Below are 57,671 nucleotides of genomic sequence, written 5' to 3' on the forward strand. Positions count from 1 at the left end.
GGCCCGGACCGCCGTCGGCGCCCTGAGCGCCGTGGTCGCGGGGGGCAGTGCCGTGACGGGGCGGCCGCTGGCGCCGCTGGACCGGACCGCCGTCGCGGCCTTCGTCGGACGGGCCCGCGAGGCGGGCGTCTCGGCGTTCGCGGTGTGCGCGGCCGGTGCGCCCGCCCGCCCCGCCCCCGAGCTCGACGCGGCGGCCGTCATCGCGGACGCGGTGCCCGGCGCGGCCATCAGCCTCTCCCATGAGATCGGCTCCGCCGGGCTGCGGGAGCGTGAGAACGCCACCGCTCTCAACGCCGCCCTCGGCGGCTGGGCGGCGGACCTGGCCGCCGAGTCCTCCCGTGCGCTGCGGGCCGCCGGGCTGACCTCACCCGTCTTCTTCGCCCGCGACGACGGCGGCCTGGTCTCGGCCGAGTACTTCCGCCGCCACCCGGTGATCGCCACCGCCCCCGCCACGGCGTGCGCCGCCCGGGGAGCCGCCGCCCGGACGGGCCTGGCGAGGGCCGTCGTGGTCGACGCTGGCGCCCGTTCCGTACGCTGCCTCGCCCTCGGCGACGGCGAGCCCGAGCACTCGGCGCGGCCGGTGCCCGGCCCGCTGGGCGTCCTCACACACCTCGGCTCGCCGGAGATCCACGAGGTGCGACCGGGGGCGCCCGGGGATACGCCGGCCGAGGCTGCGGAAACCGCCCGGCTCATCGCCGGACAGCTCGCGCGCGTGCCCGACGCCGAGCCGCTGTACACAGGCGGCGGCGCCGAGAGGGTCGGCGCCGCGCCCGCCGACCCCGCCCTGCGCGCGGCGCGGCTGACCGATGCCGCCCGGTTCGCCGCCACCGCGGACTGCCGGGTCGGGTTCGAGCAGATCGTGGCCGCGGCCGGCCGTTCGGAGCTCGACCGGCTGCTCACCGCGGCCCGTGACCACACGCTGTCCCGGGCGGTGGCCGCGGGCGCGGCTCCCCTCACGGTCCGGATCGAGAGCATGGCCCACGCCCCGGTCGCCTATCTGCCCGCGGGTGTGCACCGGGTGACCGTACGCGCGGTGGGGCGGCCACTCGTGGGAGGACCCGCATGAGCGTTGCCCCGCACACCGCCGGACCCGCCGACCCCACCGGACGCACCGACCCCACCGGACCCGCCGACCGCGCCCGCCCGCGGTCGCTGACGGCCGTGGAGCTGGAACACCTGGCGGTCGGCGCGCGGGTGCTCGCGGTCGGCACGGAGGAGTCGGCCTACCGGGTGGCCCTCGACTGGGCGGCCGCCGAGCTCGCCGCGCACGGCCCGGTGCGGTTGCTCCCGCCTGACCGGCTCGACGGCGTTGGCCTGTGCGTCGCCGTCACCCTGGCCGGCGCCTCGGCCGCCCTCGCCGAGCAACTGCCCGCGGGCGACGAACCGGTGAAGGCCGTACGGGCGGTGGAACGGCTCGTCGGCCGGCCCGCGGAGGCCGTCGTGGCGCTCAACACCGCGGCCGAGAATGCCCTGATCGCCCTCGCCACCGCCGCCCGGTGCGGGCTCCCGCTGGTCGACGGGGACGGCTGCGGACGTGTACTGCCGCTCCTGGAACAGACCGTGTTCACGCTGGCCGGAGCCGCCCCGGCGCCGCTCGCCCTCAGCACCCCCGGCGGAGACGTGGTCACCGTCGAGTCGGCGGGCAGCCGCGTCGAGGACCTGGTGCGCCCCTTGGTCCTGGCCGCCGGGGGCTGGTCGGTCGTCGCGGGCTACCCGATGGATGGCGCCGAGCTGGCCCGCTGTCTGGTGCCCAGCACCGTGAGCCGGGCCATCGCCGCGGGCGCGGCGACCGGGCCCGAGCGGTTCGCCCCGTGGCGGCCCCGGCGGCTGTGCCGGGGCCGGATCGCCGCCGTGGAACAGTCCACGGACGCCGACGAGGAGGGCTTCGGCCCGTCCCATCCGTGGGCGGACGCCGTCGCGCTGCCGTCCCGGCCGACCAGCGTCCTGGTCGCCGAGGACGAGGGCCTGCGCCGACGCTTCCGCCTCGAAGCGCACAACGAGGTGCTGTTCGCCCTGGCCGACGGTGCCGTCGCGGCCGCGGCCCCCGACCAGATCCTCATCCTGTCCGCCACCGACAAGGGCGTCGTGGACGTCGAGCGCGTCGTACCCGGCACCGAGGTCGAGGTGGTCGTCATCGAGGCGGCGCCCGCGTGGCACACGCCGCAGGGCCGCGCCCTGGCCCGGCTCGGTGGGCCGGGCCCCGCCGGGCTCGGCGCGGGGGCGGTGGCGTGGTGACGGCGTGCCGTCCCCGGGGCGGCCCGGCTGAGCGGCCCCGGCTCCGGGCCGGGGTGCCATCGCGAGGTGAGGCGCGGTGAACGGACCCACCACCGGACCACTCCCCCTGACCCTCGCGGAACTCCTCCAGCACGGACCGCTCGGCGGTGTCACCGTGTACGGCCCGGCCGAGCGCACGACCGAGGTCAGGGCCGTGCGTATCGCGGACCGGCTCGACGCCCTCGACGGGCTGCAGCCGCACACCGCCGTCGTGCTGACGGCCGGCGCGGCGACGGCCTCGTGGACCCTGGAAATGGCCTTGCGCAAGGCGTGGGAACACGCGGCGGCGTGTGTCGTCGTGGCGCGGGACACCGGGCGCCCGGAGTCCGTCGCCGAGCTGGCCGACCGGCTCGGCGTGCCACTGCTCGTGGTCGCGGGCGACGCCCTGGACACCGCCGTCCGCATCGCCTCGGCCCTCGCGCGGCCCGAGGCGGGGCGCACCGAGCTGATCGCCACCGCCGCCCGCCGGATCACCGCGGCCGGAACGCATCCGGTCCGGGTCCTCTCGGCGCTGCACGCCGTGTTGCCGTCGACGTCCGTTGCCCTCACCGCCCCCTTGGGCGAGCTGGTCGCGGGCCGTGCGGCGGCGCTCGACGAGCGTGCGGGGCCGGTGTGCGTACGGGTCGAGGTGGCCGACCCCGACGGCGGCCCGCTGGCCGCGCTCACGGCGCGGTCCCGCTCCCGGGTGGCGGGCTGGGACGCGACGGTGCGGGAGGTCCTGGGGCTGGCCGTCGCCCCGCTGACGGCCTGGGCGGCGCGCGAACGCCTGGCCGCGGAGCGCACCGGGCGCCGCGCCGCGGGCCTCCTGGCGGAGCTGGTGGCGCGGGCCGGATCCGTACCCCAGGGGCGGGCGCCGGACTCGGTAACCAACGAACGGGGGGCGGACGGCGACTCGGGCGCGTCCGAGGCATACGACCGCCTGCTCGCGGAGGCCGTCGCGCTGGGCTGGCCGGTGCACGGCCCCTTTCTCGTCTACGCGGTCCGGCTCGCCGGGCCGGACGGGCCCGGGCATGGCCACGGCGCTCTGCTGACCGCCTGGTGGGCGCGCGGTGGCCCGGGCGGGCCGCTCGTCTCGTACGAGGGCTGCTGGGTGGCCTGGGAGAGGCCGGAGGAAACACCGGGCGCCACCGCGCCCGAAGGGACACCGGGTGCCGCGCCGGAGGGGACACCGCACGCCGCGGACCCGGTCGCCGGCGCGGAGAAGAGGCTGCGGGCCGCGCTCGCCAAGCCGGCCCCGCCACTGCCCGTCGCCGGGGCGGTGGCCGGTCCGGCGGCGGGCCTCGCCGAGCTCGGGCCGACGCTGGCCGACGCGGTCGCCGCCGTACGCGTCGCACGGTCCGGCGACGTCGTACGCGCCGACCGGATGGGGCCGGACCGGTTTCTGGCCGCGCTGCCGCGTGAAGCGCTGCGCGGCCCCGCCGAGATGCTGTTGGCCCCGCTGCTGCACGCCGACCGGGACGGCTCCCTGCTGCGCACCCTCGCGACCCTCCTCGATGTCGGCACGCCGTCCGCCGCTGCGGCCAGGCTGGGCGTGCACCGCAACACGGTCACGGCCCGCCTGGAGCGCATCAGGTCCCTCGGCTGCGACCCCGACGACCCGGCGCTGCGGCTCGCGCTGCACCTCGCCTGCCGGGTGCTGCTCGGCCGGACGCCGCCGGACAAGACGCCGCCGGATACGGCCGCTGGTCAGCCGTAGGCCCTGTCCGGGCGATCTGCCCGATCCTCCGTGGTCGTGGCGGCGGCGTAGTCGGCCCGCGCGCGCTCCGCGCTGAGGATCCCCTGGCGCACGTCCTCGGCGACGGCCTCGGCGGTGCGCTCGGCGGCGGGCCCGAAGCCGCCGCCCCCGCCGCTCTCGCAGCGCAGCACATCGCCCTCCCGTACCGGCAGGGCGTTGGCCTTCAGCAGCGAACGCTCGTCGTGGCGGCCGGGGTTGAGCGTCACCCGGGGCGCGGCGCCGGCCCCGCCGCCGAACAGGCCCCACGCCGGGGTCACCGACCGCTCCCACCACAGCGACAGGCTCTGGTCGGCGGTGAACCGGTACTGGCGTACGACGCCCGTACCGCCGCGGGTGCGCCCGGGCCCGGCCGAGTCGACGCGGATCGCGTACTCCTCCACCCGTACCGGGAAAAGGGTCTCCAGGACCTCGACCGGCATATCGCGCAGGGCGCCGTTGACGTTGTTGATCAGACAGGACTCTCCGTCGCCGGTCTCCCAGGCGCCCCAGCCGCCGACCGTCGCCTCCTGCGAGACGAACAGCTTGCCGGTGCGCGGATCGACCCCGGTGAACTGCACGATCATCGAGTCGCCGTACGAGGCGGCCGCCGCCCGGTCCGGTACCGCGGGGGCGAGCGCCTTGACCACCAGGTCGATGACGAGACCGAGGTGCGAGTAGTAGTACTGGCAGGCGGCCGGCTCGACCGCGGCGAGCATGGAGCCGGGCCGGGTCACCACCTCCAGCGGTCCGAACGAGCCGCCGTTGAGCGGCACATCGCCGCTCACCAGCAGCTTGTAGCCGACCCGGCAGGCGGCGACGGTCTGGGCGGCGCCGCAGTTGACGGGGCCGGTGGCCTGGTCGGCGCAGTCGGTGACGTCCATGGTCATGCGGTCGCCTTCGACGGTGACGCGGACGGTGACGTGCAGGGGGGTGCCGAGGTCGATGCCGTCGTTGTCGAGCCGGCCGGTGGCCTCGTACACGCCGTCCGGGATGGCGGCGATCTGCTCCCGCTCCAGGCGCTCCGTCTGCTGGAAGATGGCGTCGCGGGCGGCCAGGAGGGTATCCATGCCCCACCGCTCGACGATCTCCCCCAGCCGCCGGGCGCCGGTGAGCGCGCAGGCCACCTGGGCGCGCATATCGCCGAGCGTGGGCTGCGGGAAACGCACCTGTCGTGCGATCAGGTCCTGTGTCAGCACACAGGGCTCGCCGCCCTCGTAGATCTTCAGGGGGCCCATGCGCAGGCCCTCCTGGTAGATCGTCGTGGAGTCCATGGATCCACCCGGGTCCTTCGATCCCATGTCGATCCAGTGGGCCCGGGACGCCGCGAAACCGACCAGTTCGCCGCGGACGTGAATGGGCGCGTACACCGTGACGTCGTTGAGGTGGGTGCCACCGATGTAGGAGTCGTTGAGCACCCACACATCGCCCTCGCGCCACACCTCGCGGCCGTACATCCGCTCGGTCGCCCGGGTGCACTCCTCGAGGTTGCCGAGGAAGATCGGCAGCCCGGACGACTGGCCCAGAACGTGGTGGTCGCGGTCGAGGAGGGCGACCGCGCAGTCCTTGGCCTCATAGATCGTGGGGGTGTACGCGGACCTGATCAAGGTGGTGTTCATGTCCTCCGCGGCCTGGAGCAGGGCGCAGCGGACGATCTCGGTGGTGATCGGGTCGATCACCGATGTGCGGGCGTTCACGCGGTGCCTCCGAGCTTGATGACGAGAAAGCCGCCCGCGTCGACGGTGACGGTCGCGTCGGGCGGGACGACGGTGGTGGAGGTGGCCTCGACGACGATCGCGGGGCCGGCGAACTGATCGCCCGCCGCGAGGTGTTCCCGGCGCAGCACCGGGGTCTCGTACGACATGTCGCCGAACACGACGGGCCCCACCCGCCCGGCCCACGGGTCCTCGCCGGGCCGCGCCGCGTACGGGGCGGCGGCGGTGTCCGGGAGCGCGCCGAGCGCCGTGGTGCGCAGGGCCACGAACTCGACGGGCGCGCCGGGCATCGCATGGCCGTACCGGCGCTCGTGCAGCGTGGCGAACCGGTCGGCGACGCGGGTCAGGAAGTCCTCGCGCAGCGGCTCGTCGGCGGCCTCCAGCGGCACGGTCAGGGTGTAGTCCTGCCCCTCGTACCGCATGTCGACGGCGTGCTCGACCCGCCGTCGGTCGGTGTGCACGCCCTGCTCGCCGAGCGCGTCCAGGGCCTCGCCCGCGAGCCCGCCGAGGCCGTCGGCCATCGCGGCCCCGTCCAGTGTGTCGCCGGGGGTGAAGAACTGCCGGGTGAAGTCGCGCCGCACCTCGCTGCCGAGCATGCCCCAGGCGGAGAACGCGCCGGGGAAGCGCGGGATCACGACTTCCTCGACGCCGAGTTCACGGGCGATGTCCACGGCGTGCATGGGGCCGGCGCCGCCGAACGCGAGCAGGGTGAACTGGGCCGGTTCCAGGCCGTGTTCCACGGTGAGGGTGCGAATGGCCTGCGCCATCTTGGCGTTGGCGACCTCGCAGATGCCGTTCGCCAGCTCCAGGGTACTGAGCCCGAGCTGCCCGGCCAGCTCGCCGACCGCGCGGTGGGCCGCGGCGATGTCGAGCGTCATCTGGCCGCCCGCGAACCACTCGGGGTCCACCCGCCCCAGCACCGCGTTGGCGTCCGTGACCGTGGGCCGGGTGCCGCCGCGCCCGTAGCACGCGGGGCCCGGAACGGCGCCGGCCGACTCGGGGCCGACACGCAGCCCGCCCCCCTCGGCGTACGCCACCGAACCGCCACCCGCGCCGATGGTGTGCAGGTTGACCAGCGGCATCAGCACCGGGAAACCGTCCGCCGAGCCCTCGTTGGAGATGTCCGGCCGGCCGTCGAGCACCAGCGACACATCGAACGACGTACCGCCCATGTCGACGCAGATCGCGTGGGGCCGGTGCAGGAGCGCGGCCGCCCGGACCCCGCCCATGGTGCCGCCGACCGGCCCCGACAGCAGCGTCTGCAGCGGGTTCCGGCGCGCGAACGCGGCATTGACCACGCCTCCCGAGGACTGCATGACCTGCACCGGCACGCCGAGCCCCCGTTCGGCGAACCGCTCCTCGATCCGTCCGAGATAGCGCCGGACGACCGGTCCGGTGTACGCGTCCAGCACGGCGGACGAGGTGCGCTCGTACTCGCGCCACTCCCCCGCCACCTGGTGGGAGAGGACGACCATGACGTCGTCCCCCAGCTCCTGCGCGAGGATCTCCCCGGCCCGCAGTTCATGCGCCGGGTTGACGTAGCTGAACAGGAATGACACCGCGACCGCCGCGAACCTCTCCGCCCGGGCCCGCCGCGCCGCCTCGCGCACCGCCGCCTCGTCCAGTGGCCGCAACTCCTCGCCGCGCCAGTCCAGCCGCCCGCCCGCCTCTGCCGTGGCCTGCCGCGCCACCAGGGGCACCGGCTTGCGGTAGTGCAGGTCGAACATGCGATCGCGGTTGCCGCGCGCGATGGAGTAGACGTCCCGCATGCCCTCGGACATCAGCAGCAGGACACGGGCGCCCTTGCGCTCGAGCAGGGCGTTGAGGCCCTGGGTGGTGCCGTGTACGAAGAAAGAGATCGCCGCCGGATCGGCCACCGCCCGGCCCAGCGCGGCGAAGACCCCCTCGGCCAGATCGCCCGGCGTGGTGGGAGCCTTCGCCGCGACGTAGGTGCCGCGCGTCTCGTCGTACGCGACGACGTCGGTGAAGGTGCCGCCGATGTCCATGGCCACCCGGTATGTCATGCCCGCCTCCCGGCTGTGTCAGGGGTGGACCGACGCTAACGAGGAATGGACGGCGGCGGGTGTGCGGCGCGCACGGGCGGGGCGTGCCACTCGTGCGCCCCGCACAGTCGAGCCCCGGCGCAGTCGGCTCTCAGCCGGTGGTCTCCGGCACCCCACCCGGCTGCCGCACGTCCTCGTGGAGGTGCACGATGCGCCAGGTGCCGTCGCCGCCCTTGCGGAGCAGCGCGGTGTTGCGCACCAGCTCGGGCCGGAGCCTGCCACCGTCCAGCGCGGGGGCGAAGTCGACACGCAGCCAATAGCGCACCAGCGCCAGGTCGCCGAACACGTCGATCACCGGGTCGTACGCGTCGAGGCCGGTCTCCTCGGGCGCGTCCCCGGCCCCATCCCCGGCCGTCGGTCGCTCGTCGCGCAGCCGGTCCAGGTCCGCCTTGCCGAGCAGCAGCGGCTCCGCCGCCGAGTCCCAGACCGTCGCCCCCGGATCGAGCCGCGCGTCGATCGCCTCCCGGTCCCCGGCGGCGTACGCCTCGTACATGCCGGTGACCACCGCCCAGACAGCCCCGGCATCCACAGGTGAGGCCCCGGGGCGGGCGAGGGAACCGTGCGGAACGGATACAGGCATGGCAGGCCCTCCAGGTGCCGGGGTTGCTCAGCAGTGGGGTTGCTCAGCAGCGGGGCGCCGACGCGCGAGCTGATCCCCGTGCTTCACAGATGATGACTCGGCGCCCCCGCCCTCCGCTACCGCATCTGGCGCCGCACCAGCTCGTGCAGCTTTCCGCCCGGGACGGCCATCAGCTCGGCCGGGGCGCCCTGCTCCACGATCCGGCCGCCCTCCATGACCAGGACCCGGTCGGCGTCCATGACGGTGGACAGCCGGTGTGCGATCACCAGTCGGCTGGCGTTGAGGCGGCGGGTGCTGTCGATGACGATGCGCTGGGTTTCGTTGTCCAGGGCGCTGGTGGCCTCGTCGAAGAAGAGGATGCGCGGACGGCGGATCAGGGCCTGGGCGATCATCAACCGTTGCCGCTGGCCACCGGAGATGGCGCCGCTGCCGGAGATCATGGTCTGGAGCCCCATGGGCATTTGGCCGATGTCCTCGGCCAGACCCGCCAGTTCGGCGGCCACCATGGCCTCCTCGGGGGTGAACGGCTCGGCGCCGCGGATGCAGTCGAGCAGCGTTCCGCCGAGGGGCTGGGCGTTCTGCAGGACCACTCCGCACTGGCGGCGTACCGCCGCCTGGTCGAGGGCGGCGAGGTCCTGGCCGTCGTAGAGGACACTGCCGGACACCGGTCGTTCGAAGCCGATGAGCAGCCGGAGCAGCGTGGACTTTCCGCAGCCGCTCGGGCCGACGACGGCTACGAATTCACCCGGGCGGATCTCCAGTGAGACATCGTCGAGCACCAGCGGTCCGTCGTCGCCGTAGCGGAAGGTGAGGTTTCTGGCCCTGAGGTCACCGGAGAGCACGCCGGGCGGGGCGCTGCCGCCGCGGACCTCCGGCGGTTCGTCCAGGATCGGCTTGACCTGCTCGAACAGGGGGAGAACGGCGACCACCGAGACCAGGGCGTTGGTGAGCTGGGTGAGTGAGGTGAGCAGCATGGTCACGGAGGTGTTGAAGGTCAGGAACGCCCCCGCCGACATGCTCCCCCGCGCCGGGCCGGCCAGCAGCATGAACACGATGAGCGAGACCAGCGGAAGGTAGACCGCGTCCAGCACCTGGGTGAGGTTCTTGATGCGCCCGGTGCGCTGATGCAGATCGCGGGAGTGGGCGAAGCCACGGGCCCATGCCGCGTACGCGAAGTTCTCGGCCGCGGCGACGCGCAGTTTGGGAAGGCCGCGCAGGAGCTGGAACGCCTGGTTGTTGAGTTTGTTCTCGCTCTCCACGAGCCGCCGCTGCCAGCGCACCTGCCACAGCCCCATCCCCAGGAAGACCACGGAGACCACCAGCAGCATGGCGACCACCGCGAGCGCCAAGGAGGCGTTGTAGTACAGCAGCAGGGCGAGGTTCATCGCGCCCACGGTGCCGGCCTGGAAGACCGTCGGCGCGATCCCGGACAGCACCCGGCGCATGGCACTGATGCCCAGCGCGGCGCTGGCCAGCTCTCCGGTGGAGCGCCGGGCGAAGAAGGTGGTGGGCAGCCGCAGCAGCCGGTCCCATACGGCGGGCTGGAGGGTGCTCTCCAGCCGTCCCTCAAGCCGCAGCAGGGTGAGGTTCTGCAGCAGCATGAAGGCGGCCGCGACGACGCTGGAGACGATCAGGGCCAAGGCGATCTGGACGATGGGGCTCTTCTCGGCGCGGGGCACGAATCCGCCGAGCACCTGTCCGGTGGCCAGCGGCACGAGCGCGCCGAGCGCCACCGTCACCAGCCCGCTGATCAGGAGGTTTCGGACGTCGCCGGTGGCGCCCCGGGCGCTGAAGCGCATGAGCCGCCACATCGTCATCGGCCGGTCGGGCAGCGGCCGGTAGAACGTCAGGGCCCGCGGTTCGAACTCCTCCGCGTTGCCCGCACCGACGCGGATCCGCATACCAGAGACGGGGTTGAGCGCTTCGTACCCGCCGCGCCGCCACAGCAGCGCCACCGGGGCCCCGGACTTGGCGCGGTAGCCCACCAGCGGTCCGGTGTCCTCCCGCCACCAGCGGCCCTCAAGACGTACGGCGCGGGTGCGGATCCGGGCGTGTGCGGCGATGCGCTCCACCGGGTCCGTACGGTCGTCGGCGGCGCGGCCCCTCGGCGGTCCTGGCAGGGTGATCCCGGCGGCCTCCGCCACCGCGCGGCACACCGCGTGCACGGCGTCGTCGGTGTTCTCCTGCGACGGCCGACGGTCGCGCCGCGGCCCTCCGATGGAGGCGATCAGTGCCTGGTCGGCGCGGGAGCGCATGGCCTCACCGGCTCGGATCCCGGCCGCCGTGCGGTCCGCGTGGGCCCGCTCCGTGGTCTCGATCCAGCGGTCCACGGCGGTGCCGAGCCGGTACTGCTGGTTGACCATCCGCTGCCACAGCGCGCCGTCGATCAGCAGATCACCGGCGGCCTGGGCGCTGTACTCGGCGCCGTAGCGCACACTGCCGGGCGGCACCGGGAGCCAGAGCAGGTCCTCGTCGGCCGCGTCCGCGTCGGACGCGGCCCCGCCGTCCAGCAGGGCCTGGAAGAGGACGCCGAGGCTGCGGCTCACCCCGAGCGCCACGGCGTGCTCCAGCGGGGTGGGCGGGGTCTCCTGGAACACGCCACTGCCGCCGTACGTGCCGTACGTGCCGTACGGATCGTCGGCGTGGCCCGTCCCGTACGACGTGTCGTACACGTCGTACGTGTCGTACGCCTCCGGCCGGTACAGCTCGCGCAGCGGGATGCGGCGCACCTGGCAGTCCTGCGAGGGGCGGCCCAGCAGGGTGTGGAGCGGTCCGTCGACCGGGCCCGGGAGCGCCGCGCCCGTCTCCAGCCGGCCGAGGAAGTGCCAGTGCCCCTCTTCGGCGGCGTCGACCGCGAACAGGTCCAGGGCGCCGCCGGCCACCAGCCAGAGCACCTGCGGGCCCTCCAGCGGAAGCCTGCGCAGCCCGGCACAGTCGACGGGCGTGCCGAGGGCGCCGAGCGCCTGGATCACCGCATCGCCGCCGTCCGCGGCCACCGGCGCGGCCGGGAAAACGGACGCCATGTCAGTGCTCCTTCATCAGCTCGGCGTACGGGCCTCCGGCGGCGGCAAGGTCCTCGTGACGTCCGCGTTCGACAACCGTGCCGCGGTTCAGGACCAGGATCTCGTCGCTGTCCCGCACGGTGCTGAGCCGATGGGCGATCACCACACACGCGCAGCCGCGGCGGCGCAGATTGTCCATGACGATCTGCTCGGTCCGCGCGTCCAGGGCGCTGGTGACCTCGTCAAGCACCAGCACGCTGGGGCGGCGGACCAGGGCGCGGGCGATCTCCAGCCGCTGCCGCTGGCCGCCGGAGAAGTTACGGCCGTCCTGCTCCACCCGGCAGTGGATGCCCTCCGGGCGCCGTACGATCACATCGTCGTAGAGCGCGGCGTCCCGCAGGGCGTCCACCACCGCGTCGTCCGGGATGGACGGATCCCACAGCGCCACGTTGTCCCGCACCGTTCCCTCGAACAGGAAGACGTCCTGGTCGACGAAGGAGACCGAGGCTGCCAGCGCCCCGCGGGGGATGTCCTCAAGACGCTGTCCGTCGATCCGGATGACCCCCTCCCAGGGGGTGTAGAGACCGGAGACGAGCCGGGAGACGGTGGACTTGCCACTGCCGGAGCCGCCGACCAGCGCCACCTGCCGGCCGGGGCCGACGGACAGCGAGAAGTCGCGCAGCAGTGGTTGGTCCAGCGGGCTGTAGCCGAAGGTGATGTTCTCCAGTGTCACCTGTCCGGTCAGCCTGCGGGTGTCCTCGCGCGGCTCGTCGCGGGTGTAGAGGGAGTCCGCCGGGAAGTTCTCCACGTCCTTGAGCCGGGCCACATCGGCGGAGAAGTCCTGGATGCGGCCGGCCACACCGTTGAGCCGGGTGATGGGCGCGGTGAAGCGGGCCACCAGCGCCTGGAAGGCCACCAGCAGACCGATCGAGATATGGCCCTCGACGGCCCGCAACCCGCCGATCCAGAGGATGAGGGCGCTGTTGAGCGTGGCGAGGGTGGGGGCGACCACGGCCAGTGCGGCGCTCGGCACACCGAGGCGCTGCTGCTCCTCCAGGGTGATGGCGTGCTGACCTGCCCAGCGGCGGAAGTAGCCGGTCTCCCCGCCGGTGGCCTTCACGGTCTCGATGAGCTGGAGACCGGTGTACGAGGTGGTGGTCAGCCGCGCGATGTCGGCCCGCAGCTTCTGGGTCCTGGTGGCCCGCAGCCGTATCACCACTCGCATCGCCACCACGTTGAGCAGCGCCAACCCGACGCCGACCAGGGTGAGTTGCGGGTCGTACGTCCACAGCAGGAAGGCGTAGAGGACCACCACGACCCCGTCGACGGCCGCGGCGGCCAGATCGCGGGCGAGCGTCTCGGCGACGGTGTCGTTGGAGCGCAGCCGCTGGACCAGGTCCGCCGGGCTGCGCTGGGCGAAGAACGTGACGGGGAGCCGCAGCAGATGCCGCAGAAAGCGCGCGCTGCTGAGGGTGGAGGAGATGATGCGTCCGCGCAGCAGATTCGCCTGCTGGACACCGGTCAGTACGGCCGTGAGGACCACTGCCACGGCCATGGACGCGAACAGCGGCCCCAGCGTCGAGTCCTGGCCGCCGATCAGGAAGGTGTCGATAAAGGTGCGGCTGAGCGCCGGCACCGCGGCCCCCACCGCCACCAGCAGCAGACTGGCCAGCAGCGAGGCCAGCAGGGTGCCCGTGGTGCCCCGCATACGCGAGGGCAGGGCGCCCAGCACACCGGGGCGGCGTCCACCCCGGCGGAAGGACTCCTCGGGTTCGAAGACCAGGACCACTCCGGTGAAGCTGGTGCCGAACTCCTCGACGGGGACGAAACGGCGCCCCTTGTCGGGGTCGTTGATATGGACGCCGCGCTTGCCGAACCGCCGTCCCATGCCGTCGTAGACGACGTAGTGGTTGAAGTTCCAGAACAGGATCGCCGGGGCCCTGACCTCCTCCGCAAGTGCCTCGGGCTCCATCTGCATGCCCTTGGCGCGCAGACCGTAACTCCGGGCGGCCTTGAGCAGATTGCTGGCACGCGACCCGTCCCGGGACACGCCGCAGGCGATCCGCAGCTCCTCCAGCGGCACATGGCGTCCGTAGTGTCCGAGCACCATGGCGAGCGACGCCGCACCGCACTCCAGGGCCTCCATCTGGAGCACGGTGGGGGTGCGCACCGTGCGGCGCCCGGGTTTCCTCGGCCCGGACCTCCCGGATCCGCCGCGCGGGGCGCGCCGCCGTCCGCGGGCCGGCTGGGGGCGGCGCGCCCCGCTGCTTCCGGCGGGTGCGGGCCGTGGCGGTCCGCCCTCGTTCGTCGCGGTCACGGGAGAAGCCAATCGATGGGGTGGTGGGCGGCCAGACGAATGGTGCCGCCGGCCAGGGTCATGGAGCCGAGGGCGTACGGCGGGCCCTCGGGGGACGACCAGCGGTAGCCGGAGCGGGTGGCGGAGGTGCGGTGGAGGCGCACCTGGACCGCGACCGGCGGGCCGTGTTTCGAGAACTCCTCACCCAGTTGCTCGGCTCCGAGGTAGGAGCCGATCTGTTGGCGCGACAGGGCGGTCCGGCCCACGGTCTGGACCTCGCCGCGCAGCACACCGTAGGTCTGCGTCGGCACGGACTGCACGCTGAGGTCAACCGCCGCCCCCGGCCGCACCGAGGCCGCCTGGTCCGCCGGTACGTACAGGGTCGCGACCAGCGGGTCGCCGGAGCGGCGGACACGTTCCACGGAGGCGACGTTCGCACCGGTGGCGAGGACGGAGCCGATCGAGACCGAGAGGGTGGTGAGCCGGCCGGCGGCGATGGTGCGCACCACCGTGGTGCCGCGGGTGGTGCGGACCTTCAGCAGCGGTGCGCCCGCCCGGAGGGTGCTGCCCTCCTGCGCGAGGACGGAGGTCACCTGGCCGGCGATGGGGCTCTGCAGCACATAGCTGCCCTGCCCATGGGTGAGGATGCCGGTGGTCTCCAGGGTGTTCGACACGGTGCCCGTGACGGCCCATACGGCGGCCCCGGCCATCACCACCAGCGTGACCGCCAGCGCCAGCCACCCCTGGGGGCGGGCGTAGCGCACCGGCAGATCGATGTCCTCTGCCGACTGCAGCTTGACAAGTGCCTGCTGGCGGAACTGCACGAAAGTCTTTCCTCAACCGCGAGAAGGATGTGGCGGTGTACGTCGCTGCGACGGCGTCAGTGGATGCGACTGCGTCCGAGGACGCGGCCGCGGACCGCCGAATGCCCCGGACCAGGCGGGCCCGGGGCACAGGGAAGGCGGGGTACCGGCCTCAGAGGCTGGTGACGACTCCACCGACGATGCCGGTGGTGTTCAGGCCAGTGACACCGTCAACCGTGCTGGTGGCGAGGCCGACGGTGCTGACGGCGCCGGTGAGGGAGTCCACGGTGCCGAGAGCATCGCCCACCACGCCGAGCCCGCCCGCCACGTTGTCCAGCTCGGCGTCGGAGATCTCCTGGGTGGCGACCTTGGGCGCGTTGTTCATTGTTGCGTCTCCCTTGGATGACTGTCTCGTTGTGCTTCCGACCGCGCATGGGTGCCGACGGGGGATCGGCTCCCGCGGCATGGTCACGGGATCCCGTAAGACCCGGGATTTCGTGGATGCCTGAGCGTGGAAGGGATGTAACCACGGGGCACACGGCACCGCGAATCAGCCAACCTTCGGAACCGGGCATTCCGCAACTTTCCGATCACGCGACATGTGCTTTCGGGCACGTCATCGGCGCCTTTCCCTCACAGGAAGGTCACTCTTAGCGCAAGACAGCACGCCCCTTTCGCGAGGTGATGCACGTCATTTCGGCCACGACCGTCATACCCGGCGCGGGGGTTGGCGCGACGGCCGGGGGTCTACGCGGGTCGTCTGTGTAACAGCTGTGCCCATCGCTTGAAGACCGGGCGAACGACAACCACAGCCGGGCTCGAGTGGCATGGGACTACGACATGTACGACTTCAGATCGCCGGGCTGCGACGGAAGCGTCGTACGCCTGACCATGCGACGCGGCGACGCACCCTCCGGGGCGTACGAGGGCTCTTGCGAGACCGTAGGGGCGCTCTCCGCGGGGCGTGCGTCGGCTTCACCCCATGGAGGGCTAGGAGCGCTCTCCCCGTGTCCGTTTCCCGTCGAGATCGGTGACCACGTAGCGGCATGCGGCCCACCGGACATTCGGCCACCGAATCAATGGTCCTCGTGAGCCTCGCCGCTCCGGGTCAATGCGACGAGCAGGAAGGGAGACAGCATGCACCTGACTCCGCACGAGCGGGAACGGCTGCTGGTCCATGTGGCGGCGGACGTCGCCCGGAGGCGCCGTGAGCGCGGGCTGCTGCTGAACTATCCCGAGGTCATGGCGCTGTTGACGGCGCATGTGTACGAGGAGGCGCGGGCCGGTGCCACGGTCGACTCCGTCATGGAGTCGGGGCGGCACGTCCTCAAGCGCGACGAGCTCATGGACGGCGTTCCGGAGATGGTCCACAACGTCCAGGTGGAGGCGACGTTCCCGGACGGCACGAAGCTGGTGACGATTCACGATCCGTTTGATGAGCCGGAGGAGGAAGTGACCGCTTATCCGGGGAAGTTCGAGTTCGTCTCCGAGCCCGATCCGCACCCGGAGGAGATGTGCGAGGAGCACGGCGAGGCGCCGGTGGGCACTATGCCGGTTGGCCTGCCCCATCTGGTGAGCTTCAACGACGGTGAGCCGGTCACGCGGCTGATGGTGAGCAACCCGTCGGACCGGCCGATCCAGGTCGGCTCGCACTTCCACTTCGCCGAGGTCAACGACGGATACGGATCCGGTGACGAGGCCAGGCCCGGGCTGGTTTTCGACCGGAAGGCGGCCTACGGGAAGCGGCTGAACATCCCATCCGGCACATCGGAGCGGTTCGAGCCGGGCGACGAGCGGTGCGTGGAGCTCGTTCCGATCAAGGGGGAGCGCAAGGTGAAGGGCCTGCAGATCAAGGACGGGAACGGAGAGCTCGATGCCTGAGCCACTGACGCGCGCCAAATACGCCGATCTGTACGGTCCGACCGCGGATGACCGGGTACGGCTCGCCGACACCGATCTTGTCATCCGGATCGAGGCGGACTGGGCGGGCGGGCCCGGCCGCAGCGGCAACGAGATGATCTTCGGCGGCGGCAAGGTGATCCGCGAGTCGATGGGGCAGTCGCACTACGCGCGCGACAGCGACCGCGACCCCGTGGACACCGTGATCACCGGCGCGCTGATCGTCGACCACTGGGGCATCGTGAAGGCCGATGTCGGACTGCGCGACGGTGAGATCGCCGCCATCGGCAAGGCGTACAACCCCGAGACCATGGACCGGCAGAAGTTCGACGACAGCCGCGCGTCGAACTTCGTCGTCGGCCCCGAGACGGAGGTCATCTCCGGCAACGGGCGGATTCTGACCGCGGGCGGCGTCGACACACATGTGCACTTCCTGTGCCCGGAACAGATCCACGAGGCGCTCGCGGCCGGTGTGACCACCCTGATCGGCGGCGGCACCGGGCCCGCCGAAGGCAGTACCGCCACCACGGTGACGCCCGGCGCCTGGCATATCCACCGGATGTTCGAGGCGCTCGATCAGTTCCCGGTCAACATCGGGCTGCTCGGCAAGGGCAGCACCGTCAACAAGGACGCGCTGACGAACCAGGTCCGGGCCGGTGTTCTCGGCCTCAAGATCCACGAGGACTGGGGCGCCACGCCCGCCGTGATCGACGCGGCCCTGGCCGTATGCGAGGACACCGGTATCCAGATCGCCCTGCACGCCGACTCGCTGAACGAGGCCGGATTCGTGCAGAACACCCTCGCAGCGACCATGGAACCCATGGCACCCCGCGCCAGGAGGGGCAAGAAGGGCAGCAACGGCCGGCGGTACCGCAGCCTCCATGTCTTCCACGTCGAGGGCGCCGGCGGCGGCCACGCACCCGACATGATCAGCCTGGTCGGCCACCCGAACGTGTTGCCTGCCTCGACGAACCCCACCCGGCCCCTGACGGTCAACACCGTCAAGGAACACGTCGACATGATGATCGTCTGCCACCATCTGAACCCGGAGGTCGAGGCGGACATGGCGTTCGCCGACTCCCGGATCCGCCCGTCGACGATGGCCGCCGAAGACCTGCTGCACGATATGGGCGCCATCTCGATGATGTCCTCGGACGCGCAGGCCATGGGCCGCATCGGCGAGATGATCATGCGGACGTGGCAGACCGCGCATGTGATGAAGGCCAGGTACGGGCACCTCGACGAGGACACCGCCCAGGCGGACAACTTCCGTGTGCGGCGGTACGTCGCGAAATACACGATCAACCCGGCCATCACCCACGGCATCGCCGGCCGCGTCGGCTCCGTGGAGCAGGGCAAGCTCGCGGACCTGGTCCTGTGGGAACCCAAGTTCTTCGGTGTGAAGCCGCATATGGTCATCAAGGGCGGCCAGATCGCATACGCGCAGATCGGCGATGCCAACGCGTCGATCCCCACGCCGCAGCCGTTCCTGCCGCGCGCGGTGTGGGGCTCATGCGGCCGCTCCCCGCGGGCCAACTCCGTCAACTTCGTCCCCGAGCTCGCCCTGGACGGCGAACTGGGCGAACTGGGCAAGCTGGGCCTGCTCAAACCGCCGGCCCGGATCGACAGCACCCGTGATGTGACGAAGGCCGATATGAAGCTCAACAGCGGGCTGCCGGCCATCGAGATCGACCCCGACACCTTCGATGTGACCATCGGTGGCGCCCGTACCGCCGACGTACGGACCAAGGTGGACGGGCAGACGGTGGGCCGCACCTTCGCGACGGAACTGCCCATGGCACAGCGGTACTTCCTGTTCTGATCGGGCCACGGCGCCCGCGCCAACCCGGCGGCGGTACGGACAGCGCCGGCCGGAGCACCTGGCCCCGGCCGGTGTCACTGCCGGTGCTGCCTCAAACCCGTACCACCTCTCCGTACCCCCTCTCCGTACCCCCTCTCGCACCCCCTCCCCGTTCCAGCTCTCCGTTCCGGAAAGGCGGACCGCGTAGCCGTGAGCCGTGCAGCCCTGCTCATCCTGGCCGACGGCCGTTTCCCCGCCGGTGGGCACGCCCACTCCGGCGGTGTGGAAGCCGCTGTGGCCTCCGGCGGCGTACACGACACCGCAAGCCTTGAAGCGTTCTGCCGGGGGCGGCTGCACACAACCGGGTTGACCGCCGCCGGACTCGCGGCCGCCGCGGCCACCGGCTACGACGCCCTCCTCCTGGACGAGGCGGCGGACGCCCGGACCCCCATGCCCGCTCTGCGCAAGGTCGCCCGACGGCTCGGCCGACAGCTGCTCCGCGCTGCCCGCGCCACGTGGCCGTCGGCCGATCTGGACCGGCTCGCCCGCGACCGGCCGCAGGGCGTACACCAGCCCGTCGTCCTCGGTGTCACCGCTCGCGCGGCCGGGCTGACCCCGCCGGATGCCGCACAGGCAGCCGCCTACGAGAGCGTCGGCGGCCCCGCGGCCGCCGCCGTACGACTGCTCAGCCTCGACCCCTTCGAGGCGACCGCACTGCTGGCGCGGCTGACTCCCGAACTCGACGACGTGACCGCCGCCGCGGCGGCAGCCGCGGCCCGGGTCGCCGAGGCGGGCGTCGGCTGCCTCCCCGCCGCGTCCGCACCGCTGCTTGACCTGACCGGCGAACAGCATGCCGCCTGGACCGTCCGCCTCTTCGCCTCCTGAACCGCCTTCCACCTCGATGGAGTTGCCGTGCATCTCGACCACGCCGTGACCATGCCGGACCGCCACACCCACAGCGCCGAACCAGTGCGGCCCGACGGCGGCCGCCGCGCACTGCGCATCGGGCTGGGCGGGCCCGTCGGCTCCGGCAAGACGGCGACCGTGGCCGCACTGTGCCGGGCCCTGCGCGACCGGCTTTCCATCGCCGTGGTCACCAACGACATCTACACACGCGAGGACGCCGAGTTTCTGCGCCGCGAAGCCGTGCTCCCGCCCGAGCGGATCGCCGCCGTCGAGACCGGCGCCTGCCCGCACACCGCGATCCGCGACGACATCTCCGCCAACCTCGAGGCCGTCGAAGACCTGGAGGCCACCGTCGGGCCACTCGATCTGATCCTCCTCGAATCCGGCGGCGACAACCTCACCGCCACCTTCTCGCGTGGCCTGGTCGACACACAGATCTTCGTCATCGACGTGGCCGGCGGCGACGACATCCCCCGCAAGGGCGGCCCCGGCATCACCACCGCCGACCTCCTCGTCGTCAACAAAACCGATCTCGCCCCCTACGTCGGCGCCGACCTCGACACCATGGCGGCCGACGCACAGCGCGGGCGCGGGGACCTGCCCGTCGCCTTGACCAGCCTCACCCAGACCGACGGGATCCGCCCGGTCGCCGACTGGGTGACCGGCTGCCTGACCGCGTGGCGAGCCGGGAGCGCCGTGTGACCCCCGCGACCGGCTCACCACCGACGCACACCGTGGTTGCCGTCCACCCGCCCGCGGGCGCCACGGCGCCACGAGCCGCAGGCGTCGAAGGCGGCGATGGCGGCGATGGCGGCGATGGCGGCGATGGCGAGCAGAACGGCGCTTGGGGCAGCGGCGTCCGCGCCACCGCCCGTATCCGCGCCGAACACAACGGCCACGCCACCACGCTCCCGGTCCTGCACAGCGACGGCCCCTTCCATCTGCGGCGACTACGGTCATCCGGCGGACGGGCGCGGGTCAGCGTGATCGGGGCGATGAGCGCGCCGCTGGGAGGCGACCGCCTGGCGCTCGACATCACCGCGCGGAAGCGGGCCGGACTGGAGGTGACCACGGCCGCCGCCACCATCGCCCTGCGCGGCTCCACCACCGACCCGGCCGGCTACGACGTACGGCTCACGGCGGACGAGAACGCGTCCTTGACCTGGCTTCCCCAGCCGTTGATCAGCACACGCGGCAGCACGCTGCACCAGACCTACACCGTCGCCCTCGCCGCCTCCTCGCGGCTGCTGCTACGCGAGGAACAGCTGCTCGGCCGTATGGCGGAGCCACCCGGACACCTCACCACCCGCCTCACCGTACGCCGCGCCGGCCGGCTCATCCTCGACCAGCACACCGCCTACGGAGTCCCCGCACTCGCCTGGGACGGCCCCGCCGTCCTGGGCGGCCACCGGGCCTGCGGCCAACTCCTCGTCGTCACGCCCGAGCCCCACGCCATCGAGGAGCCGGTCCACTTGGGCGAAGACCTGGCGGACGGCTGCGCCGTACTGGCCCCACTCGCCGACACCTGCGCCCTGCTCACCACCGCCATCGCCCCCACCCCGTCCCGCCTGCGCCACCTCCTCGACGCCGCGCTCGCAGTTCGAGTGCCCGCTATTCGCTGTGGTCGGCGAGGGTCTTGAGGTCGGTGACGGTGTAGGCGAGGTCGAAGTGAAAGCCCTTGCCGGTACGCCGGACGGGCAGGTCGGCGAGTTCTTCGCCGTGGGCGGGGAGGAAGGCGAGGTCGGCGGTGCCGACCCAGGCATCGCTGACGGCGCTGTCGTCCAGGACGGACATGACCAGTTCGTGGACGGCGGGCTGGTCATGTTGCCCGGCAGCCAGGCGGGGGAAGTGGCGGAGGTTGATCACGGGGCGGTTCATCAGGGTGGCGGGGTCGGGCACCGGCTGTTCCAGGGTGATCTTGGCTTCCGCGATGCGCTGTCCGGCGGAGGAGGCGGTGGCCCCGAACTGTCCGCCCGGGCCGAGGACAGGGGTGCCGGGTCCACCGACGGAGTAGGCGCGCGTCTGGTGGACGGCGCCGAGCTTCTTGGGGAAGCCCTGGACCCAGCCGCGGGCCATGGCGGCGTCGTTGTCGACATAGATATAGGGGCACCAGGCCACCGGAGTGCCGTTGTAGTGAGCGTCCAGGGTGACCAGGAACTCCCGGTACTGCGAGCGTGCGGGGTCCAGGTACTCCAGGCCCGTGGAGGAGTACTGCCAGTCGATGAACATCGCGACACCGCGGCCGGCGGAGTCCGGATCGGCGGTCAGCCCCTCGGGCAGGGTCGCCGCGGCGGCGGCCGGATCGGTGAAGAACTCCACACCCACCACCGTGCCGGCGTAATGCCACGGCGGGGCGGGCGCCAGGTTCGCGATGCCGCGAGGAGACAGGGGGACGGTGTAACCCTTCATGACACGAGTTCCTTCGAGGAGAGGGCAGATCGAAACGATACGTATCGTTGCAGTCGTGGTGACCGTAGCACACCTTGCTTCTTAAGTGAAACGTTACGTATCGTTTCACTCATGGCACTCGTCTTCTCCTCAGGCTCGGCGACCAGCGGGCCGCGCTCTGCTTCAAAAATCCTCAACGCGGCGCGAGACGTCCTGTCGGCACAGGGATATCCGGCGCTGACCATCGAGGCCGTCGCGGCGGCCGCAGGCGTCGGCAAAACGACCATCTACCGCTGGTGGCCCAGCAAGGAAGCGCTCGTCGCCGACGCACTCGCCGAGATCTTCCGCGCCGATGAAATCCCCGACCTCGGCGACACCCACGCCGAACTGCGCCAGGCCGTCGACATGACCATGGACAACTACACCAACGAGGACATGGCCACCGCACTGCCCGCCCTCGCCGCCAGCCTCCTCCACCACCCCGAGCTCATGACCCGATTCCGGGAGACATTCCTGCACCGCAAGCGCGAGAACATCGCCGCTGCCCTGCACCGCGGAATCCAACGCGGCGACCTGCCCGACGACCTCGACACCGACCTCGTCCAGGACATATGGGCCGGCACCATCCTCTACCGGCGCCTCATGACCGGCTCATCCCTCGACACCGACCTCGCCGAACACCTGATCCAACTCACCACGGAAGCCCCCCCGCTGCTCTCCCACCGCGGATCGGGAGAGCGTCCAGTCCTTCCCTCATAAGCCACCAGCTCTTCCTGACCACTGCAGGTGCGCTGCCACTCGGCACTGCCCTCACCGCCTGCCGCGGCAGGGACTCGGTCTGCTTGCCCGGCTCCGCCAAGCCGGTCAGCGAGGCCCTTTCGTTGTGCCGGCCTGGAAGCCGCGCCGAGAGTAAACCTTTGCCGCACTGTCAAGCAGATCGCGGCGATGTTTTCCGACCGGGCACGGCTTCCGCCTCTCGAAGTACGTGCCGGCCGCGCCCGCGAAGGGGCGACAGGAGTGGCGCCGCTCATTGCCTTCCCTGCCGAATCGCCCGGAGAACCTGCAGAGTGTACGCACCAGCTGGGTCATCCTGGGTAGAACAAGGCAGCGCAACGACTTCGTCAACCGCCGCCCCATAGGCCAGCAGACCTTGCCGGACAGTCTCCTTGTCGCCGAATATCCCGATTTTCTTCACGAGTTCGAAGGGCACCGCCTCAATCAATTGGGAGCGATGAGGCCGTGGTGTACTTCGGGCGAATTCAACCACGTCACCGTAACCAGCACGTGTGAACATCTCACTATATCCAGGCGCGTTCAGATAATCGGCCAGCATATGTCGTACTTGCCGCAGCGCCGCCGCTCCCGAGGTGGCGGCTACGGGCACCCAAGCGGCGACCGGCGGTCGGGGGCGCAGGGCTTCCGCCGACTCCTTGGCGAGTTGCTCGGCCAATTCCGCTGCGGTCTCAGCGGTGACGAGAGCCACTGCCATACGGTCGGCCTGGCGGGCTGCCGCGCGGATGGTGTGCGTCCCGAAAGCAGCCATTGTCAGATGCCCAGAGGGCGTGGGAAGGTGCAATCGATATCCACGCGTCCGGATCACCTGGCCGTCAACTTTCGCCCTCTCTTGGGCAAGAAAATGCCTGAGGGCCTGCACGGATTCGCTCATGGCTCTGGCCGGTCGCCGGTGATCACGCCCATGCCACCCCGTGACGATGATGGGGCTGGAGGACCCCACCGCGATGCGCACCTTCCTGCCACCTGAAAGGGCGGCAACGCTGGCCGCACCTCTTGCGATCATTGCCGGGTCGCGAACCGCGACGGGCAGCGGCCCTAGAGTCAGTGGGATTCTCCGCGTGCAACTTCCGATCGCTGTGGCCAGGGCGAAGGTGTCATAAGTTTCTCTCTCGCCAATCCACAGTTCCGGAAAGTTGTGCTCGTCGGCCAGTTTCGCCGTATCCAGCGCCTCGTGCGCAGGCCGGTCTTTCCAGAGTCCTAAACCCACGGTGATCTGCGGGAGATTCTCCGTCCCGACAGCAGGGCGGTCACTGATCATGCGGCTCCTCCGCTCGGCTATAGAAAGGTGTTGATAGAAGGTGCCGGCAGCGTGCCGTCCTGGAGCAGGATGGTGCGGCGAGCAATGCGGAGAGACCCGTCTTCTGCGCGTCGCAGCCTATCTTCGCGACGCGTATACAACGTGTGCCTCTCGTCCTCAAATCTGCTCGAGTAAAGGATCAGAACGGAGTGAACCTCCAGGTTCCCTGGAGTGTCGGCAGATATGACCTCGACGTTACTGACGACGTGCAAGTGACGGATCGGAGGGTCCTGGGACCATGCGGCCGGATGTTCAAGGTGCCGTGCGCGCTCCTTGAGTAATCTCTTGTCATGGTCGAAGTAGGCCATCCGCTCAGGCCCGTACGCTCCTGTCGGGTCCCGGCACTGGCGGTCTTCAATTCCGGGCATCCAGTAATGGATATCATCGGTGCACAGCTCCACCCATTGGAGATACTTCCCGTTGTCGAGCAGCCGAGCCTCCTTGTAGAGGAAGTGCTCCACCTCTCGTTGCAGAGCCAGCAGTTCAAGTACTTCCATGGGCGGCTGCGGCAGTTGAGGTCGCAGGAAATCCGAAGGGGATCGCAGCGGAGTATCAGGAGATTCGTTCACGGCGTCTCCGCAGATGTTGAGTCGCTACTGACATCGCCCCAAGCGGGGGCGAGCATTAACGCACGCCAGCGTTTGTAGTAAGCCCGCGCATTCTCCTCGCTTACCTGCCCCTTAAAAACATTGAGCCCTTCCGGTGCACCAGGAAGGGATACGCGGCTTCCTCCACCCAGCGCGCTGTACAAATGGTGTTTCCTGGTGGCGGTGCCCTGGTGGGACCCGGTCGCACCCTGCCAAGGCGGCACGTCATCACTCTCGAATAGACCGGTCGGCGAAAACGTATGCATTGCCCCTATGCGCCATGCGCGCTTAACTTCCTCGGGGGCGTTCTTGTTCACCAGGACAAAGGTGTGGAGAACGGTCTGGGATGGAGTCACCGGCCGCCAGACACGAAAGGTGTTCTGCCCGGGAAGAAACGAGAAGTTCGGGAAGATCGTCACTGAGCTGGTGGAGCCGACCGCCCAAGCGCGAGGCCAGCCAAGTCGCTCGATGAACTGCTCCTCATGCCCCCGCAGATAATCCTTGATCAGCGGCTGCCCAAGAGTGGCAGCGTTACCTCGCTTATCAAGATTGAATTCCCAACAGTGCCCATTGGCATTGACTTGGAAGCTTTCGGCATCAGGGCCCCCAAGAAGAGGAACTTGGCGACCCAGCATCACTTGCGCAGCGGACGCATGGGTATACCGGGCGTGAAGAGCGTCGCTCGCGAAGTTCTCGGCGGGAATTTTATAGTTGCAGGATATTTCAGAGCGGATGGACCCGGGAAGGAACTCTGTCCCTCCTGGATCGTTGTCCAGGAGGGTGTCCATCATGTAGCTGAACGGGCCCAAGTAATCAGCCAGCGAGGGTGCCGTGGGGTCGAGGGTCCCGAAAACTAATCCTTTGTAACTGTCTACTTGTGCAACAGGGCGCAGCCCTAGCTCGGAGCGGTCGAATCCAGGGGTACGCTCGAAGGCACTCTCCTCGTGTAGTGATCTCAACCTGCCGTCGGTATCGAACGACCAGCAATGATAGTTGCAGACGAAGGTCTTTGCATTTCCGACTGAAGCTCTGACTACAGGGTTTGCTCGATGCGGACAACTATTCAGGTATGCACCGATCGTGTTATCCCGCCGCCGGACAACCAGTACATTATCCTTCCCCATCCAGGTGGTGAGAAATGATCCGTACTCGGGGAGTTGAGACTCATGCGCAAGGAAGAGCCAACACCGCCCGAATATCCTCTCCAACTCGAGCTCATAAATCTCAGGGTCCTGAAATATTCGAGGGTCGAGCCGTCCTCGGTCCAGCTCTTTCAAAGCCAGAACCTCACGGAGCTGGGCAGGTAAATCAGTCATGATGCCTTCTATCTATCGGAGGGATCAGCAGGAGGCCATCGTGCTCGGGCGCAAGCGCTCACCCCTCCCCACATCGCTCTTCCACTCAACAGACACTGCAACAGCACTTCCGTCCCGATCACCCGATCGCGGGGGAACTGACGTCAGATCCGCAAGGCACAGGCAGGGAGTAGCGCCGAACGCGATCTACAGCCGCCGGTCGCACATTGCGCAACGGACACCCCGTCAGACTTCCTGTTCGCAGGCCCCTCCCAAAGAGTCGATAGGTCGATCGATTGATTGATGCAAGCTAACCACTGCCGTCGAGAGCGGTAAACCCCAAGGCGTGGGCACAAGTGGCCAGGTCAGCTCGACAGTGGCAGGGTCCTGACAGTATCCGTGGTCAGTCGATTGCGGAATCGGTAGCCTGATGGGCTGCCTCATACCATGAAGAAGGAGGACTCGTGTCCTTACCGAAGCCCACCAGAGGAACACCGTCTGCGGTAGCAGTCGGACGGCGTGATCACACCACCGTCGTCGACGCCTTCCGAGATGCGGTCAATACCGTGCCAGATCGCATCGCTCTACGCCAAGGCGAGGGACAACTCACTTACCGAGAGTATGGGCGGTGCGTGGCCGGCTTGGCGGCATGCCTGGACAAGGCAGGCACGGCCGACCGGCCTGTGGCACTCGTGCTGCCCAACAGCATTGAAATGGCCGTATCAATCTTCGCCGCCCTGACCGCCCGGGCCCAGGTAGCACTGTTCAATCCTGCGTACACAGCTGCCGAGTTGCGGCTGCTGCTGGCTGACGCCGCCCCGGCCGCTGTCGTGGTGAGCCCCGGTGCGGACAACGTCACAGCCGCGTTGGAGTCCAGCGAACCGCGGGCCTTATTCACTCTCGGCTCGGCAGACCTTTCACTTGATTGCTGGCGCAGCGATCCATCACTGGATATCGACAACCGCCACCGCCCTCGGGCCAACGACTTAGCGACTCTCATGTACACAGGAGGAACGACGGGAGTTCCCAAAGGCGTGATCCACAACCACGCCTCGCTCATGGCCACGGTCCAGGCGATGGAAGCCTGTTGGCCTACGCGGGTTGACACCGAGGTGTGGGCCACCATCGCACCGATGACCCACATATGGGGCCTGCTCATGGGCGTACTCAATCCCGTCTACGGCCGCGCTGGCGTCGTCAGTTTCCCCCGCTTCCAACCCAGCGCCGTGATCGATGCGATGGAGGAATACAAGGTCAGCGTATTTTCTGGAGGCCCCGCGGCAATCTACAGCGGGCTGTTGGCTGCCCCAAATCTCGCCTCGGCGGATCTTCGGCAACTGCGTGTCTGCCCGGGCGGCGGCGCTCCTTTCCCAACCTCCGTACTCCGCCAATGGAAAGATGTCACTGGCGTGGAGATTCGCGAGGCATATGGCATGACTGAGGTAGCACCTATCACAAGCCAGGTACCCGGAGAAGAAGCACTGGCTGGCTCCGTAGGTCGACCTGCACCCCATGTTGAAGTTCGTATCGCTGCAGATGGAAGCCAAGATTCACAGCCCGTAAACACTTTGGGAGAAATTTTGGTGCGCAGCCCGCAGCGCATGTTCCGTGGTTATCACAGGCGACCGGAAGATACAGCAAAGGCACTTATCGACGGCTGGTTGCGAACAGGTGACATCGGCCGACTGGACGAGGAGGGATATTTGTACATCGTCGACCGTGCGAAGGATATGATCCTGGTAGGTGGATTTAACGTCTTCCCGCGCGAGATAGACGAGGTCATAGCCTCGCATCCCCACGTTGCACACTCCGTCACCATTGGCGTACCTGATCAGCGGAAGGGTGAGCGACCCATATCATTCATCGTGCCCGCTGCAGGAAAATCTCTTGACGTCAAGGATATTCATCAGCATTGCGCCCAGCGCCTTGCCGAGTACAAACGACCCACTAGCATCGTACTATTGGACGAGATCCCGTACACCCCCGCTAGAAAAGTGGACCGTATGGCCTTGCGCTCCCTGTTCATTCACCAATCGAAACCCTAACCGCGTAAGCAGGTCAGAACTCGCGGTCGGCCAATGCCGACAGGAGCGCGGCTCGCAAGCTTTGCTGTTCACCCCGTCGGCGTTGGCCTCACGTGTGCCGCAACCTCCTGGGAGAGCGGTGGTCGGCGACGTGGACACTCGCACCGACTTCCGCCGAGCCGCTGTGACCGACTCCGAAACTGCCGGAAAGGGCGGCGGGCCGGAACTGGTGGGATGAGTACGGTCTGTCCCGCCCGCTGGCCAACTGCCTCACGTCGGAGGGCGGTGGGCGCAGGCTCATCGCACGGTCCTTCCATGGGGTGTCCCAGCGGGGCTGTCAATGCCTGGTTCGAAGCGCCGAGTGCCCCTCACATGGAGGCAACGACTGGGGGCAGGCCGCCGCGCACGACCTCCGCGCTCAGTTCCTTGAGAAGCTGTCCAGGTGGGAGGAGGCGCGGCAGGCGTGCGAGCGGGCGTGGAAGCTTTACGACCAGCTTGGCGACCCCCGAGCCACACGGTTGCGAGACCGGCCGGCCGAATGGCCGCAGGGCGGAGAGCCTTCGGTCACTGGCCCGCTTCGGCGGTGAGCAGGGCCCGCTGGACGCGCTCCATAGCGGTGGCGGCATCCACGGTGGCGGCTATCCGCACCGGCGGTCGCTGGTCCGGGATGCCCCCTTGGCTGAGGCTGAACTTTCGTTCGTCGACCAATGTGGCGCCACGCCCATACCCCGCCAACTCGATCACCACCTGACGCTCCGTATAGGTGGCCAAAGACTCATCGACCATGATGGCCGCAGCGATTGGGTCGTGCATGAGGCACCCAGTCGTGCCCTGAGCGTCGCTGTAGATAGCGAGGTAGGTATCGAGCACGGATGATGCGAAGCGGGCCGCAGAAGTGGCCACATCCGCGACCCGCCTGAGCCAGGCGCCGTCAACCCATGCGTGTTCGGTTGTGTCCATCGGCACCATGATCAGGTCGAACCCCGCGCGCAGAACCTCCTCGGCTGCCTCCGGGTCATGAGCGGTGTTCGCATCAGCCCAGGCAGTGATGTTGCCTGGGACGCGGAACGCGCCGCCCATGAACACCACACGGCGCAGGAGCCGAGGGAGATTCGGCTCCTTCCGAAGGGCGAGGGCAAGGTTGGTCAGCGGTGCCAGGGCGAGCAACGTCAGTTCTCCTGGTCGTTGCCTGGCCAGCCGCACCAGCTGTTCCGCTGCCGATTCCGCGCTGGTCGGGCGCGGTGACGGAGGACCAGCGTTGCCGCCGAGGCCATCCTCGCCGTGAACGAACTCGGCCGTCTGCAAGGGCTGCTGGAGGGGAGTTGGATGTCCAACGGCAACCGGTACGTGGTTCAGGCCGACGACATCAAGCACTCGTAGGGCGTTTGCCGCCGCCGTGGCCGTGGGCACGTTGCCGTGCGCAGCCCCTATTGCGACGATCTCGACGTCCCGCTGGGCAGCCAGGAACAGGATCGCCCAGGCGTCATCCACCCCCGGATCCGTATCGATGACAACCGACAGGCGTGTGGAAGCGGTAGGTGGCATGCTGTCCCCTCCTCTTGGATGGCCCATCTGCCAGGGAGCTCTGCGTTCGCTCGTCACTCCCGCCACTGTTTCGTCATTGCGGAACACCTTTCCCGACCTACGGGATGCTGCACAGTGGGGAAACCGGCCACCTGTGGGGTCCCAAAGCACGACCGGTCCGCCCCTTGCCGGTAGTGAAGCCCGCAAGCTGGAACGACGAGGCGACATGGTGGGCTTCATCGGCAAGGTGGTAGGAGCCGGCAGCGGATCCGGCCGCGAGGTCACCCGCGCCGTGCGCAAGGGAGCGTGAAGGGCCAACGGCTCAGTACGCATCGGGCAGGGCCAAGCAGGGGCGACTGCGTGCGGATTTTCGATTGCCCCGGCTCTCGGTGGCAGGGCCCCGATAGCGGGAAGCCCGGCCGGTGGTCGATGAGTTTCGCCATTGCTCCGACGCCGATGGCGATGCTGGTGGACGTTTGCCCCCGAAGGCGTCATTAGTCGGATGCCGCCTTCCGGTAATTCTCGCGCTGAGCGCACCGGAACTACGCCGTCATGAAAATGCCAACTTCCTTGACCTCCTTGCCCGAGCGGACACCGCGATGGAAACATCACCTCGCGGACCGGCGCAGGTTCCAGTCGCAGGGCCCCAATGGCCGAGGAACGGATTATTCGCATGAAGATCACGCCGCAAGTCGACCAGAAAATGGGTGCCACGGTCACCGAGTTCGACGTGGAAACGCTGTCGGCATCCGACGCGCTCCGCCTGAAGGATGCGGTCTATCAGGAGAAGATACTGATCCTGAAGGACCAGCACCTCAGTCCGCAGCAGTTCATCGCGCTCGGAAAGGCACTCGGTACGATCGAGGTCTATTACGAGCCGATGTATCACCACCCCGACCACGAAGAGATATTCGTGTCCTCCAGCACCCCGGAGTCGACACAGCAGGTGGGGGTCCCCAAGACCGGTGCGTTCTGGCATGCGGACTACTCGTTCATGCCCCGGCCGTTCGGCATCACGATGACCTACCCGCAAGTGGTCCCCAAGACGAACCGGGGAACGCACTACATCGATATGGGAAAGGTGTTCGCCGGCCTGCCCGAAGAACTGCGTTCGGTGGCGAGGACGACCAAGGGACTGCACAGCGCGAGGCGCTATTTCAAGATCCGGCCGTCCGATGTCTACCGCCCCATCTGTGAACTCGTGGACGAGATCGAGAAGAAGACCCCGCCGGTGATCCACCCCACGGTCTTCGTCCACCCGATCACCGGGGAAGAGGTGCTGTATGTCAGCGAGGCCCTGACCTGCGAGCTGCACGACCAGCAGGGCCGGGTGCTCGAGGACGACTCGCTGCACCGGCTGCTCGAGGCCAGTGGTCAGCTCGACACGACGTTCGGCAACGAGCACATTCACACCCAGACGTTCACCGAAGGCGACCTGCTCATCTGGGACAACCGCAGCCTCGTCCACCGCGCGCTGCACAGCCCCGCACCTGAGCCCAGCACCTCGTACCGGGTGACCGTCCACGACGACCACCCCTTCTACGGGACGACGACATGACGGCCGGCCCCCTCGCTCGGCCGGCCGCCGGAACCGCCACCGCACACCCCGACGACCCCGCTCTGCGTGAACGGGTGCTGCGTCCCTACCGCACGAACTGCCGGTATCTCGGCTCCGCGGAGGTACGCCTGGAGAACGAGGCCGTCACCGCCTCCGGTGCGTTCCGCATCGGCGAGTCGTGCTACATCGACGACACCGGCCACTTCAACGCGGTCGAGTTCAACATCTGCTTCAACCAGATTGCCTACTACCTGATCGCCAAGTGCGTCCAGAACCGGCTGCCTCCCGTCTTCGATGCCTGGACACTCGACGACTACTGGCAGCGCCAGCTCTCCGACATTCTGATCACCCGGTACACCAGCAGATTCCACCGCGCGATCCGGGGACAGGAGTTCCGCGGCGAGCTGAGCTTCACCGACTTCAAGCTGCGCTCCGGCGAGAACGGCAAGGCGCCGTTGGCCCTCATCGAGAGCGAGTGCCGGTTCTGGGACGAAGGCGGCGGGCGGTGCACGGGCGAGATCCAGATCGCGCTGACCAACCTGCCGCAGGGTGCACCGCGATGACCGAACCGGCGAACGCGGTGGACCTGCTGCTCTCGCTCCCCCGGGCGCGCCGCAGGCAGACGCTGGCGGACCTGGTCGATGCCGAGGTCAGAGAGGTCCTGCTGCTCCCGGAAGGCGACGAGATGGGCGCCGACGTCAGCTTCTTCGACCTGGGAATGACCTCGCTCCGGCTGACCGAGCTTCGCCAGCGTCTGACCCGGATGCTGGACAGGAGGATCGAGATCGAGGCGTTGTTCGAGCACCCGACGTCCCAGGGCCTGACCGATCATCTCGCGGACACCGTGCTCTCGGATGTGTTCCCCGGCACCGCACCCGCGCCCTCCGCCACGCCCGCACCACAGAACGCTCAGGAGCTGCCGCCGATGGTCCAGGAGATTCTGCGGAACCTCTACAGCTGAGACCCGCGGAGCGGCCGTGCACCCCACACCAGGAGCGACATGACGACACCTGCCCCTGACGGAGATCTGCTCCAGCGACTGCTGCTGGAGAAGTACGAACCCATCGCCATCGTGGGCATCGGTCTGCGGCTGCCGGGCGGCAACGACACACGGGAGTCGTTGGCGGAGTTTCTGCGCTCCGGGCGGGACGGCACCGGCCCCATTCCCTCCGACCGCTGGGACGTCGCCGCGTTCGAGAGCGACGACCCGGCCGCGAAAGGCACGATCCGTACCCGGGGCGGCGGCTTCCTCGAGGGCATCGACCGGTTCGACCCCGCGTTCTTCGGTATATCGCCGAAAGAGGCCGACTACGTGGATCCGCAGCAGCGGCTGCTGCTGGAGACGGCGTGGGAGGCGCTGGAGGACGCGGGGCTCGACGCGCACGCGCTGCGCGGCGGCGACGGCGGTGTCTACGTGGGGATCAGCTCCGCGGACTACATGATCGCCGCGGAGACCCTGCCGTACGAGGCGATCAACGGCTATCTGGGCACCGGGACCGCCCACAGCGCCGCCTCGGGACGGCTGTCGTATGTCCTCGGCTGGCACGGCCCCTGCGCGAGCTTCGACACTGCCTGCTCATCGTCGCTGGTGGCGCTGCACACGGCCGTACAGGACCTGCGGCAGCGGCAGTGCGATATCGCCCTGTGCGCCGGGGTCAACCTGGTCCACCACCCGCAGGCGCACATCGTGACGACCGATGCCAACATGCTGGCTCCGGACGGGCGTTGCAAAACCTTCGACGACCGCGCGGACGGATACGCCCGCAGCGAAGGGTGCGGTGTGCTGGCGCTCAAGCGGCTGTCCGACGCCCAGCGGGACGGCGACCGCATCCTGGCCCTGGTACGCGGCTCGGCGATCCGCCAGGACGGCGAGGGCGCCGGTCTCACGGTGCCCAACGGAAGCTCCCAGCAGCGGGTGATGCGCGCGGCGCTGCTCAACTCGGCGGTGCGGCCGGAGGACATCCAGTACGTCGAGGCGCACGGTACGGGCACCGCGCTGGGCGATCCCATTGAGCTATCGGCGATCGGCAAGGTCTTCGCCGAGTCGCACAGCCCCGGCGCCCCGGTCTTCGTCGCGTCGGGCAAGACCAACCTGGGCCATGCCGAGGCGGCGGCCGGTGTCAGCGGCATCATCAAGGTGGCGTTGCAACTGGGCGAGGGGCTCATCTATCCGCATCTGAACATGGACATCCCCTCCACCCATGTCGCATGGGACGAGCTGCCCGTCGTGGTGCCCCGCGAGCCCGTACCCTGGCCGGCCGGTACCCGCAGGGCGCTGGTGAACTCCTTCGGCTTCGCCGGCACCATCGCGTCCGCGGTCATCGAGCAGGCCCCCGCGTCGTCCGGCCCGGTAGTACGGGAGGAGAGCGCCCGGCCACGGTCCGGCGCGGCCGTGTTCACCCTGTCGGCCCGGACCCGCAAGGCCCTGGTACTCCAGGTGGAGCGGTACCGGCGCTATCTCGCCGACCATCCGGAGACCGACGTCGAGGAGTTGTGCCACGCGAGCAATGTCCTGCGGGCGCATCACGCCTCGCGTATCGCCGGAGCCGTCGGCGGCCCGGCGGACCTGGAGGCGCTGCTGGCCCGGCAGCTCCGCGAGACCGAGGACACCCCACAGCAGCGCAAGGTGGCCTTCCTGTTCAGCGGTCAGGGCTCCCAGTACCCCGGCATGGCGGCCGGGCTCTACCGGAGCCACCGGGTCTTCCGCGACACCGTCGACGTATGCGACCGGCTCTTCGCGGAACACCTCGACGGGCCGCCCGTCCGCGATGTGATGTTCGGTGAAGGCCATGCCACCCAACTGCTGGACCAGACCCGGTACACCCAGCCGGCGCTGTTCACATTGGAATACGCCCTGGCAGAGCTGTGGAAGTCGTGGGGCATCCGTCCGGACGCCGTGATCGGGCACAGCATCGGTGAGGTGGCCGCGGCCACCGTGGCGGGCGTCTTCCCGCTTCCGGACGCGATCGGGCTGGTGTCGGCGCGGGCCCGGCTCATGCAGTCGGTGTCGGCACCGGGCGGGATGATGGCGGTGCGGGCATCGGGTGCGGACATCGCTCCGTTGCTCGACCAGTACCCCGGCCTGTCGCTCGCCGCGCTCAACGCTCCCGACCAGTGCGTTGTGTCCGGTGGCGCGGAGCCGCTGGAGGCGATGGCCGCCGAGCTGACCGAGCGTGGTCTGCGTATCAAACGGCTCCCGGTGTCCCATGCCTTTCACTCACCGCTGATGGACGACGTGGTGGAGGAGTTCCGCGGCCTCATCGCCAAGGTGCGGTTCCAGGAACCCGAGATCACCCTGATTTCCAATCTGAGCGGCGAAATCGCCGAGGTGGACGAGGTGTGCTCCGCCGACTACTGGGCGCGGCTGATCCGTGAACCCGTCGACTTCGCCGGTGGCATCCGGACACTGACCGGCCTCGGACCGCACGCCATGGTGGAGATCGGGCCGGGCCGATCCCTGATCAACTCCGGGCGCGCCTGTGTGACGGCCTCCCGCCACCTGTGGGTGGCGTCCTTGGGATCCGCGGCGGAGCAGGACCGCTCGCCGTACGAAGCCGCCGCCCAGCTCTACACGACGGGGCTGCCCCTGTCGTGGCGGGGTTTCCACGAGGGCCGGCCGAAGCCACGGCTCACCCTGCCGACCTACTCTTTCGACCGCAAGCGGTACTGGTTGCCGGACTTCGGCAAAGACATCAATGCCAGTGCCCATCACCCTCTGCTCGGCGTCGAGACCACGACCGCGACGCAGCGCGCCTCCTCTGTACGGGAGTTCGCCAATCGGATCAGCACCAATCGGCCGGACTACCTGGTGGATCACATGGTCGTCGGCCAAGTGGTCTTCCCAGCGGCTGGGTTCATCGAACTGCTCATCGCCGCGGTGGACGCCGTGCACGGACACACCCGGTTTCCGATCGACGACATGCGCATTCATGAGCCGCTGCTGCTGTCGGACGACGCCATCAGTCTGCGCACCCGGCTCAGGACCACGGAGGAGGGCGGCGAGCTCATCGAGATCCTCAGCGTCAGCGACGACGCGGGCATCGAGAGGCTGCATGTCACCGCGGCCATCGGCGAGGAAGGCCAGGCCGCCGTACCGCTCGAGGACGGCTCCGACCTGCTGGAAGAGCTGGCCGGAGCCGAGGCGGGGGACGAACAGCGAGACGAGCGGATCGCCGAGCTGTACGCGGACTTCGCGGATTCCGGTATGGACTACGGTCCGCGTTTCCAGCTCATCGAGTCCTTCACCCGCCGCGGCGACAACCTCGTGACGGCAGAGATCACCGGTCCGGCGGGGGTGACCACCGAACACCTCCCCCCGGCGATCCTCGACTCCGCGCTGCAGACCCTGGCCACCATCATCCAGCCCGGCCTCCCCGTCCGGCTGCGTTCCTTCCACCTCCTCAGCCGACCCCGTGGCGCGACCCTGCGCAGCGTGGTCCGGCTGCTCCCCGCGCAGCCGTCCACGGATGTGGACTTCGTCGCCGATGTGGTGCTCTACGACGGCCGGCGCGTCGTATGCGTACTGAACGGCCTGGAACTGCGGCGGATGTCCTCGGTCGGTGCCGCCCGGCGGCGGATGTTCTACCAGACCCGGTGGATCGAAGCGCCCGCCTCGACCACGCCCGTCCCAGGGCGCCGTATCGCTCTGCTGCACAGTGGACTGGAAGAGAACGTGTCGCTGGCCGAAGAGGCGGAGCGCACCGGCACCTCGCTCGCCTTCGCTTCCGACCTGGCCCAGCTCCCCGATCTGCTCGCGCAGGGGCCGACCGATCTGTGCTGGTTCTGGCAGCCGGGCGAGCGGCGCGCCGCGGTGCCCGGACCAGGCCCCGGTCTCGAGGGACTGCGTGCGGAATGCGAGCGACAGTACACCGAGCTGCTGGAGCTGGTGCGCCTCCTGGAGACCTGCGGATTCGGGCCGGATCAGCGGCTGTGGCTGGTGACCAGAGGCGGCCAGTGGTTTCCCCAGGACCAGGCCGACGACGGCAGCCGGCTGTCCGCCTCCAGCCTCTGGGGCTTCGGTGCGGTGTTGCTGAGCGAGTATCCGAACCACCGGGTGACTCTCCTGGATCTGCCGGTGGGCGAGAGCGACCCGGCCACCGTGCTCGGGGAGTTGCTGAGCAGCGAACCCGACGAGTTCCAGATCGCCTACCGCGATGGTCGGCGCCATGTCCGCCGACTGGTCCCGAGCGGCCCCGAGGAGCGCATCGGGGCCGAGCTGGAACAGTCGCCGGTCGACGGTGACCACACCTACCTCATCACCGGCGGGCTCGGTGGCCTGGGCCTGCTGACCGCTCGGACGCTGGTGGACCGCGGCGCGCGCCACCTGGCGCTGGTCAGCAGGCGAGCCCCCGACGACCAGGAGTTCCAGAAGGTCAGGCAGACCCTCGGCGAGCAGGTCAGTGTGCGGGTGTACGCCACGGATATCGCGGAACCCGCAGCCGTCGACACCTTGTTCAAGCGTCTTACCAGAGAAGGACCGGCGCTGGGCGGTGTCGTCCACGCGGCGGGTGTGCTCTCCGACCGGCCCGTGAACTCACAGGACTGGGACAACATCGACAAGGTTTTCTGTTCCAAGGTCTACGGAAGCTGGCTGCTGCACCAGGCGACAGCCGACCTCCCCGAGGTCAGGTTCTTCATCGGATACGGATCCAGCTCCGCCGTGCTGGGCCAGGCGGGCCAGTGCAACTACGCCGCGGGCAACGCCTTTCTGGACGCGCTCATGCACTGGCGCGGCGCGCTCGGCCTGCCCGGTACCGCGATCGACTGGGGTCCGTGGGCGGAGGTCGGCATGGCCGCGGCCCTGGACGAGGCGCACAGGCAGTCGTTCGAGCGGCAGGGAATGGTGTTCATCCAGCCCCGGGACGGAGCCCGCGCTTTGGCCACCTTGCTGGACAGTCCCGTTCCGCAGATCGTGGTCGGCGAATGCGACTGGACCACGTACGCCGCGACACGGCCGTTGTCCAACGCCCTGTACGAAGGGCTCGCGCGCCCGAGGGACAACACCGTACGTACGCTCGACGTCGATCAACTGGCCGGGCTGCCCGAGGACGCACGGCGGCAGGCGCTCGCCGACCTGGTCCGCGGGACCGTGGCCAAAGTGCTGCGCTTCGACGCCACGGGTGACATCCCGGCCGACACGCCCTTCACCCACCTGGGGCTGGACTCACTGGCCGCGGTGGACGTCAAGAACGGCCTGGAGGCGGCGCTGCGCAGCTCCCTGTCGGCGTCGATCACCATGGACTATCCGACAACGGACCTGCTCGTGGAGCACCTTGACGCACTGCTCCGGCCGGACGACGGCGGGACGAGCGACCCGGGCGGCGGACTGGATTCGCTGGACGCCGAGGCCCAACTGGCGGCGCTGAAGGACCTCGGATGAGGGCGTACATCGAATCGCTGGAGAAGCTGTCCAGAACCCAGTTGATGCTGCTCCTCGCACGGCAGCACCAGGCCGAGACCGAGGGCTTGGCGGTCGTGGGGATGAGCTGCCGGCTGCCCGGTGGCATCGACACCCCCGCCGATCTGTGGGCGATGGTCGACGAGGGCAGGGTGCTGGCCACCGAGCAGACCGGTGTCCCCACCGACAGCCTGGGCCGACCGCGCTGGAACCTCGCGGCGCCGGACATCGCGCCGTACGCCGCCGCGCTCCGCCAGGGCGGGTACCTCACCGATATCGACCTCTTCGACGCCGAGCGCTTCGGCATGTCCGAGGAGGAGGCCCGCTGCCTCGACCCGCAGCAGCGGCTGCTGCTCACCGAGACATCCCGGGCGTTGGAGGACGCGGGCCTCACCGACCCGGGCGGCCTGTGCGTGGGTGTCTTCGTCTCCGTCACCACTCCGGAGTACGGCCTGGCGGGGATCCGTAACGGTGTCACCGCCGACCGGATGTCGGCGCCGATGGCCACCGGCACGGTGGTCAGCGGGGCCGCCGGGCGGATCTCCGTCGGCCTCGGGCTGAACGGTCCGGCGCTGACAGTCGACACCGCCTGCTCGTCCACTCTCGTCGCGGTGCACCTCGCGGGCGCCGCGTTGCGCCGCAAGGAATGCGATGTGGCGATCGTGGGAGTGAGTCATCTGCTGCTGTCACCGGTCACCACCGCGGTGTTCGCCAAGGCGGGCATGCTGTCCGCCACCGGACGCTGCCGGCCCTTCACCGCGCGCGCCGACGGATACGTCCGCGCCGAGGGGAGCGTGGTGCTGGTGCTGAAGCGCGAGCAGGACGCCCGTGCCGACGAGGACACTCCGTACGCCCTGATCCGGTCGAGCGCGATCCATCAGCACGGCCGACGGGCCACGATGTCCGCCGCGTCCTCCGCGGGACAGCAGCGGGCCATCCGGGACTGCCTGACCGCGGCCGGGGTCGACGCGGCGCAGGTCGGCTACGTCGAGGCGCACGGCAGCGCCGACAAGGTCGCCGACGCCGTCGAGATCGATGCGATAGCCACCGCGTACGAACGCGACTCCACGGACCACCCGCCGCTCTACGTCGGCAGCGGAAAGGCCAACATCGGCTACCTGGAGACCGCCTCGGGGGCCGTGGGACTGGTCAGGGCGATTCTCGCGCTGCGCCACCGCACCGTGCCCGCGCAACCCGACTTCACCGATCCCGATCCGGCCGTCTTCAGCCGGCCGACGTCGGTGACGGTGCCGGCGAAGGCCCTGCCGTGGCCCTCGGAGGAACACCGGCTGGCCGGCGTCAACGCGTTCGGTTTCACCGGGGTCAACGCACACGTCCTCATCGAAGCCGCCGCCACCGCACGGCCCGGTCCCCCGCCCGGTCCCCTTCCCGGCTCGGCGCCGAAGGCCGGCGGCCACCACTGGCTCGACTCCTACACCTGGCACTGACAGCTACTCCTGGCACTGACCGTTACCCCTGGCGAGCGAGGCACCGGATGAGCAGAACGCAGCCCAGCACAAGGCCCGTAACACTTCAGGACAGCCTGGCCCGCCACGCGGCCGAACGGCCCGACCACCCCGCGCTGGTCTGCGGATCGGTCCAGGTCACCTACGGGGAACTGGACCGAAGGAGCGACCGGACCGCTCAGGCGCTGACCGCCTCCGGCGTCCGGCGCGGCAGCCGGATCGCGCACTTCGCCGCCGACTCGGAGAGATTTCACGAGATCGTGCTCGCGTGTGCCAAGACCGGCGCGGTCCTCGTCCCGATCGACTGGCGGCTGACCACTGCCGAGGTCACCCACATCCTGCGTGATTCCGGTACCGAGCTGTTGTTCTTCGGACCGGCTCTGGCCCCGCTGGTGCAGGAGGCCGTACCGGCCCTGCCGAAGCTTCAGCACACCGTCCCGCTGGACGCGGCCGGTTTCGAGGCATGGGCTGACGACCGGACCATCGACACCGGATTCACCGCACCGACCGAATCAGGCGCCGACACCGACACCGAAGTCGTGCAGATCTACACGAGCGGTACGACGGGGGCGCCCAAGGGCGTCGTGCTGGCCCAGCGCAGTTTCTTCGCCGTCGCCGGCATGCTCGCCGAACACGGTCTTGAGTGGATCGACTGGCGCGCGGACGACCGGAGTCTGGTGTGCGTTCCCGGCTTCCACATCGGCGGTCTGTGGTGGGCGATGCAGGGGCTCAACGCCGGTGTCACAAACGTCCTGCTCCCCGCGTTCGACAGCCTGCGCGCGGTCGACCTCATCAGGGAAGCCGGTATCACCACCGCCTGCATGGTGCCCGCGATGATGCGCATGATCTTGGACGAGCCGAATGTCGGCAAACCGGACTTCGCCTCGCTGCGCAAGGTGGTCTACGGAGGGTCCCCGATCTCGGACACGCTGCTGCGCCGTGGCCTGGACGTCTTCGACTGCGAACTGGCCCAGATCTACGGGCTCACCGAGACCGGAAACACCGCGGTCTGTCTGCCTCCCTCGGAGCACCGGCCGGGCAGTCCCCGGCTCGCCGCGGCCGGACTTCCCTATCCCGGCGTACGGATGAGGATCGTGGACTCCCAGGGCGACGATGTGCCGACGGGAGAGATCGGCCAGGTGTGGCTGCACACGCCGGCCCGGATGGCCGGATACTGGAATCTGCCCGATGCGACGGCGCGCACCCTCGTCGACGGCTGGATCGTCACCGGGGACGCGGGCTACCGGGACGAGGACGGCTACCTCTACATCCGCGACCGGATCACCGACACCATCATCGTCGGCGGGGAGAACGTATACCCGGCCGAGGTGGAGAACGCCCTGTGCCGCCACTCGGCCATCGCCGAGGCCGCGGTGGTGGGCGCCCCCAACTCCGCGTCGGGCGAGGAGGTGCGCGCGTACATCGTGCTGCGCCAGGGCCATGACGTACCGGCGGCACAGGAGCTGACACGGTTCCTGAGCGGCCAGCTCGCCCGTTTCAAGATCCCCGCCAGGTACCAGGTCATCGACGTGGTCCCACGCAACCCCAGCGGCAAGATTCTGCGCAGAAAGCTGCGCGAACAACTGTGGGCGGACAGCGACCGCAAGGTCAACTGACTTTGAGAGGAGGACATCCGATGATGGGCATGGGCATGGGCATCCGAGGTGCTCGTACGGCGATCAAGCTCGCCACGTTCCGGACCATGATGGCGGGGGCCGCGCTGTCCGGGGATCCCGCCGCGAAACTGCTGGGGAGACGGCAGCCCGCGGATCCGTTCCCGCTGTACGAACAGATCCGGGAGCACGGCGATGTCTACCGCAGCAAACTCGGGCTCTTCTGCACCGTCTCACACGCCCAGTGTCGAGCGGTCCTGAAGGACCCCCGGTTCGGTATGCCGGTTCCCCCGTCGCCCCCGGCCTGGGAGATGCGCCAAGGGGACGCGGATATGCTCATCCACCCCATCGAGCGGTCGCTGCTGGCGGTGAATCCCCCCGAGCACACCCGGCTGCGCCGACTTGTCGCACCCTGGTTCACCGCCAGTGCCCTCCGCACCCGCGCCGCCAGGGTCGAGAAGATCGTCCACAGCCATCTGGACCGCGTCTCCGGCGGCCAGGACTTCGATCTGGTCCGTGACTTCACCGCGCAGGTGCCCACCGCCGTCATCGGTGACATGCTCGGCATCGAGATCGAGAACTACGAGCGGTTCGGCCGGTGGGGCATGGCACTGGCCACCACCATCGACGGCGTACGCACCATGGGCGAGCGCCGCATGGTGCGCGCGGTGCTGGCGGAGATGACGTCGTTCTTCACCCAGCTGATCGAAGAGAATCGCCGCGCTCCCCGTGACAACGCGATCAGCGGCCTGGTCGGCGCCGAGGTCGACGGCCGGCCGGTCACCGACGAGGAGCTGATCGGGCTGATCGGGCTGCTGCTGGCGGCCGGTCTCGAGACCACCGTCAACCTCATCTCCAACAGCGTGCGCTTTCTGCTGGACCACCCGGAACAGAAAAAACTGTTCCTCGACAACCCCGATACCGCGCCCGACGTGGTGGAAGAGGCTCTGCGCTACGACCCGCCGGCCATGTTCACCGTCCGGATGGCCCTCGAGGACGTCGAACTCGACGGCCGGCAGATTCCGCGCGGCGGCTGGCTCGTGCAACTGCTGGGGGGCGCCAACCGCGACCCGAAGGTGTTCACCGACCCTCATCGCTTCGATGTCACCCGGAGCAACATCCGGGAGCACATCGCGTTCTCCGCCGGCGCCCATCACTGCGTCGGCTCAGGGCTGGCGAGGCTGGAGGCGGAGATCGCGCTGCGCGAGCTGTTCGCGCGCTTCCCGGACATGCGGATCGCCGGTGACGTCACGATGCGGACCACCCGCAGCGCACGAGGCCCCCAGAGCATTCCGATCAGCGTCGCCTAGGCCGTCCGTCGGGCCCGATCCGTACATCCGTACCAAAGGAGCCAGAAGAACCATGCGTGCCGAAGATGTGCGCCGCCACTACGCCACCCCGATCGGCGCCCCCGCCTACCCGCCGATGCTGCCCAAGTACATCGATCGCGAGTACCTCAACATCTTCTACCGGACGGATCCGGACGCCGTCAGAGCCGTGACACCGGAGCCGCTGGAGATCGAGGACCCCATCGTGCGGTTCGATGTGATGAAGATGAACGAGGTGACCGGGTACGGCCCCTACACCGAGGCCGGACAGGCCATCTCGGTCAGCTACCAGGGCGAACCCGGTGAGTATCTGCGCGCGATGTACCTGGACAGCTTCCCCGCCGCCGCCGGCGGACGCGAGGTCGGCGCCTATCCCAAGGTCCTGGGCTCACCCTCGCTCTACCTGGACAACGCCGCACTCGTCGGCACCCTCGACTACGGCTCGATCCGGGTGGCCACCGCGACCATGGGCTACAAACACCACGCCATGGATCCCGCCGACGCCCGTGCGCAGATCAGCATCCCCACCTACATGCTCAAGTTCGCCCCGGACTACGACGCGTCGATGCGGGCCTGTGAGCTGGTGTGTACGGAGATCACCGACATCGAGGTCAAGCAGGCATGGACCGCGCCGGCCAGGCTGCAGCTGTTCGAGCACGTCCTCGCTCCCCTGGCCGACCTGCCTGTGCTGGAGATCATCTCCGCGAGCCATATCGTCACGGACCTGACGCTCGGTCCGATGAAACCGGTACACGACTACCTCGAAGCATGAGTGGATCCGGCATCGCCCGCTCGATGACTCCGCTCGATGACCAGGACACACTCCTACTCGCGCAGACACCAGTCGACGAAATCCCCAATGCTGGGGTCCACCCGCCCCTCCTCATCCGCCACCGCCGCCGTACAGAAGAACCGGACCTCACCGAACTCCAAATCCATCGTCTGCAACAGATTCCGCAACCCCAGCCGCTCACACAGCCAATCCCGCGTCGTATCGCTGTCGTCCGGGCGGTCGGGCAGCAGCGCGGGCTGCCCGGTCAGCAGGTCCCTCTTGCTGACGGCGACGGCGAGCCGGGCCTTGTCGAGGCGGGTGCCCATCGTGCGTACGGTCTGCACCGAGCGCGAGAACACATCCTCCGGGTCGACCGTCGAGGCCAGCGTGCGGTCCACCTTCGGACCTGCCGGGTCGAGGCGGGTCCAGAACGCGTCGACGGCCATCGGGTCGAGGACGAACACGAAGATACGGGCCTCCCGGATATAGCGCAGCGCGTCGGTCTCCTCCCGGTTGACGAACCGCTCGCCGGCCGTGTCGAAGACATGCACCAGCCGCTCGGCACGGCCGCTGCCCCGTACGAACGAATGGGCTCGGGGCAGTGTCTTCTGCGTGGGGCGGGTGTGGCCCTGGATCTCCAGGACCTCATTCAGCACCCGCTGGTTGGCGGTCGACTCGGGGTCCGCGAGCCGGAGCGCAGGACCGCCGTTCTCCGCGGTGTTCTCCAGTGACTTCACCATCGCCGCCATCAGCTGTGTCTTGCCCGCGGCCCGGCCGCCGATCAGCGGAAGGATCAGCTCGGGCATATGCCCGGCGTCGGGGTTCATCGACTTGCCGCAGTGTTCGTGCACGCAGTAGCCGCTCAGCCGGGCGTCCCTGCTCATCAGCATCAGCAGCGTCGGTATCCGCTCGTCGCAGGCGCACCGGCGGCGGAAGAGGCCGAAGGTGCCGGGGCGGATGTCGGCGTGCCGGCGTCGGCAGGTCGTACGGGGGCAGTCGTATGCCGGATAGGGGACGCGTTCGAAGCAGCTGGGGCACAGCATGCCCCGGGGCAGCCCGCGCAGGATCATCACCGCGCGGTCGGCGGCCCGCAGGGTGAGTGCGGTCAGCCGGGCGCCGGCCGTCAGCAGGGCGACGCCGAGCGCGTGCAGGCCGAGGAGCAGGCCCAGCACGGGTACCGCGGCGGCGGCGCCGACGCCGAGGCCCAGATAGAGGGTCAGGCCGTAGGGGACCGAAGCGGAGCGGTGCGTGGAGGGTGCGGTGAACTGGTCGGCGGTCACCCGGCGGTAGGCGTCGGTGACCGTACGGACGTACAGCCGCCGCCCCTGCGCGAGCAGTTGCCGCAGATCGCGGGTGGCGGGTCCGAAGAAGTAGTTGCGGTGGGCCCGTTCGTCGGCGGGGCGGTACGGCGGGATGGTCACGAACTCGGGGGTGCGCAGGCGCAGCACGCCGTTGAGCAGCCGGCAGTAGCGCCACAGCAGCTCACTGACCAGGGCGGCGCCGCGCAGGGCCGCGATCGCCGGGACGAAGAGCAGGTAGAGCAGGAGCAGCGCCAGGTAGAGGGCGGGGACGATGACGAAGGTCAGGATGTCGCTCATCTTCAGGCTCACCCCCCTTCCGGTCGAGGGCCGTCCGAGGGCCGCCGATGGGTGAGCTTGCGGCTCCACTTCTTCACGCGGCCCAGACGGTCTTCGGCGTACTGCTGATAGTCGTCGGCGAGCCGCGTGTTGTAGGGGCGGAGCGCGCGGGACAGGCGGTCCAGGTCCTCGGAACGCCAAAAGCGGGCGGTGTGCTGGCGCAGCGCACGGACGATCTCCACATGTGCCAGCGTCAGGGCGACCCGTTCGTAGTTGATCGCGATCACCCCGGTGACCTGGCTGAACAGCACCTCGTCGACACGGTCCGAGGTCGCCGCGGCCCCGTAGACGCTGCGCAGATAGCCGTCGGCGAGGGAGAAACCGAAGTCCCCGATCTCGGTGCGCAGCCGGGCCGGGTCGGCGGGCAGCCGGAGCATGGCGGGAAGCAGCCGGTAGTACTTCAGGGCGCGGGGGGCCGCCCAGGCACCGATCTGCGGGATCCGGAACGCGCGGGCGAGCGCCGTGGCCTCGGTGGTCTCGCGCAGGGCCGTGTCCAGCTGGAGGGTGGTCCGTACGCACTCCCGGGTGACCGGCCGCAGCCAGGCATCGCGTCCGGGCGCGGTGAGTGTGTCGCACAGCACCAGGCAGGCCCGTAACCCCTCCTCGTCCCGGACCTCCTGTTTCACCGCGCGGTCGAACCACTCGCCGACCGCCTCGTCCACCGGATGGCCCGCCCCTTGGCCCGACGGCAGCCGGCGGGCGATCGCGGTCGCTTCCTCGTACGTCCAGGCGGGCGACGGCTGCCGCCACAGCCCCCGCAGCAGCTCCGCGTCCGGGGAGACCTGGCCGCGCACCTCCAGGATCCTGAACAGCAGGTCGACCGTGTGGGTGGGCCGGCGCTCGGCCTGCGCCAGCCAGTAGTGCTCAAGGAGCCCGGGCCGCTCACCGAGGTCCCGCTCGCTCAGCAACGTGGCCGGGAACTGGGCGAACAGCTGCTCCTGACCGCCCCGCTCGTCCAGCACCTCCTGCGCCGCCGTCGCCAGCCCGGCTCTGAACTCCGGGAGGGTGTGGACGAGGTGGACGACCTCCTCCCGGAGGCCGGGGCCCGCACCGGAGGCGCCGAGCAGGGCGCGGGCCAGGTCCAGGCTCTGGGCCATGAGCAGCTTCGGCGGCGGGGCGAGCCGAGCCCCCGCCGCCCACAGCAGCAGCCGTACCTGCTGGCGGCTGTTGGCGGCTTCGCCGAGCATCCGCTGCCACAGGGCGGTGGCCCGCTCCCGCTCGGCGGGGCGCGTGATCGGCACCGGTCCTGCCGCGTTCTCCACACCGGTCACATAGGCGCGGATCCGGGACTGGTGGAGCTTGCCCTCCAGCTCATGGTGGAGCGCCGTGTCACCGCCCCTCTCGGCGGCCACGCTCAACACCGCGAGCTGATCGTCGTCCAGGTCCCGGTGGGCGTGGTGGATGTCCGCCGCCACCGCCGCCCGGCGCGGCCCGAGATGACCGGCCCTGGGCAGCCAGTCGATCACCGCGCGGAGGTCGGCGTCGGTCAGCTCCGTGCCGCCCGCCGCCGCGGCCGCCGCCACCGGGGCGTGCCAGTCGCCCAGCGCCCGCTCCTGGCCGTGCGTGTACTCGGCCGTCCACGACCACACCGAGCGGATCGCCCCGACCCCGATCCGGGTGAGCAGCCGTACCAGATGGTGGGTGGGCACCACCTCGGGGAAGCGGCCCGCGGAGAAGTCGAAGACGGCGTACGACTCCTCGTCGTCGGGGCCGAAGTCGGGCTGCGCGCCGGGCACCGTGCCGATCAGGTGCAGTCGGCTGCGGGTGGGGCGGAAGAGGTAGGTGGCGAAGGAGAGGGTGCGGGCCAGCGGGGGTGGCAGAAGGTAGGAGACGGTCGCGAACCAGTGGGCGATCCGGTCCGTCGTATCGTCGATCACCACAACCGAGCCGTCCTCCGCGAGCGCCGCGAACACCGCAGCCAGCAGGGCCGGCAGCTGCTCGGCGTGCGGGTGCGCGCGGACGAAGGCGCGCGCCGAGCGGGGGGACAGCGGGCCGCGTGGCAGGGGCGCGGGCAGCTCCGGAAGCTCGGTCGTATCAGCGACGCGTACGGTCCACACCGGGGAGTCCCACAGCTCGATCGCGAGCAGCCCACCACTGTCCGGCGTGAACTCGCCCTCGGTGTACAGGGCGTGGGCGAAATAGTTGCCGAAGCGGCGTGCCGAGTCCCGGCCGACGTACCGCACGCACAGCGTGGTGGCGCCGCCCTGCGGGTCCGGGATGTGGCAGAGGTTCACCGGGCAGCGGGCCAGCAGCTCGGGGGTGTCCGACTCGACCAGCGAGCGCGGTGGTTCGTACCCGGCAAGGCCCTCCACCCGGAGCCGGGTCTCGGCCGAGACCTGCTCGCTGACCGCGTTGAACTGGAAGCCCGCGGAATGGCTGAGCCCGTGCTCGCAGGAGGTGTAGTAGAGCTGCTGGAAGCTCATCGTCCGCGGCCCGCCTTCGGCACCGACCCGAACTCGCTCAGCAGCCACAGCAGCGGATCCGCGACCCGGTAGGGCTGGATTCCGGTGTCGGCGACCCGGGCCTCGGGGGTGGCGCTGCGGCCCAGTGCGGAGACGCCGAAGTAGCGGTAGCGGGCGAAGGTGTTCTCCAGGGACTGGTCGATGGGCACCCCGTCCCACTCCCTGAGCAGCTGACGAACCTCCTCGTGGACGCTGAGGCTGTCGCCGACGTCGAAGCGGCCGAGCGCGGGTGCGTGCGACCGCAGCGGGCTGCCGTTCTCCATCAGATGCCAGAAGGCGTCCATCTTGGAGAAGACCACCGCGATCGGGGTGTCGACCTTCGCCGCCTTACCGCCCTGCGCGGCCAGCAGCATGCTGCTCACCCGGCTCAGCACGTTGATCGGCGGGTCGATGCCGTCCTCGCCCGGCAGCGCCGTACCGGGCGCCGCGCTGTCCCGGGCGCCCGGCATCTGCAGTGGGTCGAGCAGCAGGATGATGCCGTCCGCGTTGGTCAGATACCGGGTGTTCAGCTCCACGCTCTCCCGGCTGTTGAAGTCCTCGCCCGCCGTGTCGAAGAACGACAGCACGCTGTGCTGCGGCCGCTCCCCGAACAGCCCCTTGCGGCGCAGCCCGAACCTGAACACCAGCGGTTCCACCCGGTTGGCGTTGGTCGTCGCGGTCTGCGTGGGCGGGAACATCTGCCGGTCGCGGTAGAGCCGGTCCTCGTACTCCGAGCTGTAACGGCGCATGGTGGTGTCGTCCAGGCCCATCAGCGAAGCGCCGAAGGCCTCGCCGATCTTGTTGCGCATCTCGTGCAGCAGCACGGTCATGTAGATGGTCTTGCCGGAGGATCGCGCGCCCACCATCGCGATCAGCCGGTTCTCCACCATCCCGAACTGCACCGGCAGTTCGACATGGCAGACCGGGCAGATGCGGTACGTCGTCTCGCCGTCGCAGTCCGGGCACACCGCCGTCGACTTGCGGCCGTCGGCGGCGAAGTCCGGGCCCACGTCGTGGCTGGGGCGCCTGCCGAAGCGTTCGTCGAGTACCGGGTCGCGGCGGCGCTGGCACTGCTTGCGGGTGCGGCTGAGCCGGCTGTTGCAGCGGAAGCGGATCTCGCTCGGGGCGAAGGTCTCGTAGCAGTAGGGGCACGTGAGTCGTTTGGCCATTCAGGTCACTCGCAGCCGGTGCAGCGCCGTGGGGCGGATGTCGATGTTGCGGTCTTGTTCTGAGTCGGGGCCGGAGTCGGGGCCGTCCACCGGGAAGCAGACGAGCCAGGAGGGGCCTTTGGTGCTGGGGAGGGGGAACTCCACGATGAGGGGGGCGCCGGCGGGGAGGCGCTGGGCGGGGACCTCGTGGAGGACGGTGCCCTCGGCCGTGCTGGTGGGGCGGTAGCGGCCGAGGCCGTGGACGATCCGCAGGGCGGGGAGGTCGCAGCCGGTCCGGGCGGTGAAGGTGACGGTCGCGACGCGGGCGCCGGTGAGGCGGCGGCGCAGGGAGGGTTCGTACTCGACGATGGGGGGCTCCGCCGGGATGCGCAGGGAGGCGGCGCCCTCGGTGTCGACGGCAGGATCGGGGACCAGGGCCTCGACGGTGAGCGTGACCGCGCCTCGGCCGACGGGGAGGTCCAGGCCGCCGTCGTGTTCGTAGACCCGGCGCTGACAGCGGATGTCGCCGTCGCGGGGGCCGTCGCCGGCCGTGGTTACGTCCTCGCGGCGCCAGCGGACGCGAGCGGTGAGGGCGGAGTCGGGCCAGGCCCAGAGGACGAGGAGGTGGTCGTCTCGGCGGATGGCCTGGAGTTGGGTGACCGGGACGGAGCGGAGGGTGGAGGCCGGTTCTGTTCGCGGCGTTTCGGGTTCGGGCGCTGGTTCTGGTGCTGCTTCTGGTTCGGGCGCTGGTGCTGGTGCTGGTGCTGGTGCAGGTTCTGGTTCGGGTGCTGCTTCGGGTTCGGGTGTGGGGTTGGGTGGGGTGGTCGCGGTGGGTGGTTCACTGTGGGGCGGTGAGGGTCGCTCGCGCCCACGCGGCGGATCCGGCACGGCCCCCGGCCCCTTGGGGGCGTTGTCGGGTGGGGCGTTCTGCGGTTCGGGATCCGCCACGGGAGTGGGCCAGGGTTGCGGTTCCGGGTCCTCCAAAGGCGGGGGAAAGTGGGTCCTCGCCGGTGCCGGGCCGGTGGCTATGCGGAGAAGGCCGAAGTCCTCCAGGAGCAGGAGGCCGCGTACGACGGCCAATTCGGGGTCCCGGCAGCGCATCGTCAGGCCCTGGGCATCGGCGAGGTTTTCGATGTCCGTGCGGTGGGCGGGCGTTGCGTACAGCTCGCCGGAGAGGAGTACGGCGTCCGGGGCCGCCTCGGTCAGCTCCTGGGCTATCGCCGTGAGGGCGTGGTCGTCGGCCAGCGGGGCGGTGCGCGTGGTGACCATGCGTACCGTCAGATCCGGGGTGATGGCGAGGACCGTCAGGTCCACTGTGGTCGCGGCCTGGTCGACCACCAGCACCGTGCGGTGTACGCCCTCGTCGATCGCGCTGTAGTGCAGGGCCACCGCGACCGGTTCCGGGACGATTCTGTTGACGCGGAGGCCGGCGTCCTCGGCGGCGCGGCGGAGGTCGGCCTCGGCCTCGCGGCCGGCGGCGCCCGGCAGGCCGAGCACCGCCTCCTCCCCCGTGGCCACCGCCCCCTCGCCCGTGACGTCGGCAAGGAGCATGGTCAGTGCGGTGGCGGGGTCGGCGACTCCGTCCGTTCCGGCCAGGTCCGTCGCCGTTACGGTCGGGCGGCCTTCCGGGTCGAGTCGGCCGATGCGGGCGATGCGGTGGCCGATGGCGATGCCGAGCATGTGTTCAGCCGTTCCCTTCCTCGATCCTGACCCACGGTGTGCCGTCGTCGTCGATGCCGAGCCGGATCCGGCTGCCCGAGGTCGGGCGGTGTGCCAGGAAGTGGGTGACCACGGCCGCCCGCAGTCGCTCCAGTTCGTTGCGGATCTGCCGGCCGCCGTACGCCTGGTGCTCCGGGTCGCTCATCCGCTCGGTGATCCAGGGGTGCAGGGTGTCCGTATCGGGGACCAGCTCGGCCTGGTGGCGTTCGCGGACGGACTCGGTGAGCTGGCCGAGCAGCCGGTCGGCGATCTTCACGATGTGCGCGCGGCGCAGCATGTCGAAGACGACCACGCCCGGCTTGAGCCGACCGTAGATCTCCGGCCGGCCTATGGCCCGGAACTTTTCCTCCACGGCCCGGGTGAAGTGTGCCTCCAGGGCGGAGTACGGCACTTCTTCGTCACCTTCGGACAGCAGATCCTGGACCGCCTCGGCGCCCGTGTTGGAGGTGAAGATGATCAGGCACTGGGAGAAGTACGCGGTCTGGCCCCGGCCGTCGGTGAGGCGGCCGTCCTCCAGGATCTGGAGGAACTTGTCCAGCACCCGGGGGTGCGCCTTCTCGATCTCGTCGAAGAGCAGGACGCTGAACGGCCGTTCCTGGACCCGGCGGGTCAGCTCGCCGCCCTGCTCGTGGCCGATGAAGCCGGGCGGCGCGCCCGCGAGCCGTTCGGCCGCGTGTTCCTGCTGGTACTCGCTCATGTCGAAGCGGGCGTACGCGCTCTGGTCGCCGAACATCAACTCGGCGACGGCCTTGGCGAGTTCGGTTTTGCCGACGCCGGTCGGGCCGACGAAGAAGAACGCGCCCCGGGGGCGGGCGGTGCCGGAGCCGCCGAAGTCGATGCCCACGAAGGCCGCCTGGAGCGCGGCGGCCACCGCGTCGACGGCCTTGGCCTGGCCGACCACTCGGGTGCCCAGTACGTCGGCCGCGCGGGCGACGGTCTCCCGGTCCAGCTGGGTCCACGGGTCGACGCTCACGTTGAGCCGATGCAGTTCCAGAAGCTTGTCCGGTTTCTGCAGGGGCGCGTCGCGCAGCCACGAGGTCCGGGCGAGCGCTTCGATGTCCCAACCGGACATGCCGTCGGTCGCGCCGACCAGGGCCTCGATGTCGTGGCGGGCGGCGGTCGGAGCGCCGTTGAAGTCGCCGCGCAGCCAGGTCAGCCACAGGCGGCGCTCGCTCGGGTCCGGTGGGCCGATGTGCAGGGTGGCGATCCGGGGGTCCTCCAGATGGAACCACCCGGGCAGCCGGCCGACGTCGCCCACCGCGCACAGGACGGCGTTACGGGCGTGCGGGCGGCGGCCCGCCAGGGTCTGGCGGGGCGTCACGGCGTCCGTCATCGCGGCGCGCAGCCGGAGGTAGCCGGGGTTCGATTCCGGCTGGCCGGGCGGGAGGTGGTGGTCGACGTCCTGGAAGACGAAGGCCGTGGCCGCGTCGGGGGAGGCGGCGATTCGGTGCACGGTGGCGAGGACGTCGTCGAAGGCGCGCGGGGGGCCGGCCCGGCGAGGGGAGAGCAGGCTCGACCGGTCCCGCTCGCGTTCGCCGCCGCGCCGGCTGCGCGGGTTGTCCTGCTGCCCTGCGTCTCCTTGTCGGTCGCCTGTCTGCCGGTCGCCTGCTTGTCCGTCGCCCGCGGGGGTGTCCCGGCCGCCGTTCCTGGTGGCCGTGTGCGGCCGGCCCGCCTCCAGCTGGGCGAAGCGCTCCGCGTGTCCCGGCAGCGGGAAGGTGAGCCCGGCCACCGGGTCCCACCAGCCCACCACATCGGCGCCGCGCACTTCCAGCACCCCGGCGACCAGCTCCCGGAAGGTGGCGGGCCGGTCCTCGAACCACCAGCGGTCCCGGATCTGCCCGTTGAGGATCACCTGGCGGCCGCGCCGCAGCTCCCAGCCGAGCGACACCGCCCACAGGGGCATCATGCCGTCGGCGGTGACGGGCCCCGTACCGTCCTCGTCCTTGGTGAAGTCGACCGTGCTCACGGGGTCGTCCACCGCCAGGAGATGCCGCCGGGCAGCGGTTTGCCGCGCTGGTCCGGCGGCGGCTTGCCGTCCCAGGTCAGCTCGCCCGGTACGAAGCCGTCGTCGCCACCCAGCGCCTCGTGCACCCGCTCAAGCAGCGCCTCGGTGGTGTCGCACACCGCCTCGTCCTGTGGGGCGTACAGCTTCACGTCCGGCTCGCCGTCCACGTGGTAGACGAGGACGGGGGTGCCGTCGTCCTCGGTGGCGACCGTGGTCTCGTACGTCGCCCCGGTCGGCCGCGTGAAGTGCAGCCGGAAGGAGCCCCCCTGGTCCTCACCGCCCTCGAAGGCGAACCCCTCGCCGGTCATGGCGTCCCGCAGCGCCTCCACCAGGTCCCGGCGCCGCTGGTAGGCCAGCTCCAGCTCGTCCAGCCGGTTCTCGGCGTCGGGGAGCCGGCCTTCCAGCTCGGCGACCGCCTCCAGGGCCTCGGTCGCCGACCGCGCGGTCAGCGCCTCGGTGACGGCGCGCAGAGCGTCCCCGATCTCGTCGGCGAGGCCGGGGTCGCCGAGTTCGGCGGCGGTGTCCAGCACGCCCTCGGCCGCCGGGCGTACGGCGTCGAACCGCTCGGCGGCCTCCGCGAGGGCCAGCTCCAGGGCCGCCTCCGCCGCCTCGACGCGCTCGCGCTCCGCGGCCTCGGCCGCCTCGACGCGCTCGCGCCGCGCCGTCTCGGCCGCCTCGCGCTCCTGTTCCGCGCGGGCCTGCCGCACGGTGGCCTCCCGCGCATCCGAGACCGTCGCCGCATGCCGGGCAAGGGCGTGTTCGACCGTGCCGAGCAGCGCTTCGAAGCGGACCTGCCGCCCCGGGCCGGCAGCCGCGCGCAGCTGGTCGAGCAGGTCGGTGCAGCGCCGATGGCCGTCCGCGTCGAGGGCGGCGCCGTCCGGGCGGGTGGCAGAGAGTCGGCGCTCCAGGCCGGCCAGGACGGCGGCGCTGTCATCCGTACGGTCCCCGGCCGCGGCCGGGCGCAGGTTCACGACCCGGCCGCGCAGTTCCTCCACCGCGTCCCCGAGCTGTTCCCCACGGGCGGCCCGCCCCCGCAGCCCGGCCAACTGCCGCTCCAGGGAACCGGTCTCGGCCCGGGCCCCGGACCGCTGGGCCTCGGCGATCAGCTCCCGCACCTCCTCGAGACCGCGCTCGTCGGCCCGGGACTGCTCCGCCCGCGCCTGGGCCAGCCGAGCGTCGCGCTCGGCTGTCCGGCGAGCCGCCACCTCGGCTTCCTTACGGGCGACTTCGGCCCGGCGCCGCTCCGCCTCGGCGCGGGCGCGCTCCCGGCGGGCGGCCGCCTCCTGGACCAGCCGGGCCCGCTCGGCGGCCCGCCTGCGTTCCCTGGCCAGTCGCTGCTCGGCCCGGCGGCGGCGCTCCGCCGCCTCCCGCTGGGCGTACACCGCGCCGACGCGCACGCTGCTGTACTTGGGTGATCCGCTCATCGTTCCCTCCGTGCCTCGGTGTGCAGCACGAACCCCCGCGCCGCGAGCTGCTTCTCAAGCCCTTCCCGGAATCCGGGGGTCGGCGGAACCCCGGCCCAGGAGAGCGATCCGTCGGCGTCCACCGACAGTTCGATCCCGGCGGTCATGTCCGGCTCGGCCAGGGCCCGTGTGTAGCGGTCGGTGAGCGGGATCAGCCGCTGGTTCTCCGAGCCGCGCCAGCGCAGGCTGCCGTGGAGCGGCGCCCGGTACGGCCCGTCGACCAGCAGGTCCAGCCGTTCCAGCAGGGCGAGCCGGTCCGGGGCGCCGCGCCGCAGTGCCTCGTGGCGGAAGCCGGAGTACGCCATGGCGCCGAAGTCCGGGCGCCGCTCCCGTACCGCGTCGAGCAGTTCGGCCAGCGCCCCGGCCTGGCTGAACGGCTCACCACCGGAGAATGTGACGCCCTCGATGCCGTCCAACCGGCACAGCCAGTCGGCGAGTTCGGCGACCGAGCGGCTGGTGCCGCCCTCGAAGGGCAGGGTCTCCGCGGCGACACAGCCCTGGCAGCGCAGCGGACAGCCCTGTACCCAGATCACCGCACGGGTGCCGGGGCCGAGGACCGTGCAGCGGTCCAGCGTCCGGGCGACGGAGAGGTGGGTCGTCATGCTTCCTCCTGCGATCGGCCGGGGTAGCTGTCGGCGCCGCGCTCGGCCTGGTCGCACCACGGGCACCACGGCCGTTCCACGGTGTGGAGATGGCGGGCGTTCACCGTGCACGCCTTCAACCGGCCGGGGGCCGGCTCGGCCGCGAGCGCCCGGGCCCATTCGGCCGCCGTCGGGCGTCGGCGCGCGGGTCCGAACGCCGCCCGGAACAGCTCCGCGAGCCGTCTCGGCAGCAGATCGGCGGGTGGCACGGAGCGGGGCAGCAGTACCGACGTACGGTCGACGATCCGGCAGCGGCCGTGCGCCACGTTGTCGTCGTACGACAGATAGTCGCCGCCGTCCGCCGGGTGCCCGGCGAAGGGGTGCAGGCCGGCCATGAGGAGCTGGTGGACCAGGACTGCGAGGGCGAATTCGTCGGACGCGGTGTCCGGTGGCGTACCGGCCGGGGCGCCGATCCGCTCGGGGGCGGTGTAGCCGGGGGTGCGCATCCGGCCCGCGAAGACCTCGCGGCCGTCCGTGAACTGCCAGGAGTCGACGTCCGCCATACCGACCCGGCCGGTCTCGTCGACCCAGAGGTTGTCGGGCTTGAGGTCGCCCACCACATAGCCTTCGGCGTGCAGTTCGCCCAGCAGCCGGGCGAGGGCGAGGGCGGCGTGGAGGGCGGTCGCCCAGGTCGCCCGGGGCAGGAAGGCCGTGCGGGTGGAGACGGTGAGGAGGTGGCTGAACGGCTGGTAGGCGTGGCGCATATCGGTCATCACATAGCCGTCGACGCGGTCGGAGCCGGTGCCGCCGCCCGTGCGTACCGGGACCAGTGGCCAGGCCAGCCGGACGGGTGTGCCGGAGAGCAGGCCGACGGTGCGGGGTTCGCGGCGCTGGCGCACCAGGCGGGCCACGCGGCGCCGGTAGGCCTCGGGGTCGGGCGGGTCCGGGACGAGTTTCGCGACGAGGGGGCGGCCGTCGTCGACGCCGTACACGAACCCTTCCGCGCCGCTGCCGATCTGCTCGGTGAGCCGCCATGTGTGTCCACTGCCGGACACCACTGTCAGTCCCACGGTCGCCCCCCTTCGACGAGAGCGCACAGGACGGTCAGATCGTCACCGGTCCGGCCGGCCTCCGGCCCGGAGAGCCGATGCCGAAGGGGCTCGGCGTCTCCGTGGTTCTGGCGGAGCGTGGCGGCGAGGCCGAGGAAGAAGCGCTCGGCCGGTAAGGGGCCCGCTTCTGGGCCGAGTTGGCGGACGGAGGGGTGGTCGAGGGTGAGGGCGGCGCAGCCGTCGGTGGCCAGGACCACTCCGCCGAGTTCCGGCTCCCAGGCGACGAAGGTGCGGATACGGAGGGCCGCACCGGGCGAGGAGAGGAAGACGGGTGAACCGGTGGGCGGCGGGAGGACCAGGTGGCAGCGGTCGTCGCGGGTCAGCAGGGTACCGAAGCCGTCGCCGATCGAGACGAAGGCCACCCAGGGCGGGGCCACGACCGCCGCGGTGAGGGTGGCCGCCAGGGCGCCGGGGTCTGCTGAACCGGGCTCTGCTGCGCCGGAGTCCGCTGAACCAGGCTCCGTACCCAACACTCCCGGCTCCGTGCCCAACACTCCCGGCTCCGTACCCAACACCCCTGACACCGCCCGCAGATACTCCTCGACCACCCTCTGTCCGCGCCCCGCGATCCACCGGGTCCACGCCTCCGGCGTCTCCCCCGCGTCCGGGATGTCCTCCGTCAGCAGGCGGCAGGCCGCGTCGACCGCTATATGGGCGCCCAGGGCGCTGCGGTCACGGCTGCTCGCGCCGTCGGACACCGCCAGGACGGCCGTATCGCCCAGGTCGATCGCCTTGAACGCGTCCTGGCAGCCCTGCCCGGCGGCGAGATGAGCGGTGCCCTGGACGGAGGCGCCCGCGACGATCACCGGAGGTCCCTCTCCAGCCTCTCCATGCGCGCGAGCCGGGCGGCGCGGTCGTCGAAGTCCTGGTGGATGAGATCCGCGGCCTGGTCCGGGCTGCTGTCGTCCGTGCTCTGGAAGAGCAGGTCGAGGATCCGGCCGAAGTCCAGGTTCTCCAACGGGGACGTGGCCTTCGGCGCCAGTACCCGGAGCATCGGCAGGTCGGCGCCGCGTACCCCGATCACCTGGAAGATCCACTCCCCTTGCTCCTCGCCCTGGCGCACCCGCCCCGCCGTACCCGCGAGGGCCGTCGCGTCCAGGGGGCGGCCCTGGGCGTCGCTCGGTGCGCCGTCCGTCAGGACCCACAGGAAGGGGCGCCGAACCGGCACCCGTTGCCGTTGCAGCGTGCGGTAGCGGGCGCGGGCCAGTTCGAGGGCCGTTTCCACGGCTTCCGTCAGCCGGGTCAGGCCCTCGGCGCGCAGCGTGGGCGGGTGCAGGCTGTCCACCGGGACGAAGAGCCGGTCGGTGTCGGCTTCCTCGACCGGGACCAGGCGGCCCGGGCCGGGGTCGTGGACACGCACCGCCGAGTCGAAGGTGATGAGGCAGACCTCCACCCGGGTGCGCAGCCGCTCCTGCCCGCGGACCCCGTCGAACCAGCGGGTCAGCGCGCCGTTCAGCTCGTCGATCCGCGGGTGCTCCTCGGGGCGGCCCATGGACGCGGAGGTGTCGAGGAGCAGGACGACGGGCTGCCGTTCCTCGAACCCGGCCCCGAACTCCATGCTGTGGACGCTCATACGACCACCGCCTCGGTGCCGTCAGCGGTCCCGTCGGCGGTCCCGTCGGCATGGGCCACCAGCCGTTGCCGTTCGGGATCGTGGCGCACGCTGACGGCCGTACCCGGCGGCAGGCCGGGCGGCTCGGGCACCATGCGCAGCAGGACACCGTCGACGAGTACGTACATATCCGGGGCGGGCCAGGTCACCGTGCGACCTGCGCAGCCGTGCGCCCACTCAACCATCCCCCTGGTCATACGGCCACGGTATGTGACGTCGGCACCCACATGCGTGATCCTTACGTGAATTGACACCGCGTCGAGATCAACGGCTTCGGTGGCTTCGGCAGCTTCGGCAGCTTCGGTGGCTTCGGTGGCGCGGGCCGCCCCGGTGGGAGGCTCCCCCGTGGCACCCCACCTGGGCGACCCGCCCTTCCAGTCAAGCGGATCGGCCGGGCGCCGACTGGTCGCGCCCCGGGCGGGTCCTGGCCGGGATGCGCTCCACCACGCGGGCCGCCTCGGGCGTGCGCACCACGAAGTGCACCTCCCATCGCGCCCCGCGCGCCAGTTCCGCCTCGACGGCGCTCCACACGGCAGCCGCGCTCACCCGGTACGGAAGCCCGCCGCGCCCCGAGCCGAGCAGCGGGAAGCACACCGAGCGCAGCGGCGGGGAGTGCCGGTCGCGCTCCTCGGCCAGCAGCGCGATCGCGCGCGAGGTGGCGCGGGTGACGTCGGCGGGCAGCACGTCGTAGTCGTTGGTGCCGGCCCGGGGTACGGCCACCGCCGCGTGGTAGATCCGCCGTACGCCGTACTCGGCCATGGCTCCCGAACCGGTCGCCGCCACCGTGCCCGGAACCACCGGACGCCCCGAAGCGCCGTGCCGCGCGGCCCAGGTGCGCAGCTCGTCGTGGACCGGGTCGTCCAGCAGGTCGCCGGTCACCCCGCGCACGGAGGCGGCCCGGCGCAACGAGGCGGAGACCGAGGACTTGTACGGCTCGGGCAGCGCGAAGTAGGTGTTGACCGGGGAGACCACCACATCCACGTCCCGCAGCAGGTCGACGGGGTGGATATGGAGGGTGAGGCGTACGGTCCGATCGCCCGCCAGGACGTCCACGAACCGGTGGGTGTCACCCTCCCAGTCGCCCTCGCCCGGCTCGTCGCCGCCGTCCTTCAGCAATTCCACCAGTTCCACGATGTGCTCGGCCACCTGCCCGAGCACCATCACCTCGTGGTGCTTGCGGAAGCGCTCCTCGCTCACCCGGTACACCTCGGCCGCGCGGGCCCGGCGGGAGGACGCCGGCCAGTCCCGGGTGCCCTGGGCCAGGCCCAGCGTGTACTCGGCGGCGGTCCGCAGCGTGCCCGCGTCAAGCCGCTCCACCGCGCGGCGGAGCAGCGCCTCCATGGCGACCTCGCGGGTGCGCGCGGTCGCCAAAGAAGCCGCGGCCGACTCCAGGGCGGGCAGCTCCCGACCGCGCAGCCTGAGCAGCCCCGCCCGCCGGACCTCCTGTAGTTCGCCGAGAATTGACGCATGGTCGAGAGACGGTGGTGCCATGCCGTCAACGATGGCACCACGTGTCACACGGGGACAAGCGAGCGTAGGTCAGGGTGCCGGGCAGGGTGTCGGGCTCAGCGGTGCAGCGGCTCCCTGATCGCCGAACGGAGGGTTTCCAGCAGTTGGTTGGCCTCCTTGATGCCGTCCGGTGAGCCGAGGTCGGGGATGCTGCGGTACGGGAGTGGATCGAGCGGCCCGCCCGCGCAGTCCGTGAGACGGTCCCCGAAGAGCACCAGGGCCCGCTGCGACGGGTTGCGCTTCGAACCCCAGATCATCCCCATGGCTTCGGGCGCCTGGGCCCTGATCTCCCGCGCCCAGCGGCGCGTGCGCTCGTAGTGCTCCGCTCCCTCGTTCTCCAGCAGCCGGTTGTC

The 57,671-nt window shown here is 70.3% G+C and carries 43 protein-coding genes (1 of these 43 running past the window's edge); 18 read left to right on the forward strand and 25 right to left on the reverse strand.

Annotation, left to right across the window (positions count from 1 at the left end; all coding sequences use genetic code 11):
• From ACWDSL_RS09865 to ACWDSL_RS09875, 3 genes are all read left to right on the forward strand, one after another.
• Positions 1–1,066 (forward strand): hydantoinase/oxoprolinase family protein (locus ACWDSL_RS09865; RefSeq protein WP_450483498.1); only part of this gene is annotated, 1,066 nt, incomplete at its 5' end.
• Positions 1,063–2,235 carry a DUF917 domain-containing protein gene (locus tag ACWDSL_RS09870; RefSeq protein ID WP_450483500.1) on the forward strand — a complete coding sequence of 391 codons (1,173 nt, stop codon included), beginning with the start codon at positions 1,063–1,065 and terminating at the stop codon, positions 2,233–2,235. The genes ACWDSL_RS09865 and ACWDSL_RS09870, both read left to right, overlap by 4 nt.
• A gap of 76 nt (positions 2,236–2,311) precedes the next feature.
• Entirely contained in the window at positions 2,312–3,970 is a 1,659-nt protein-coding gene (locus ACWDSL_RS09875; RefSeq protein ID WP_450483502.1) for a helix-turn-helix domain-containing protein, read from the forward strand.
• Here the strand turns inward: ACWDSL_RS09875 and ACWDSL_RS09880 are convergent.
• From ACWDSL_RS09880 to ACWDSL_RS09910, 7 genes are all read right to left on the reverse strand, one after another.
• On the reverse strand, positions 3,961–5,682 hold the full coding sequence (locus ACWDSL_RS09880; protein ID WP_450483503.1) for a hydantoinase B/oxoprolinase family protein: 1,722 nt from the start codon (positions 5,680–5,682) through the stop codon (positions 3,961–3,963). The two genes, ACWDSL_RS09875 and ACWDSL_RS09880, sit on opposite strands and share 10 nt — an antisense overlap.
• Positions 5,679–7,724 (reverse strand): hydantoinase/oxoprolinase family protein, encoded by a 2,046-nt coding sequence (locus tag ACWDSL_RS09885; protein ID WP_450483505.1) that lies wholly within the window; start codon positions 7,722–7,724, stop codon positions 5,679–5,681. Before ACWDSL_RS09885 ends, ACWDSL_RS09880 begins: the two co-directional genes overlap by 4 nt.
• 130 nt (positions 7,725–7,854) lie before the next feature.
• Positions 7,855–8,343, reverse strand: coding sequence for a YybH family protein (locus ACWDSL_RS09890; protein WP_450483507.1), 489 nt, complete (start codon positions 8,341–8,343; stop codon positions 7,855–7,857).
• A gap of 116 nt (positions 8,344–8,459) precedes the next feature.
• Positions 8,460–11,366 (reverse strand): NHLP bacteriocin export ABC transporter permease/ATPase subunit, encoded by a 2,907-nt coding sequence (locus ACWDSL_RS09895; RefSeq protein ID WP_450483509.1) that lies wholly within the window; start codon positions 11,364–11,366, stop codon positions 8,460–8,462.
• A gap of 1 nt (position 11,367) precedes the next feature.
• Positions 11,368–13,662, reverse strand: coding sequence for an NHLP family bacteriocin export ABC transporter peptidase/permease/ATPase subunit (locus ACWDSL_RS09900; protein ID WP_450483511.1), 2,295 nt, complete (start codon positions 13,660–13,662; stop codon positions 11,368–11,370).
• Positions 13,659–14,465: an HlyD family efflux transporter periplasmic adaptor subunit gene (locus tag ACWDSL_RS09905; RefSeq protein ID WP_450483513.1), complete on the reverse strand. Its 807-nt coding sequence runs from the start codon at positions 14,463–14,465 to the stop codon at positions 13,659–13,661. The genes ACWDSL_RS09900 and ACWDSL_RS09905 overlap by 4 nt, the downstream gene beginning before the upstream one ends.
• 151 nt (positions 14,466–14,616) lie before the next feature.
• Positions 14,617–14,829 (reverse strand): type A2 lantipeptide, encoded by a 213-nt coding sequence (locus ACWDSL_RS09910; protein WP_450483515.1) that lies wholly within the window; start codon positions 14,827–14,829, stop codon positions 14,617–14,619.
• A 752-nt stretch (positions 14,830–15,581) separates the two neighbouring features.
• Here ACWDSL_RS09910 and ACWDSL_RS09915 point away from each other — a divergent pair.
• The 5 genes from ACWDSL_RS09915 (at position 15,582) to ACWDSL_RS09935 (ending at position 20,690) form a co-directional block, all read left to right on the forward strand.
• On the forward strand, positions 15,582–16,325 hold the full coding sequence (locus ACWDSL_RS09915) for an urease subunit gamma (RefSeq protein ID WP_450483517.1): 744 nt from the start codon (positions 15,582–15,584) through the stop codon (positions 16,323–16,325).
• The gene (gene ureC / locus ACWDSL_RS09920; RefSeq protein WP_450483519.1) at positions 16,318–18,165 is read left to right on the forward strand and encodes an urease subunit alpha; all 1,848 of its coding nucleotides are present in this window, start codon (positions 16,318–16,320) and stop codon (positions 18,163–18,165) included. The genes ACWDSL_RS09915 and ureC overlap by 8 nt, the downstream gene beginning before the upstream one ends.
• A gap of 189 nt (positions 18,166–18,354) precedes the next feature.
• On the forward strand, positions 18,355–19,029 hold the full coding sequence (locus tag ACWDSL_RS09925) for an urease accessory protein UreF (RefSeq protein ID WP_450483521.1): 675 nt from the start codon (positions 18,355–18,357) through the stop codon (positions 19,027–19,029).
• 27 nt (positions 19,030–19,056) lie between these two features.
• Positions 19,057–19,752: an urease accessory protein UreG gene (gene ureG, locus ACWDSL_RS09930; RefSeq protein WP_450483523.1), complete on the forward strand. Its 696-nt coding sequence runs from the start codon at positions 19,057–19,059 to the stop codon at positions 19,750–19,752.
• On the forward strand, positions 19,749–20,690 hold the full coding sequence (locus ACWDSL_RS09935) for an urease accessory protein UreD (RefSeq protein WP_450483524.1): 942 nt from the start codon (positions 19,749–19,751) through the stop codon (positions 20,688–20,690). The genes ureG and ACWDSL_RS09935 overlap by 4 nt, the downstream gene beginning before the upstream one ends.
• On the opposite strand, the gene ACWDSL_RS09940 is transcribed toward ACWDSL_RS09935, so the two are convergent.
• Entirely contained in the window at positions 20,662–21,459 is a 798-nt protein-coding gene (locus ACWDSL_RS09940) for an acetoacetate decarboxylase family protein (RefSeq protein ID WP_450483526.1), read from the reverse strand. The genes ACWDSL_RS09935 and ACWDSL_RS09940 overlap by 29 nt on opposite strands.
• 111 nt (positions 21,460–21,570) lie before the next feature.
• Here ACWDSL_RS09940 and ACWDSL_RS09945 point away from each other — a divergent pair, with 111 nt between their 5' ends.
• A complete protein-coding gene (locus ACWDSL_RS09945; protein ID WP_450483528.1) occupies positions 21,571–22,197 on the forward strand; it encodes a TetR/AcrR family transcriptional regulator in 627 nt (208 codons plus the stop codon).
• A 268-nt stretch (positions 22,198–22,465) separates the two neighbouring features.
• On the opposite strand, the gene ACWDSL_RS09950 is transcribed toward ACWDSL_RS09945, so the two are convergent.
• From ACWDSL_RS09950 to ACWDSL_RS09960, 3 genes are read right to left on the reverse strand one after another with little or no spacing between them, the layout of a single operon-like run.
• Positions 22,466–23,491, reverse strand: coding sequence for an LLM class F420-dependent oxidoreductase (locus ACWDSL_RS09950; protein ID WP_450483530.1), 1,026 nt, complete (start codon positions 23,489–23,491; stop codon positions 22,466–22,468).
• A 17-nt stretch (positions 23,492–23,508) separates the two neighbouring features.
• Positions 23,509–24,099 carry a 3-phenylpropionate/cinnamic acid dioxygenase subunit beta gene (locus ACWDSL_RS09955; RefSeq protein WP_450483532.1) on the reverse strand — a complete coding sequence of 197 codons (591 nt, stop codon included), beginning with the start codon at positions 24,097–24,099 and terminating at the stop codon, positions 23,509–23,511.
• Positions 24,096–25,433 (reverse strand): aromatic ring-hydroxylating oxygenase subunit alpha, encoded by a 1,338-nt coding sequence (locus tag ACWDSL_RS09960; RefSeq protein WP_450483534.1) that lies wholly within the window; start codon positions 25,431–25,433, stop codon positions 24,096–24,098. The genes ACWDSL_RS09955 and ACWDSL_RS09960 overlap by 4 nt, the downstream gene beginning before the upstream one ends.
• A gap of 443 nt (positions 25,434–25,876) precedes the next feature.
• Between ACWDSL_RS09960 and ACWDSL_RS09965 the strand changes: the two genes are divergently transcribed.
• Entirely contained in the window at positions 25,877–27,457 is a 1,581-nt protein-coding gene (locus tag ACWDSL_RS09965; RefSeq protein ID WP_450483536.1) for a class I adenylate-forming enzyme family protein, read from the forward strand.
• Between the two features lie 543 nt (positions 27,458–28,000).
• On the opposite strand, the gene ACWDSL_RS09970 is transcribed toward ACWDSL_RS09965, so the two are convergent.
• The gene (locus ACWDSL_RS09970) at positions 28,001–28,981 is read right to left on the reverse strand and encodes a nucleoside hydrolase (RefSeq protein ID WP_450483538.1); all 981 of its coding nucleotides are present in this window, start codon (positions 28,979–28,981) and stop codon (positions 28,001–28,003) included.
• Positions 28,982–29,633: 652 nt separating this feature from the next.
• Between ACWDSL_RS09970 and scoE the strand changes: the two genes are divergently transcribed.
• The 8 genes from scoE to ACWDSL_RS10010 are packed head-to-tail and all read left to right on the forward strand — an operon-like array spanning position 29,634 to position 42,094.
• Positions 29,634–30,518, forward strand: coding sequence for a (3R)-3-[(carboxymethyl)amino]fatty acid oxygenase/decarboxylase (gene scoE / locus ACWDSL_RS09975; RefSeq protein WP_450483540.1), 885 nt, complete (start codon positions 29,634–29,636; stop codon positions 30,516–30,518).
• Complete coding sequence (locus ACWDSL_RS09980) at positions 30,515–31,081, forward strand: FcoT family thioesterase (protein WP_450483542.1); 567 nt, start codon at positions 30,515–30,517, stop codon at positions 31,079–31,081. Before scoE ends, ACWDSL_RS09980 begins: the two co-directional genes overlap by 4 nt.
• Complete coding sequence (locus ACWDSL_RS09985; RefSeq protein ID WP_450483544.1) at positions 31,078–31,479, forward strand: acyl carrier protein; 402 nt, start codon at positions 31,078–31,080, stop codon at positions 31,477–31,479. The genes ACWDSL_RS09980 and ACWDSL_RS09985 overlap by 4 nt, the downstream gene beginning before the upstream one ends.
• A gap of 39 nt (positions 31,480–31,518) precedes the next feature.
• Positions 31,519–36,897 carry a type I polyketide synthase gene (locus ACWDSL_RS09990; protein WP_450483546.1) on the forward strand — a complete coding sequence of 1,793 codons (5,379 nt, stop codon included), beginning with the start codon at positions 31,519–31,521 and terminating at the stop codon, positions 36,895–36,897.
• Entirely contained in the window at positions 36,894–38,363 is a 1,470-nt protein-coding gene (locus tag ACWDSL_RS09995) for a beta-ketoacyl [acyl carrier protein] synthase domain-containing protein (RefSeq protein WP_450483548.1), read from the forward strand. The genes ACWDSL_RS09990 and ACWDSL_RS09995 overlap by 4 nt, the downstream gene beginning before the upstream one ends.
• 47 nt (positions 38,364–38,410) lie before the next feature.
• Positions 38,411–39,997, forward strand: coding sequence for a long-chain-fatty-acid--CoA ligase (locus tag ACWDSL_RS10000; RefSeq protein ID WP_450483550.1), 1,587 nt, complete (start codon positions 38,411–38,413; stop codon positions 39,995–39,997).
• Positions 39,998–40,017: 20 nt separating this feature from the next.
• The gene (locus ACWDSL_RS10005; RefSeq protein WP_450483552.1) at positions 40,018–41,304 is read left to right on the forward strand and encodes a cytochrome P450; all 1,287 of its coding nucleotides are present in this window, start codon (positions 40,018–40,020) and stop codon (positions 41,302–41,304) included.
• Between the two features lie 52 nt (positions 41,305–41,356).
• Positions 41,357–42,094, forward strand: coding sequence for an acetoacetate decarboxylase (locus ACWDSL_RS10010; RefSeq protein ID WP_450483554.1), 738 nt, complete (start codon positions 41,357–41,359; stop codon positions 42,092–42,094).
• Between the two features lie 53 nt (positions 42,095–42,147).
• Here the strand turns inward: ACWDSL_RS10010 and ACWDSL_RS10015 are convergent, their stop codons facing one another.
• From ACWDSL_RS10015 to ACWDSL_RS10075, 13 genes are all read right to left on the reverse strand, one after another.
• Positions 42,148–43,692 carry a TRAFAC clade GTPase domain-containing protein gene (locus ACWDSL_RS10015; protein WP_450483555.1) on the reverse strand — a complete coding sequence of 515 codons (1,545 nt, stop codon included), beginning with the start codon at positions 43,690–43,692 and terminating at the stop codon, positions 42,148–42,150.
• An 8-nt stretch (positions 43,693–43,700) separates the two neighbouring features.
• Positions 43,701–46,154 carry a GTPase-associated protein 1-related protein gene (locus tag ACWDSL_RS10020; RefSeq protein ID WP_450483557.1) on the reverse strand — a complete coding sequence of 818 codons (2,454 nt, stop codon included), beginning with the start codon at positions 46,152–46,154 and terminating at the stop codon, positions 43,701–43,703.
• The gene (locus ACWDSL_RS10025; protein WP_450483559.1) at positions 46,151–47,341 is read right to left on the reverse strand and encodes a TRAFAC clade GTPase domain-containing protein; all 1,191 of its coding nucleotides are present in this window, start codon (positions 47,339–47,341) and stop codon (positions 46,151–46,153) included. Before ACWDSL_RS10025 ends, ACWDSL_RS10020 begins: the two co-directional genes overlap by 4 nt.
• A complete protein-coding gene (locus ACWDSL_RS10030; protein ID WP_450483561.1) occupies positions 47,342–49,000 on the reverse strand; it encodes an Hsp70 family protein in 1,659 nt (552 codons plus the stop codon). It lies immediately after the preceding gene.
• A gap of 4 nt (positions 49,001–49,004) precedes the next feature.
• A complete protein-coding gene (locus ACWDSL_RS10035) occupies positions 49,005–51,005 on the reverse strand; it encodes an AAA family ATPase (protein ID WP_450483563.1) in 2,001 nt (666 codons plus the stop codon).
• Entirely contained in the window at positions 51,002–52,468 is a 1,467-nt protein-coding gene (locus ACWDSL_RS10040; protein WP_450483564.1) for a hypothetical protein, read from the reverse strand. Before ACWDSL_RS10040 ends, ACWDSL_RS10035 begins: the two co-directional genes overlap by 4 nt.
• Positions 52,465–53,109: a 4Fe-4S single cluster domain-containing protein gene (locus ACWDSL_RS10045; RefSeq protein ID WP_450483565.1), complete on the reverse strand. Its 645-nt coding sequence runs from the start codon at positions 53,107–53,109 to the stop codon at positions 52,465–52,467. The genes ACWDSL_RS10040 and ACWDSL_RS10045 overlap by 4 nt, the downstream gene beginning before the upstream one ends.
• Positions 53,106–54,158, reverse strand: a complete 1,053-nt coding sequence (locus ACWDSL_RS10050) for a protein kinase domain-containing protein (RefSeq protein ID WP_450483567.1) — start codon at positions 54,156–54,158, stop codon at positions 53,106–53,108. The genes ACWDSL_RS10045 and ACWDSL_RS10050 overlap by 4 nt, the downstream gene beginning before the upstream one ends.
• Positions 54,149–55,003, reverse strand: a complete 855-nt coding sequence (locus ACWDSL_RS10055) for a protein phosphatase 2C domain-containing protein (RefSeq protein WP_450483569.1) — start codon at positions 55,001–55,003, stop codon at positions 54,149–54,151. Before ACWDSL_RS10055 ends, ACWDSL_RS10050 begins: the two co-directional genes overlap by 10 nt.
• A complete protein-coding gene (locus ACWDSL_RS10060) occupies positions 55,000–55,770 on the reverse strand; it encodes a vWA domain-containing protein (RefSeq protein ID WP_450483571.1) in 771 nt (256 codons plus the stop codon). The genes ACWDSL_RS10055 and ACWDSL_RS10060 overlap by 4 nt, the downstream gene beginning before the upstream one ends.
• A complete protein-coding gene (locus ACWDSL_RS10065; RefSeq protein ID WP_450483573.1) occupies positions 55,767–56,006 on the reverse strand; it encodes a hypothetical protein in 240 nt (79 codons plus the stop codon). The genes ACWDSL_RS10060 and ACWDSL_RS10065 overlap by 4 nt, the downstream gene beginning before the upstream one ends.
• A gap of 181 nt (positions 56,007–56,187) precedes the next feature.
• Positions 56,188–57,300 carry a macro domain-containing protein gene (locus ACWDSL_RS10070; protein ID WP_450483575.1) on the reverse strand — a complete coding sequence of 371 codons (1,113 nt, stop codon included), beginning with the start codon at positions 57,298–57,300 and terminating at the stop codon, positions 56,188–56,190.
• Between the two features lie 74 nt (positions 57,301–57,374).
• Positions 57,375–57,671, reverse strand: partial view of an RES family NAD+ phosphorylase gene (locus tag ACWDSL_RS10075; protein ID WP_450483577.1) — the 3' portion only. Its footprint extends 381 nt past the window's final position; only the last 297 of its 678 coding nucleotides appear in the window; the start codon falls outside the window, past its right edge; the stop codon is at positions 57,375–57,377.

This window comes from Streptomyces sp. NPDC000941 (assembly GCF_053599555.1).

Bases quoted from the DNA above. Each gene is read 5' to 3' on its own strand.
- ACWDSL_RS10015 (WP_450483555.1), bottom strand. From the start codon at position 43,692: ATGAGCGACATCCTGACCTTCGTCATCGTCCCCGCCCTCTACCTGGCG.
- ACWDSL_RS09945 (WP_450483528.1), top strand. From the start codon at position 21,571: ATGGCACTCGTCTTCTCCTCAGGCTCGGCGACCAGCGGGCCGCGCTCT.
- ACWDSL_RS09870 (WP_450483500.1), top strand. From the start codon at position 1,063: ATGAGCGTTGCCCCGCACACCGCCGGACCCGCCGACCCCACCGGACGC.
- ACWDSL_RS09890 (WP_450483507.1), bottom strand. From the start codon at position 8,343: ATGCCTGTATCCGTTCCGCACGGTTCCCTCGCCCGCCCCGGGGCCTCA.
- ACWDSL_RS10040 (WP_450483564.1), bottom strand. From the start codon at position 52,468: ATGAGCGGATCACCCAAGTACAGCAGCGTGCGCGTCGGCGCGGTGTAC.
- ACWDSL_RS09885 (WP_450483505.1), bottom strand. From the start codon at position 7,724: ATGACATACCGGGTGGCCATGGACATCGGCGGCACCTTCACCGACGTC.
- ACWDSL_RS10010 (WP_450483554.1), top strand. From the start codon at position 41,357: ATGCGTGCCGAAGATGTGCGCCGCCACTACGCCACCCCGATCGGCGCC.
- ACWDSL_RS10000 (WP_450483550.1), top strand. From the start codon at position 38,411: ATGAGCAGAACGCAGCCCAGCACAAGGCCCGTAACACTTCAGGACAGC.
- ACWDSL_RS09960 (WP_450483534.1), bottom strand. From the start codon at position 25,433: ATGACTGATTTACCTGCCCAGCTCCGTGAGGTTCTGGCTTTGAAAGAG.
- ACWDSL_RS09895 (WP_450483509.1), bottom strand. From the start codon at position 11,366: ATGGCGTCCGTTTTCCCGGCCGCGCCGGTGGCCGCGGACGGCGGCGAT.
- ACWDSL_RS10005 (WP_450483552.1), top strand. From the start codon at position 40,018: ATGATGGGCATGGGCATGGGCATCCGAGGTGCTCGTACGGCGATCAAG.
- ACWDSL_RS09950 (WP_450483530.1), bottom strand. From the start codon at position 23,491: ATGATCAGTGACCGCCCTGCTGTCGGGACGGAGAATCTCCCGCAGATC.
- ACWDSL_RS10020 (WP_450483557.1), bottom strand. From the start codon at position 46,154: ATGAGCTTCCAGCAGCTCTACTACACCTCCTGCGAGCACGGGCTCAGC.
- ACWDSL_RS09980 (WP_450483542.1), top strand. From the start codon at position 30,515: ATGACGGCCGGCCCCCTCGCTCGGCCGGCCGCCGGAACCGCCACCGCA.
- ACWDSL_RS10045 (WP_450483565.1), bottom strand. From the start codon at position 53,109: ATGACGACCCACCTCTCCGTCGCCCGGACGCTGGACCGCTGCACGGTC.
- ACWDSL_RS09995 (WP_450483548.1), top strand. From the start codon at position 36,894: ATGAGGGCGTACATCGAATCGCTGGAGAAGCTGTCCAGAACCCAGTTG.
- ACWDSL_RS09970 (WP_450483538.1), bottom strand. From the start codon at position 28,981: ATGCCACCTACCGCTTCCACACGCCTGTCGGTTGTCATCGATACGGAT.
- ACWDSL_RS10060 (WP_450483571.1), bottom strand. From the start codon at position 55,770: ATGAGCGTCCACAGCATGGAGTTCGGGGCCGGGTTCGAGGAACGGCAG.
- ACWDSL_RS09990 (WP_450483546.1), top strand. From the start codon at position 31,519: ATGACGACACCTGCCCCTGACGGAGATCTGCTCCAGCGACTGCTGCTG.
- scoE (WP_450483540.1), top strand. From the start codon at position 29,634: ATGAAGATCACGCCGCAAGTCGACCAGAAAATGGGTGCCACGGTCACC.
- ACWDSL_RS10025 (WP_450483559.1), bottom strand. From the start codon at position 47,341: ATGGCCAAACGACTCACGTGCCCCTACTGCTACGAGACCTTCGCCCCG.
- ACWDSL_RS09910 (WP_450483515.1), bottom strand. From the start codon at position 14,829: ATGAACAACGCGCCCAAGGTCGCCACCCAGGAGATCTCCGACGCCGAG.
- ACWDSL_RS09940 (WP_450483526.1), bottom strand. From the start codon at position 21,459: ATGAAGGGTTACACCGTCCCCCTGTCTCCTCGCGGCATCGCGAACCTG.
- ACWDSL_RS10065 (WP_450483573.1), bottom strand. From the start codon at position 56,006: ATGACCAGGGGGATGGTTGAGTGGGCGCACGGCTGCGCAGGTCGCACG.
- ACWDSL_RS10030 (WP_450483561.1), bottom strand. From the start codon at position 49,000: ATGCTCGGCATCGCCATCGGCCACCGCATCGCCCGCATCGGCCGACTC.
- ACWDSL_RS09985 (WP_450483544.1), top strand. From the start codon at position 31,078: ATGACCGAACCGGCGAACGCGGTGGACCTGCTGCTCTCGCTCCCCCGG.
- ureC (WP_450483519.1), top strand. From the start codon at position 16,318: ATGCCTGAGCCACTGACGCGCGCCAAATACGCCGATCTGTACGGTCCG.
- ACWDSL_RS09915 (WP_450483517.1), top strand. From the start codon at position 15,582: ATGCACCTGACTCCGCACGAGCGGGAACGGCTGCTGGTCCATGTGGCG.
- ACWDSL_RS10070 (WP_450483575.1), bottom strand. From the start codon at position 57,300: ATGGCACCACCGTCTCTCGACCATGCGTCAATTCTCGGCGAACTACAG.